This is a genomic window from Frankia nepalensis (genome assembly GCF_016786325.1).
Taxonomy (GTDB): Bacteria; Actinomycetota; Actinomycetes; order Frankiales; family Frankiaceae; genus Pseudofrankia; species Pseudofrankia nepalensis.
The window spans coordinates 1-57,671 of the sequence record NZ_JADWYU010000099.1; the positions used below are offsets into that span (position 1 = coordinate 1).

Annotated in this window: 45 protein-coding genes; 23 read left to right on the top strand and 22 right to left on the bottom strand. The window is 69.2% G+C overall.

Annotated features, from left to right (window positions below; all coding sequences use genetic code 11):
- The first annotated feature begins 57 nt into the window (after positions 1-57).
- The 3 genes from I6A81_RS10180 (at position 58) to I6A81_RS10190 (ending at position 2,634) form a co-directional block, all read left to right on the top strand.
- On the top strand, positions 58-417 hold the full coding sequence (locus I6A81_RS10180) for a hypothetical protein (protein WP_203003520.1): 360 nt from the start codon (positions 58-60) through the stop codon (positions 415-417).
- Between the two features lie 529 nt (positions 418-946).
- Positions 947-1,807: an SDR family NAD(P)-dependent oxidoreductase gene (locus tag I6A81_RS10185; protein ID WP_203003521.1), complete on the top strand. Its 861-nt coding sequence runs from the start codon at positions 947-949 to the stop codon at positions 1,805-1,807.
- Between the two features lie 56 nt (positions 1,808-1,863).
- Complete coding sequence (locus tag I6A81_RS10190; protein ID WP_203003522.1) at positions 1,864-2,634, top strand: SDR family NAD(P)-dependent oxidoreductase; 771 nt, start codon at positions 1,864-1,866, stop codon at positions 2,632-2,634.
- Between the two features lie 97 nt (positions 2,635-2,731).
- On the opposite strand, the gene I6A81_RS10195 is transcribed toward I6A81_RS10190, so the two are convergent.
- Both I6A81_RS10195 and I6A81_RS10200 read right to left on the bottom strand, forming a co-directional pair.
- Positions 2,732-3,586, bottom strand: a complete 855-nt coding sequence (locus I6A81_RS10195) for an alpha/beta fold hydrolase (RefSeq protein WP_203003523.1) — start codon at positions 3,584-3,586, stop codon at positions 2,732-2,734.
- A 276-nt stretch (positions 3,587-3,862) separates the two neighbouring features.
- Entirely contained in the window at positions 3,863-4,432 is a 570-nt protein-coding gene (locus I6A81_RS10200) for a hypothetical protein (protein ID WP_203003524.1), read from the bottom strand.
- A gap of 61 nt (positions 4,433-4,493) precedes the next feature.
- Here I6A81_RS10200 and I6A81_RS43165 point away from each other — a divergent pair, with 61 nt between their 5' ends.
- Complete coding sequence (locus I6A81_RS43165) at positions 4,494-4,700, top strand: helix-turn-helix domain-containing protein (protein WP_203003525.1); 207 nt, start codon at positions 4,494-4,496, stop codon at positions 4,698-4,700.
- A 235-nt stretch (positions 4,701-4,935) separates the two neighbouring features.
- Here I6A81_RS43165 and I6A81_RS10210 read toward each other — a convergent pair whose 3' ends face one another.
- The 14 genes from I6A81_RS10210 to I6A81_RS10275 all read right to left on the bottom strand — a co-directional run bounded on the left by I6A81_RS10210 (position 4,936) and on the right by I6A81_RS10275 (position 21,020).
- Positions 4,936-6,081, bottom strand: a complete 1,146-nt coding sequence (locus I6A81_RS10210) for an ABC transporter substrate-binding protein (protein ID WP_203003526.1) — start codon at positions 6,079-6,081, stop codon at positions 4,936-4,938.
- A gap of 362 nt (positions 6,082-6,443) precedes the next feature.
- On the bottom strand, positions 6,444-8,129 hold the full coding sequence (locus I6A81_RS10215; RefSeq protein ID WP_203003527.1) for a class I adenylate-forming enzyme family protein: 1,686 nt from the start codon (positions 8,127-8,129) through the stop codon (positions 6,444-6,446).
- Positions 8,130-8,470: 341 nt separating this feature from the next.
- Positions 8,471-9,247, bottom strand: coding sequence for a GntR family transcriptional regulator (locus I6A81_RS10220; protein ID WP_307874567.1), 777 nt, complete (start codon positions 9,245-9,247; stop codon positions 8,471-8,473).
- Between the two features lie 140 nt (positions 9,248-9,387).
- Entirely contained in the window at positions 9,388-10,365 is a 978-nt protein-coding gene (locus I6A81_RS10225; protein WP_307874568.1) for a cytochrome P450, read from the bottom strand.
- Between the two features lie 565 nt (positions 10,366-10,930).
- A complete protein-coding gene (locus I6A81_RS10230) occupies positions 10,931-11,254 on the bottom strand; it encodes a hypothetical protein (RefSeq protein ID WP_203003528.1) in 324 nt (107 codons plus the stop codon).
- A gap of 84 nt (positions 11,255-11,338) precedes the next feature.
- Complete coding sequence (locus tag I6A81_RS10235) at positions 11,339-12,421, bottom strand: NAD(P)H-dependent amine dehydrogenase family protein (protein WP_203003529.1); 1,083 nt, start codon at positions 12,419-12,421, stop codon at positions 11,339-11,341.
- Between the two features lie 302 nt (positions 12,422-12,723).
- On the bottom strand, positions 12,724-13,788 hold the full coding sequence (locus I6A81_RS10240) for an NAD(P)H-dependent amine dehydrogenase family protein (RefSeq protein WP_203003530.1): 1,065 nt from the start codon (positions 13,786-13,788) through the stop codon (positions 12,724-12,726).
- Positions 13,789-13,845: 57 nt separating this feature from the next.
- On the bottom strand, positions 13,846-14,685 hold the full coding sequence (locus tag I6A81_RS10245; RefSeq protein WP_203003531.1) for a mycofactocin-coupled SDR family oxidoreductase: 840 nt from the start codon (positions 14,683-14,685) through the stop codon (positions 13,846-13,848).
- Positions 14,686-14,733: 48 nt separating this feature from the next.
- On the bottom strand, positions 14,734-15,735 hold the full coding sequence (locus I6A81_RS10250; RefSeq protein ID WP_203003532.1) for an SDR family NAD(P)-dependent oxidoreductase: 1,002 nt from the start codon (positions 15,733-15,735) through the stop codon (positions 14,734-14,736).
- Between the two features lie 140 nt (positions 15,736-15,875).
- A complete protein-coding gene (locus tag I6A81_RS10255; protein WP_203003533.1) occupies positions 15,876-16,565 on the bottom strand; it encodes a hypothetical protein in 690 nt (229 codons plus the stop codon).
- A gap of 7 nt (positions 16,566-16,572) precedes the next feature.
- The gene (locus I6A81_RS10260; protein ID WP_203003534.1) at positions 16,573-17,271 is read right to left on the bottom strand and encodes a hypothetical protein; all 699 of its coding nucleotides are present in this window, start codon (positions 17,269-17,271) and stop codon (positions 16,573-16,575) included.
- A 124-nt stretch (positions 17,272-17,395) separates the two neighbouring features.
- Positions 17,396-18,454, bottom strand: coding sequence for an NAD(P)H-dependent amine dehydrogenase family protein (locus I6A81_RS10265; protein WP_203003535.1), 1,059 nt, complete (start codon positions 18,452-18,454; stop codon positions 17,396-17,398).
- A 161-nt stretch (positions 18,455-18,615) separates the two neighbouring features.
- Positions 18,616-19,806: a cytochrome P450 gene (locus I6A81_RS45480; protein ID WP_203003536.1), complete on the bottom strand. Its 1,191-nt coding sequence runs from the start codon at positions 19,804-19,806 to the stop codon at positions 18,616-18,618.
- Positions 19,807-19,925: 119 nt separating this feature from the next.
- On the bottom strand, positions 19,926-21,020 hold the full coding sequence (locus I6A81_RS10275) for an LLM class flavin-dependent oxidoreductase (protein WP_203003537.1): 1,095 nt from the start codon (positions 21,018-21,020) through the stop codon (positions 19,926-19,928).
- Between the two features lie 364 nt (positions 21,021-21,384).
- Between I6A81_RS10275 and I6A81_RS10280 the strand changes: the two genes are divergently transcribed.
- From I6A81_RS10280 to I6A81_RS10300, 5 genes are all read left to right on the top strand, one after another.
- Positions 21,385-22,197 carry an ABC transporter ATP-binding protein gene (locus I6A81_RS10280; RefSeq protein ID WP_238429259.1) on the top strand — a complete coding sequence of 271 codons (813 nt, stop codon included), beginning with the start codon at positions 21,385-21,387 and terminating at the stop codon, positions 22,195-22,197.
- 371 nt (positions 22,198-22,568) lie between these two features.
- Positions 22,569-25,415 carry an ABC transporter permease subunit gene (locus I6A81_RS45485; protein ID WP_203003538.1) on the top strand — a complete coding sequence of 949 codons (2,847 nt, stop codon included), beginning with the start codon at positions 22,569-22,571 and terminating at the stop codon, positions 25,413-25,415.
- A gap of 120 nt (positions 25,416-25,535) precedes the next feature.
- Positions 25,536-26,735: an ABC transporter substrate-binding protein gene (locus I6A81_RS10290; protein ID WP_203010164.1), complete on the top strand. Its 1,200-nt coding sequence runs from the start codon at positions 25,536-25,538 to the stop codon at positions 26,733-26,735.
- A 341-nt stretch (positions 26,736-27,076) separates the two neighbouring features.
- Positions 27,077-28,432, top strand: a complete 1,356-nt coding sequence (locus I6A81_RS10295; RefSeq protein ID WP_203003540.1) for an ABC transporter substrate-binding protein — start codon at positions 27,077-27,079, stop codon at positions 28,430-28,432.
- A 193-nt stretch (positions 28,433-28,625) separates the two neighbouring features.
- Complete coding sequence (locus I6A81_RS10300; protein ID WP_203003541.1) at positions 28,626-29,300, top strand: TetR/AcrR family transcriptional regulator; 675 nt, start codon at positions 28,626-28,628, stop codon at positions 29,298-29,300.
- A 30-nt stretch (positions 29,301-29,330) separates the two neighbouring features.
- On the opposite strand, the gene I6A81_RS10305 is transcribed toward I6A81_RS10300, so the two are convergent.
- From I6A81_RS10305 to I6A81_RS10315, 3 genes are all read right to left on the bottom strand, one after another.
- On the bottom strand, positions 29,331-29,852 hold the full coding sequence (locus I6A81_RS10305; protein ID WP_203003542.1) for a flavin reductase family protein: 522 nt from the start codon (positions 29,850-29,852) through the stop codon (positions 29,331-29,333).
- Positions 29,853-30,052: 200 nt separating this feature from the next.
- Positions 30,053-31,699: a class I adenylate-forming enzyme family protein gene (locus tag I6A81_RS10310; RefSeq protein WP_203003543.1), complete on the bottom strand. Its 1,647-nt coding sequence runs from the start codon at positions 31,697-31,699 to the stop codon at positions 30,053-30,055.
- An 86-nt stretch (positions 31,700-31,785) separates the two neighbouring features.
- Positions 31,786-32,718 (bottom strand): cyclase family protein, encoded by a 933-nt coding sequence (locus tag I6A81_RS10315; RefSeq protein WP_203003544.1) that lies wholly within the window; start codon positions 32,716-32,718, stop codon positions 31,786-31,788.
- Positions 32,719-33,025: 307 nt separating this feature from the next.
- Here I6A81_RS10315 and I6A81_RS10320 point away from each other — a divergent pair, with 307 nt between their 5' ends.
- From I6A81_RS10320 to I6A81_RS10370, 11 genes are all read left to right on the top strand, one after another.
- A complete protein-coding gene (locus tag I6A81_RS10320; protein WP_203003545.1) occupies positions 33,026-33,856 on the top strand; it encodes an SDR family NAD(P)-dependent oxidoreductase in 831 nt (276 codons plus the stop codon).
- A 124-nt stretch (positions 33,857-33,980) separates the two neighbouring features.
- Entirely contained in the window at positions 33,981-36,269 is a 2,289-nt protein-coding gene (locus I6A81_RS10325; RefSeq protein ID WP_203010165.1) for a molybdopterin-containing oxidoreductase family protein, read from the top strand.
- Between the two features lie 80 nt (positions 36,270-36,349).
- Positions 36,350-37,813, top strand: a complete 1,464-nt coding sequence (locus I6A81_RS10330; protein WP_203002314.1) for an aldehyde dehydrogenase family protein — start codon at positions 36,350-36,352, stop codon at positions 37,811-37,813.
- Between the two features lie 95 nt (positions 37,814-37,908).
- Entirely contained in the window at positions 37,909-39,204 is a 1,296-nt protein-coding gene (locus I6A81_RS10335; RefSeq protein ID WP_203002313.1) for an amidohydrolase family protein, read from the top strand.
- Positions 39,205-39,263: 59 nt separating this feature from the next.
- Positions 39,264-40,613: a hypothetical protein gene (locus I6A81_RS10340; protein WP_203002312.1), complete on the top strand. Its 1,350-nt coding sequence runs from the start codon at positions 39,264-39,266 to the stop codon at positions 40,611-40,613.
- Positions 40,610-41,995, top strand: a complete 1,386-nt coding sequence (locus tag I6A81_RS10345; RefSeq protein ID WP_203002311.1) for an acyl-CoA reductase — start codon at positions 40,610-40,612, stop codon at positions 41,993-41,995. The genes I6A81_RS10340 and I6A81_RS10345 overlap by 4 nt, the downstream gene beginning before the upstream one ends.
- A gap of 231 nt (positions 41,996-42,226) precedes the next feature.
- Positions 42,227-43,042, top strand: a complete 816-nt coding sequence (locus I6A81_RS10350) for an acyl-CoA thioesterase domain-containing protein (RefSeq protein ID WP_203002310.1) — start codon at positions 42,227-42,229, stop codon at positions 43,040-43,042.
- A 209-nt stretch (positions 43,043-43,251) separates the two neighbouring features.
- Positions 43,252-44,109 carry a mycofactocin-coupled SDR family oxidoreductase gene (locus tag I6A81_RS10355; protein ID WP_203002318.1) on the top strand — a complete coding sequence of 286 codons (858 nt, stop codon included), beginning with the start codon at positions 43,252-43,254 and terminating at the stop codon, positions 44,107-44,109.
- 49 nt (positions 44,110-44,158) lie between these two features.
- Complete coding sequence (locus I6A81_RS10360; RefSeq protein ID WP_203002309.1) at positions 44,159-45,277, top strand: NDMA-dependent alcohol dehydrogenase; 1,119 nt, start codon at positions 44,159-44,161, stop codon at positions 45,275-45,277.
- A 224-nt stretch (positions 45,278-45,501) separates the two neighbouring features.
- The gene (locus I6A81_RS10365; RefSeq protein WP_203002308.1) at positions 45,502-46,674 is read left to right on the top strand and encodes an amidohydrolase family protein; all 1,173 of its coding nucleotides are present in this window, start codon (positions 45,502-45,504) and stop codon (positions 46,672-46,674) included.
- A 543-nt stretch (positions 46,675-47,217) separates the two neighbouring features.
- On the top strand, positions 47,218-49,551 hold the full coding sequence (locus I6A81_RS10370; RefSeq protein ID WP_307874570.1) for a diguanylate cyclase domain-containing protein: 2,334 nt from the start codon (positions 47,218-47,220) through the stop codon (positions 49,549-49,551).
- On the opposite strand, the gene I6A81_RS10375 is transcribed toward I6A81_RS10370, so the two are convergent.
- Positions 49,502-51,757 (bottom strand): CaiB/BaiF CoA-transferase family protein, encoded by a 2,256-nt coding sequence (locus tag I6A81_RS10375; protein WP_238428810.1) that lies wholly within the window; start codon positions 51,755-51,757, stop codon positions 49,502-49,504. The two genes, I6A81_RS10370 and I6A81_RS10375, sit on opposite strands and share 50 nt — an antisense overlap.
- 33 nt (positions 51,758-51,790) lie before the next feature.
- On the bottom strand, positions 51,791-52,909 hold the full coding sequence (locus I6A81_RS10380) for an NDMA-dependent alcohol dehydrogenase (protein WP_307874571.1): 1,119 nt from the start codon (positions 52,907-52,909) through the stop codon (positions 51,791-51,793).
- Between the two features lie 433 nt (positions 52,910-53,342).
- On the opposite strand from I6A81_RS10380, the gene I6A81_RS10385 reads away from it, so the two are divergent.
- Both I6A81_RS10385 and I6A81_RS10390 read left to right on the top strand, forming a co-directional pair.
- Positions 53,343-54,785, top strand: a complete 1,443-nt coding sequence (locus I6A81_RS10385; RefSeq protein WP_238428820.1) for an MFS transporter — start codon at positions 53,343-53,345, stop codon at positions 54,783-54,785.
- Positions 54,786-55,597: 812 nt separating this feature from the next.
- A complete protein-coding gene (locus I6A81_RS10390; protein WP_203002305.1) occupies positions 55,598-55,771 on the top strand; it encodes an HAD hydrolase-like protein in 174 nt (57 codons plus the stop codon).
- Positions 55,772-55,870: 99 nt separating this feature from the next.
- Here I6A81_RS10390 and I6A81_RS10395 read toward each other — a convergent pair whose 3' ends face one another.
- Positions 55,871-57,022, bottom strand: coding sequence for an acyl-CoA dehydrogenase family protein (locus I6A81_RS10395; RefSeq protein WP_407661282.1), 1,152 nt, complete (start codon positions 57,020-57,022; stop codon positions 55,871-55,873).
- A 353-nt stretch (positions 57,023-57,375) separates the two neighbouring features.
- On the opposite strand from I6A81_RS10395, the gene I6A81_RS44795 reads away from it, so the two are divergent.
- Complete coding sequence (locus I6A81_RS44795; RefSeq protein ID WP_203002303.1) at positions 57,376-57,630, top strand: enoyl-CoA hydratase-related protein; 255 nt, start codon at positions 57,376-57,378, stop codon at positions 57,628-57,630.
- Positions 57,631-57,671 lie beyond the last annotated feature (41 nt).

Sequence of the window (57,671 nt, forward strand, 5' to 3'; positions counted from 1 at the left end):
GACCCGACCCGACCACCTTGATCGATAACCGGGTCAGCCGGCGCATCGAAATCCCATGTGCGGAAGACGGGTCTAGACGACCTACCGGAACTCGCCGGTCGCGTCCTGGACTCGCTGTCCTCGTTCGAGGTCTGGCGAGGGATTACCGAGTACCAGCAGCGGCAACCGTTCGTGCCAGAGGACGAACGACGGCGCAAGGCACTCCTGGCGGCCGTCACCGCGTCGGCGCCCGCGCACTGGTCCGACGAGCAGCGGCTGAAGGCCGCCGCCCTGATCGACGTGGTGTGGAACCTCCCGACCTTCGAACGCCTGATCGCCGGCTGGAAGCTGGACACCGGCCAGGCCAGCGACGCCGTCACCTGGGCCATCAGGCTGCTGGTCGAGGCGGTCCGCGGCCGGCCGCCGGGCACCAGCTGACCAGCGGCCAGCCGATGGCGCGGCCCGGCCAGGTCGGAGTGGAAGGGGTTCGCGACCCGGCCACGGCCCGCCGGCGTCCCGTCCGAGGTCCCCGTCGTGGCGGGCGGGACGCGACCGGCACCATGTCGCCCCTCGCACTCCTGAATGACCGGGCCGTCTCGATCAACAACAGGGTGAGGCGCCGCGCCCACCCGTAGACGCTGGCGTGATCGACGGTGACGCCGCGTTCGGTCAGTAGCTCCTCGACGTCCGCTAGGGCGGCGCCTAGCGCAGGTACACCTGATGGCCAGCACGATCACCTCTGGCGGGAACCGGAACCCGGCGAACCGGAGCCCAGAACGACGGAACGGACACGCCGACGATGCGCCACTCGATCACGCTCGCCCGGGGCAGGTCCAGCCACGGCGCCCGACCAGCGCGGCACCGCCTTCGCGGGTCCATTCCCATCTGGAGGAGTAGGTGTTCACTTCCTGCGGTTGGTGCTAGCCTCCCATTTGAACACTGGTCAAATGGGAGAGGTTGCATCGCGATGCGGCGACAGGAAGAGCTGGACCTGACCGGCAAGGTAGTGATCATCACGGGGGCGAGTCGGGGGGTCGGCCGGCAGGCGGCCCGGACGTTCGCCCGCCGCGGTGCAAACGTGGTCCTGGCCGCACGGACCGTCGAGCCCGACAGGAGCCTGCCCGGCACCCTGAACGAGACGCTGGCCCAGCTCGAGGATCTGGGCGGCAGCGCGATCGCGGTGCAGACCGATCTGGCCAGCAGCACGGACCTCGAGCGTCTGGTCGACGCCGCCGTCGACCGGTTCGGTGGTGTCGACGTACTCATCAACAACGCCGCCGCCACGACTGGCGACATCTGGAACAAACGTTTCCTGGAGCTGACCCGCGAGGACTGGCTGTACCAGTTCGACGTCAACGTCCACGCTCCCTTCACGCTCATGCAACTGGTGACACCGATCATGGAAGGCCGCGGCGGCGGCAGGATCCTCAACGTCACCACCGGCAGCGGCGAGGTTTTCCGTGAGCCGGAGGAGCTCCCTCAGCTCGACAGCATCGGGGAGTTCAGCCTGGCCGTGCCCGGCTACTTCTCGAGCAAGCGGGCGCTCGACCGGCTCGGCAACGTCCTGGCTCCCGAACTCGCCCGTAAGAAAATCGCGGTCATCGGCCTGCACCCGGGCCTTGTGGCCACCGAACTCGTCGCCATCCGCGTCCGGGAGGCCGGCCTCGACGACACCGTGGCCGTGCCGATGGCTGTCCCCGCCCGCATGCTGGCCTATTTCGCCTCCTGCGCCGACCCCATGGAGTACACCGGCCGGCTGTTCTGGGCAGAACGTGAACTCAAAGAACTCGGCCTCGACCCGGACGAACAGCTCACAAAATCCGCCTGAACCACAACGAAACCACCACCCGGCCAAGAACACCGCCGTCAGGCGGAGGGGAAATCATGGATCTGGATAAGTATGGGCCGTGGGCACTGATCGTCGGAGGCTCGGAGGGCATTGGCGAGAGCTACGCCCGAAAGCTCGCGGCTCAGGGATTCAAGCTGGTCCTCACCGCCCGCAAGACGGGCCCCTTACAGGACCTGGCTGATGATCTGCGCGCGGACGGCGCCGAGGTGCGCATCTTGTCCGTCGACCTGAGCCGGCCGGACGCGCTGGAGCAGACCCGGACCGTCACCGACGACGTCGAGGTCGGCCTGCTCATCTACAACGCCGGCGCCAACAAGGTCCGCGGCGACTTTGTCGAGCTGGACCCCGCCGTGTACCGAGACGTCATCACCATAAACGTGCTGGGCCAGGCCGAGTTCGCGCGGCACTACGGCGGCCTGATGCGTGCCCGGGGACGAGGGGGAATCATCCTTTCCGGCTCACACGCCAGCTTCATGGGCGCGCCGACCCTCGCTGCCTATTGTGGATCGAAGGCGTTCAGCCGTATCTTCAGCGAAGCGCTGTGGATCGAGTGCCAGAAGTACGGAGTTGACGTGCTCCACGTCAGCATAGGTCTCACCGCAACCCCGGCGATGGTTCGGGCGGGCTACACCCTCGACGCCGCGCAGTCGCCCGACGACGCCGCCCAAGAAGCTCTCGACAATATCGCCAACGGCCCGTTGTGGATCGCGGGCGGACATGCCTCCCTCGAGATCGCAATCAACCGGTCCACGATTCAGGGACGCGCCGAGGCCGTCCGAGCATTCGCCACCCCGGGACGGTTCTAGTAGGAATTTGTTAGGTAACTTGGCGACAGGTACACGATCTGCGCCGCCCGCAGGCAATGTGGCGAACGCTCCGGTCTGCGCGGGCGACCTCGGTGGGTCAGGGTAGGTCCGTGGGGCCGCTCGACCCGCGCAGGAAGGCAGTGAGCTCGAGGGCGACGGCTTCGGGCTCGTCGAGCATGGAAAGGACACGCGCGCCGGGGATCTCGGCGTAGCGTGCCCTCGGCATGAGCTCGGCGAGCCGGTGGCCGTGGGCCGGTGGCATCACTTTGTTGTCGGGGGACCACAGCACGAGGACCTCGCCGGTGAAGCTGGCGAGTGCTTCGGTCTGTCTGATCAGGGTGAGCCGGTCGAAGTGGGTGCGGCAGTACGCCCGCAGGTCGCGCAGCACGCCATCGTCGCGCAGCAGCGGCTCGGTCCAGCCGCGGATCGTCTCGTCGGGAATCGGGTCGCGCGCCATCTGTCCGAGCAGGATTGGTAGCCGGCGCAGCCAGCGGATCCGGAACTGGCGGGCGGCGAACCGTGCGCCGCCGGGGGTCCTCGCCGCGAGGGCGGCCATTTTCCCGGGCAGGCCTGGCGGGAAGTTGTCGAAGGCCTCGCAGGGCAGAACCGCCTGCCGGGCGACCCGCTGGTCCCGGCCCTGGGCGGTGAGGAAGAGTCCTCCACCCCAGTCGGCATGCACGAAGGTGACGTCGGTGAGGTCAAGGGCGTCGAGGAGGTCGGCGACCAAGGCGGTCAGGGCGGGCAGGGTCAGGTCAGCGTCGGGCCGCATGGCGCGCCGGTGCGCCCCGAGCGGAAGCACCGGCCGAAGGTAACGGAATCCGTCTGGCAGCAGCGGGAGCACCTGGTCCCAGACCGTGTGGTCCATGAGCAGGCCGTGCAGCAGAACGACGGGTGGGCCCACACCGGTCTCGTGGTACTCGATCTCGCCCGCTGGCAGGGACGCCACACGCACGCTTGATCCTTTCGGTCGTGGCCGTAGGTGTTGGTTCGTCGGATATTGGCGGGCGCCCGGAGGTAGACGCTGGCCGCGAGGTTGAGTGCACCCTGGGAGGTGGCTGTGCTGGATCCTCCGAGTAGGAGGGTGTTGGCGTAACGGAACGTGATCGTTCGTCGATAGCGCGGGCTCTTGAGCGGGACCACCGCTGCGTATCGAGGGTGAAGGTCGTGGATGGCAAGGTCAGCGAGCGAAATCGGCGGGAGAATCCAACCATCCCCCCAGCTGCAACTCTCAGTGACGCTTGGCGCTCTTGGGATCGCCTCCGTCGATGGGTGGCGTGAGGTGCTGGCTGTGACCGCGCGCGGCGCGGCGGCGGATCCGTCCAGATAGCGCGCGCAGGAGGCGCACCTGATACGTCCAACGGCCGGTTGGCTGACTTGCCGCGGTGGCTGCCCACTCGGCCAGGTCGATGCTGTCTTCTATGAGCGCGTCGTGCAATGGCCGGTAGAACAGCGGCCAGGTGAGCCTGGCTGATCCGCGCAGTCGCATCGTGCACAGGTGCTGCAGTGTCGCGTGGCCGTCGGAGGACTCTCGCACGATGTACTCGTGGAATCCGTCGAATCCCCGAGGTGCTGTGAAGCGGAACCGGATCCACCGGCCCGGTAGGTAGGCCTCGATCCGATAGCGGATCGGCCCGTGACCGCCGACCGCGCCGACCTCCAGGGGGCGGTCAAAGCGCATGGACGGCCAGGTCTGGTGCGGCCACAGCCGGTCGGCGGGACTCGCCAAGGAGTCCAACAGGACGCCGACCTGCTCGGCGGCGGCCGGAAGCCGACGACTGTGCACGTTGAGAACGGCCATTGGTCCACAGCCCTCCATGTAGAGAGATATCTCTAATATTTTGGAGGATACTCTCTACTACGTGGGACGACCAGTTCGTGACGATGCCGACACCTTGCTGGACGCGGCCGCCGGGCTCGTCACCGAACGCGGTCCGGCCGGAGTCACGATGTCCGCCGTCGCGCGCGGCGTCAGCACCCAGCGCTCGGTCTATCACCACTTCCCCGACCGCGCCGCGCTGCTGCCTGCGCTGTGGTTGCGGACGCTCGCGCGATCCAGAACGCCATGACCGCCACACTGAGCGCGATCCGCCGCGGCAGACGGCGGTGGAAGCCGCGCGGCACGTAGTCGAGTGGTCGCCAGAACCCAGCTGAGGGCCGGGTCTGCTCGCGGGGTTCGACTTCGGCTGGCGGTCGCATTTACCGAACTCGCCAAACCAGCCTGATCACCATCGTCGCTCGGGCGGCGGCACGCAGCATCTCCCCAGAACGCAAAATCGCCAATTCAGGGGCATCGAGTCTTAGCTAGGGTGTGATCCGCTCGCCGCACCAGAGGTGCCGGTCCTGGCTGCCCGGAGTGTCGTTCTCGACGATCTCCGTATCGGTGCCCGCGGCGTTGACCCGAACAATCGTGTAGCAGGTGTTGATCAGCCCGAAGTCCCGGGTGAGGTCGAGGTTTCCGGCAATGAGCCCGTCGGCGTCGTAGTCCTTCACCGCTCGCAGCGACGTGATGAAGCCGGCGCGGGTCGGGCATGGGCCGGCCTCCTCTAGGCCGCGGAGGAACATGTCGGCGGCGATATAGCTCTGAACGGCGGTCTGGGCGTCGGGTGGCTGAGTCTCGGGCGCGTACGCGGACATCGCATCCAGATACTGTCGATGGCCGGTGGTCATCTGTTTGAAGGGAACGTAGTCGAGGAAGGTTGTGACGCCGGCGAGGCTCGGTCCATAGTCCCGCAAGGACTCGCTACTGAAGCCGCCGATCGCGAGCATGACACGCACCCTCGCCCGCGCGGGACCGAGGCGGGACAAGATCGAGGCAGAGTCCGCGGCTGACAGGGCGACAACCACCACGTCTGCTCCCGATCTCTGAATCTGTTCGGCGACTCGCCCTGGATCGGAAATTCCGGGGGTGAAATCAATCCGCTGCGGCTCTACCAGGATCTGCTGGGAAGCGAGGCTCTCTGTGATCTGCCGGACCATGTCATTACCGATCGATGCCAGCTCGTCGTTCATGACGACGACCGCGTCGGTGCCACCCCGCGACCTCACGTACCTGCCGTATGTATCGACCGAGGGGCCGTCCGTGATGACGTAGGAGAACGCGAACATGTTCGAGCTGGCGGCCTCCGACCAGATTCGCTCGGCAGGGAGCCCGCTGACCGGAATGCCGCGTTCGCGGAGGAAGATCTCACCGCCGGACGCCGCCGTGGTCGCTTCGATCAGCCCGAAGGCGCTGTGTTGCTCGACAAGAGTCTGCACTGCCTTCAGGTTTCCGCTGGCCGTGCCCAGGTCATCCGCCCAGTCGTACACCACCCGCCGGCCATGGATGCCACCCTCGGCGTTGGCTCGTTCGAGCCGCGCTTCAATGCCACCACGCGCGACAGACAGCGCCGGTGCGACAGGACCGCTGTCGGGAAAGACGACACCAATCCTGATCTCATCGGTCGACACGCCCGGTGATGGTGGGCACGACGGGAATGCCGAAGACGTGGATCCCGGTGTACATGAGGCGACGCCTAACATGACCAGTGCCGCGCCGAGCGTGGCGACCGTGCGGCTGTTTTTCGGTAGGCGACCGCTCAACACGGTGCTCCTTTCTCAGGGCTGCTTCAGGCGCCACCGCCGGCGTGAATGAAGCCGTAGGATGACGGCGGTGACCGGCGAGCTACTTTCTGTTGAACTCACCCGACAACACCATGTCAGCGGATCGAAAACGTCCGGATGGCGCACGGGGACGGGAGGCCAAGTGCGGAGGTCGACAGACACGTGCCGTTGCCTAGGTAGGTGGAAACGGCGTGAAGCCCGGTTCCGACTCAGTCTTCTTTCTCGCTGGCGTTGCCGTCGTCGACGAACGTACCTGCGTCGAGACCAGCCAGGACCTGCTTCATCACTTTTCCGGTCGGGTTCCGGGGAAGCGCGGTGTGTCGTATTTCTACGCGGGTGGGAACCTTGTAGGAGGCCAGAGTCGTGGCGCAGTGTGAACGCATACCGGCCGCGTCCAGGCTCGACCCCTCCCGCAACACGACGACTGCCTTCACTTCTTGGCCGAACTCGTCGTCGTCGACACCGATGACGGCCGCTTCAATGATGTCCGGGTGCTCCTCGAGCCTGTTTTCGATCTCGAATGGATACACGTTTTCTCCGCCACGGATGATCAGGTCCCGTCGGCGGGAGGCGAGGAAGAGCACGCCGTGTTCGAGCCGTCCGTAGTCGCCGGTGCGGAGCCAACGGCCCGGCGCGAGCGCCTCGGCGTTGGCCTCGTCGTTGTTCCAGTAGCCGATCATCAGGAGCGGGCTGCGAACCCAGATGTCACCGTCATGTCCGTCGCTGACGGGATCGCCGCGGTCGTCGGCGATCCGCACCTCGACCGTTGGAAGTACGGGGCCGACGCAGTCGGGAGCTTCTGCCAGCATCGCCTCCGGCGTCCACGATATTAGTCCGCCCGACTCGGTTGATCCATAGCCCGAGGAGGATGTGCCGGCCAGATGCGGAAACCGCTCCTCGATGATTCGGACAAGCTGCGGCGTGGTCGCCGATCCGCCAATTCCGACGCTGGCGATCTGCTTTGGGTCCACCTCGCCGACGCGAGGATGCTGGAGGAGCCGGAAGATGTGCGTCACCGTGCCGCCCCAGATATTGATCCCCTCACGTACGGTGAGGTCGATGACCATGCCGGGGTCGAAACGTCCCAGGGGCCACACGGTCGTGGCCCCGACGTGGACGGCCGTCAACGTCGCGGCCAGCCCTGATACGTGGAACAGCGGGAACACGGCCAGCCTGGTAGCCGGGCGAGCGGGCGCGGCGCCGCCGCGAAGCGCGGATCCCCTCACCCCTAGGTATTCCTGCATCATGATGAACGCCACAAGGCTCCGATGGGACAGGCAGGCCGCCTTCGGCCGTCCGGTGGTGCCGCTGGTGAAGATCAGCGCGGCAGGATCGTCCTCGGAGACCGGGCAGTCGGGAAGGGGAGCGTCCGGCGCGTGCCGAATCATGTCGCCGAAGGTCTTGTCGACGTCGACATAGGAGCAGGGAAGGCGTGCCCCTCGTTTTTCGTCAGCGAAGACGACAGCCGGGCTTGTAAGATCCAGAGCGTTTTCGATCTCGGGCTCACTCCACCAGCCGTTCATTGCCACGAGAACCGCGCCGAGCGAGGTGGTGGCCCAGAGCACCAGAAGCCAGCCCGGCCCGTTCGCCGCGCAGATCGCGACTCGATCGCCCTGCCGTACACCATGCACATCACGCAGGAAGGCCGCGGTGGACGCAACCCGCGACGGGAGCTCGGCGAACGTGATGCGTGACCCGTCCCCGAAGACGAAACAGTCGCGAGAGCCAAAGCACGCTGAAGAGGCTAAGATCTCGCGCAACGAGGTCGGTCGATTTCTGAACACCGGCATCCGTTCACCGAGAACCAGATCCTCGGTGACTTCGAACGGACCGCCCGGGCCGGTCAGGCGGTGGTCGGCTTGGAGTAGCGCGTTACGCGCGATATCTAGCGACATGGACCATTCCTCCGTGGATGTGCGCTTCTGTTGTCAGTCGTGCGTGTCGGCGGTATTGTTAGATTGCGTGCCGATGAACGGACGGCCAGTCAAGGCCCGGAGTTAGCCGACTGTTCTCCCGGCATCGTGCCCAGTCTTCCTCGGATCTCTCGCGGTTCCTGGACGTGACACGAATCAGGCCGGCAGGAGCGCGGTGTCGGCTGCGCGCGCGACTGGGGCCGTAGCGAACCGGGTTGGCCGGTTCAGAAGCTTGGTGCGGCATCGCTCTGGTACCGGGGCAGGACGTCGTGAGGCCCAAGGAGGTCCGAGGTCCGTCGCCTGTCCGGCCGGTCGACGGGCGGCTAGAGGATGCCACGGGCCCTCAGCAGGTCTACCGCATGGTCGCCGTAGCCGCGTAGCAGCGCGGCGAACTCGGCGTAGGCAAGGGCGCCGTCACCTTTCCTGATGGCCCGGTGCGCGGCGCTGACCCCGCGCTTGTGCTCTTCGACCGCCTCGGGTATGTGCGCGAAGAGGTTGCCAAGAACGACCTCGATCGTCAGCCGCGAGAATGAGTGCAGCCGCGGGGATCGGGCCATCGCGAGAGTCTGATGCAGGTAGGTTGCGCTCGCGTACCGCACCGCGTCCGGGTCGTCGGCGGCGAGCAGCACGCGCTCGGCGGCGTCCAGCGCGTCGAAACCGTCGGCATCGCCACGCTCCGTCGCGCGCTCGGCGGCCAGCCCGTACAGTTCGCCGAGCAGCGCGTAGTGGTCCCGAATCGAATTTTCGTCGAATCCGTTCACGAATGCGCCGCGGTGGGGCTCGATCGAGATCCAGCCTTCGCGTTCAAGCGCTACGAGCGCTTCACGCACCGGTATGCGGCTGACGCCCATCTTCTTGGCTAGCTCGTTCTGCCTGACATAGTCGCCCGGTCGCAGCGTCCCCGCGAAGATCGAAGCCCGGAGGTAGCTGGCGACCTGGCTACTGCTGCTCTGACGGTCGACGACAGGCCGGCTGTCTCCGGCGCGGGCACCGCGCGCCCCCGGGGCCTGCGCCATCCGGCGGTTCGGAGAGATGGTCGCGCTCCTTTTCAGACGTCGCGGCGGCTGTGCGTCGGCAGCTTCCATCAGGTGGTGGGTCACTGCGTCGGCGCTCCTCGGTGCCCCGACGCGGGCCTGGTCGGCGGAGGCTGGGAGGCGTCTCCAGGCCTGATCTCAGCTTGGTTCGTCTCGAGGGGAGGGCGGCCTCAGGACGAGGGCCTGCCGATTCTGGCCGGCGGCGGTCACGCTGGGATGAGACGCACTGGCATCTCGGTGATCCCATTGATGAAGTTGGACCGAAGCCGACGTACCGGCCCAGTCAGCTCGACCCGATGTATGCGCTCGGCCAAGGTGCGAAACATGATCTCGATCTCGTGCATCGCGAGATGGCGGCCGAGGCAGAAATGGGGTCCGCCGCCGCCGAAGCCGATCTGCGGATTGGGTGTGCGTCCGATATCGAACGCGAGGGGGTCGGCGAAGACGGTCTCGTCAAAGTTGGCGGACGAGTAGAAGACGACGACCTTGTCGCCTTCGCTGATGAGCTCGCCACCCAGCTCGACGTCCTTCGTGGCTGTACGGCGGAAGGCGTTGACAGGGCTGACCCAGCGTACGATCTCGTCTGCCGCGAGCGGAGCGAGGTCCGGGTCCGATCGCAGCCGCTCCCACTGCTCGGGGTTTTCGATCATCGCGCGCATTCCACCGGAGATCGCGTTCCGGGTGGTCTCGTTGCCCGCGAACATCAGGAGAAGGAAGAAGAGGTCGAACTCGAGCTCGGAGAGTTCACGGCCCGTGTCATCAGGCGCGACCAGTCGGCTGACGATGTCGTCGGCGGGGCAGCTCCTCTTCGCCGCGCCGAGGCCATTGGCGTACTGGTACACCGCCATCGCCGCGGTCGTGGCCTGCTCCGAGCCCAGCTCGGGCGTCGAGGCCAGGTGGACCGACCATTCAAAGAGCTTGGACCTGTCCTCCATCGGCACGCCCATGAGCTCGGCGATCACGATCAGAGGGAGCTCGGCGGAAACCAACTCGACGAAGTCACCGGTTCCCACCCGCAGCGCGTCGTCGACGATGCTCGCGCAGGCCTGCTCGAGCCGCGTCCGCATCCGCGAGATCATCCGAGGAGTGAACCCTCGGTTGACGAGGCTCCGCAGGCGGCTGTGTTCCGGTGGGTCCAGGTTCAACATCATGAGTTGCTGTTCCGCGAGCTTCTCGTCGGGCACCTCGTCGAGAAAGCAGGTGCTCCGGTTGGACGAGAAGGTTGGCGAGGAACGCGACACCTGCACGACGTCGGCGTGCCGAGTGACGGCCCAGAACCCCGCTGGTCGCTGAGGGTCGGGATGCCGGTGGACCGGGGCCTCCGTCCGCAGCAGTCTGAAGTCGTCGTGCGGGATGCCGGCCAGGTAGCGGGTTGGGCTGAAGACATCGATCGCGTCCAGCGAAGGCGATCTTCTGTAGATGCTCACGGCGCCCTCCGACGACTTCCTGGGACAAGGCCGGACGGTCAGTGAGGCCGCCTCGACTGCTCTGTGGGTCGCTGCCGACTGGTAGGACCGGCGGGCTCCGATGACAGTGCGAACCCGCGGGTTCCGGGCGTTCCGCGTGCGGAACCCGCGGCGCCCAGTCCAGCTGTCAGACAACCTAGACTAGCAAGTGCTTACTTGACAATAGTGCTATCGCGGTGACAGGTCAGTCCCCGCGGCCCGACCGCACCCGCCGGGACGATGCGGCCCTGGTGCCTGCTGCCTGGACGGCCGGAGACGGCTCCCTGTGCCCCGACATGCGGCTCTATGGGCGCCTGGCGATGTGCGCCGTGACGGTTCCAGCCGTGTCGTCGACCCAGCCCTTGCCGCGGGCGTAGGCAATCATCCCGTCGAAGCGGGCCTCCCAGTCGGGCGCCGTGGCTCGTGCTCCGGCGGCCTGGCGAAGGGCGGCGAGACCGAGGGGAACCTCGCCGTCGCTGACCACGGCGGTCGTGAGACCAGCGGCGCGCAGAGCCCCGATCACCGCGGTGTCCTCGGCCCCGACCGCCTCGACATGAAGGCGCGTGCAGTCGTCCGCCTCGAGGAGTTCGACCGCCTGCCCGTCGTCGCCGCGCACCAGCAGGAACATTGGGAACTCCTTTGGTAGTGGTCTCCGGCCGTTTCGGGATCCGCCCCGACATCGCGCGGGCGCTGAGCGCGGACTGGAAGGCCGTCAGCTCCGCAGGCTGTGACGACCCCGTCCGCCGAAAACGGGGAGTGTGAGGTGGTTCGCGAGGCCGGGAGGCGCCGCGACGACGGCGGGAATCGCGTTGAGCCCGTGCATGGCGACCGTCAGCGACGTGGGCCGGCGGGCGTCCTGTTCGGTGCTCAACGTCATCTCGGTGCGCAACGTCGGCTCGCCGGAGATCTCCAGTATCCAGCGGCAGTGCCCGGTGGGCCAGGCGGGAGCGACATCGTCGGTGACGCGCCACACGTACTCGACGGTGGCGAGGGGCCTGCCGGCCGCGATGCCGACGAACCTGAAGCGGGTGGCGACGACGGTCCCGGGTGCGTATTCTCCGGAAGGTGCGCTGAGCGGCACAGGAGTCGTCGCGAGTTCCCGTTCGTACTGGATATCGTCGAGGTGCTCACCCATCGCCTCGACGAGAAGGGTCAGCGCCGCGGCATACGGGGAGTTCTGGGCGTCCTCGAAGAGGCCGTACATCCCCGCGGGAGCGTCCGGGGGAAGCCCGAATCCCATGAAAGCCATGGTCGACGACTGGTAGTCGTGCATGTTGACGATCTCGGTCACCTTGACGTGGTCCACGCGCCGGCAGACCCTGGTCATCGTGATGGGCCACAGGTCGAGGGCAAATCCTGGGGTCATGCCGGCCGCGTAGAAGGTGCTTTGGCCTGCCTCGCAGGCCGCGGTCAGGCGCGCGATGATCTCCGGCGTGACGTGGGCGGGCGCCAGACCCGGCCTGATGTAGAGGAACAGATCGACCGCGCTCGCGATGACGTTCTTGCCGGACTCCAGTAATCGGGCGATGTCGTCCACTGGCTGGTCCAGGGACACAAGAGTCGTACCGAGGGCGTTGTACAGGACGCATTCGGCCTCGGTCGCGATCAGTGCGTCCACGTCGTCGGTCGCGGTCACGCCCAGCCTCGGGCGGCCGACGAAGTCACCGGCGTCCCGACCTATCTTGGCGGGTAGGTAGGTCCGCAGCCCGACCAGTTCCAGCTCCGGCCGTTCGAGGATGCCGCGCAGCGAATGCAGGCCGACGTTTCCTGTGCCCCACTGGATGACCCGTGCCATGTGATTGCTCCGCTGTCCTGGAAGGTCGATTGCCTGCATGGCATATCGCCATGATCTCGGTGTGGTCGGGAGTCGTTGGAGGAGTGCGTGGCAGACGCGTGTCTGCCCGCACGGGGCCAGGCGGTGGCTGGCTTCCCGTCGGTCAGGTCCGCGCCGTCGTGGAGGACGCGGGCGACAACCAGCGCCAGGACCCTGCCGCCGACCGCCGTGCTCGCGGCCCATACCTCCGAGAACGGACCTCACTCACCTGGCGGCAGTGCCCGGCCGGGAGGGCGTCATGAGGCCGACCAGGACGGGCCACGTCACGCGACCGTGGACCACGAGGGGTAGCCGCCCGCGAGCACGGGCAGGGTGAGGTTCGTCTGCACGCCCGGCGCGGCCCGGCAGAGCGCCGGGATGGCGTTGACGTTCAGGGTGGCGACCGTCAGCGACACCGGGCGGCGGGCGTCGAACGTCGTGCTCAGCGCGAAGGAGGAGCGCACCTGTGGGTCGCCGTCGATTTCCAGGATCCACTGGTCGCCGGTTGGCCACTCCGGGGCGACGTCGTCCGACATCCGCCAGACCCAGCTGTTGACCAGGAAGTCCCGGCCGTCGACGACCCCGATGAACATCATCTTGAGGGCCGCGACCGTGCCGGGCTCGAGCGTCCCGATTGCCACGTCGACGGGTTTGTCCGTGATCGCGACCGCGCGTTCATACCGGACGTCGGACAAGGTGAGCCCCATCGCGTCGGCGACCTGTCGAAGCGAGGCGTAGAAGGGCGACCGCGGGCTGTCCCGGTGCATCGCGTCGATGGGCCGGTCGCCGGCTGGCAGGCCGAATCCCATGAAGTCCCGCGCCATCCCCGAGTCGTAACGGCACATGTCGACGACCTCGGTGACCCGTAGCTGGTCGATCGTCCGGCTCAGCCGGCTCATGGTGATCGGCCACAGGTCCATCGTGAAGCCCGGGTTGATGCCGGTGTCGTAGAAGCTGGACTGCCCGGCGGCGCACGCGTCGCTCAGGCGCCGCAGCGCGTCGGGAAGGATCGCCGGATGGACGAGGTGCTCCAGGGCGCTGGAGGTGACGTTGAACCCGGCCCGCAGGAGGGTGCACAACTCGTCGAGGGTGCGGTCGAAGCCGCCGGGGACCGTGCTCCCCAACGCGGTGTAACAGACGCAGTCGGCCTCGGTCTTCAGGACGTCGTCGAGGTCCACGACGCAGGTGACGCCCGTCCGACCGGTGCCGATGAGATCGCCCGCGTCGGTGCCGCGCTTCGCGGCGGTATAGGCGCGTACGCCGGCGAGTTCGAGGTCGGGGTGGTCGACGATGGATCGTAGGGCGTGCCGACCGACGTTGCCGGTGCCGCATACCACCACTCGGTACATGAGGCGCTCCCGCGGATGGTTGGTGACATGCGAACGGGTGGGAGGGGCCGCCCGCCTCTACTTGATCGCGGCGCCGGCGTCGAGCGGGAGCGTGACGCCGGTGATGTAGCGGCTCTCATCCGAGGCGAGGAAGAGCACGGCGTTGCTGATGTCGCTGGACTCCAGAAAGGGCACCGGCATGAGGTTCATGAGGCCCAGGACCTCGCCGAGGTCGTCCTGCGTCGGGGCTTCCTTGTCCGGGCGGATGGTGCGGAAGGCCATCTCGTTGATGATCATGGGAGTGGCGACGTTCGAAGGGTGGATGCTGTTCACGCGGATCAGGTGGGGCGCGAGTTCGTGCGCGGCGCCGCGCATCAGGCCCACGAGGCCGTGCTTGGCCTCGGTGTAACCGCCGCCGGCGCCGAGCGTGCGCAGCCCCGCGAGTGAGCTGGTGATGATGATCGATCCACCGTTGCCACCGTCGATGATGGCTTGTTTGCTGGCCTCGATGGTGATGTAGACCCCGGTCAGGTTGACGTCCACGACCGCGCGGAAGATGCGGACGCGGTCGGCGGCGCTTGCCGCCGGGGCGTACGGGCCGGTGATTCCCGCGTTCGCGCAGACGATGTCGAGGCGGCCCAGCTCGGCGACGCCCTCGCCGACCACGGCGGCCAGAGCCTCGAGGTCGCGGACATCCGCCTCCCGCGCGACGATGCGCCGCCCCAGGGCCTCGACCTCGCGAACCGTCGTGGCGAGGTCCTCCTTCACCGCCATCGGATAGGGGACTTCGTCGATCTGCTCGAACAGGTCGACCGCGATGATGTCCGCCCCTTCGCGCGCCAGCGCGATCGCATGACTGCGGCCCTGCCCTCGCGCGGCGCCGGTGATCAGGGCGACCTTGCCCTCGACCCTGCCCATGGGGAGTCCTCTCTCTCAGACGAATACGTGTGTGGGTGGCTGGCTGCGTCAGTCGCCGTTTCGGACCGCTGTTCCTGCTTCGGGGGCATCCGCCGGCGCGACGAGCTGGTCCAGGCTGGCGCCGAAGCCGAGCCGGGGGAGGTAGGACTCGAACTCCTCGACCCGGTTGGCCGGCGTGAGCAGCGTCCCTGTCGACATGATCGTGTCGAGGTGGCCGCGGAACTCCTCTGGTGTCGGATCGTCGGCTATGTAGCCTTCCGTGACACCGAGCACGAGCCGAGCCATCCGGCCGCCGCCCACCAGGAAGCACTCACCGGAGTGCGGGAACGAGGCGTGCGCGAGCAGGAGGACGGCCGCGGCCACCCGCTCCGGGGTGAAGCGGGACTCCATGAAGTCCCGGAACGCGCCCGGCGGGATCGAACTCGTCATCCGGGTGAAGGCGGTCGGCAGCACCGCGTTGCTGGCCACGCCATGTTCGGCGCCGATCTGCGCGACGGCCCGGGTGAACGCGATCAGACCGGACTTGGCGGCCTGGTAGGCCACGCCTTCCCGGCTGCCGAACACCGCGCCCGACGACGTACAGACGATGCGTCCGTGCTTCTGGTCGAGCATCGGCGGCAGCGCCGCGCGGGTCACGGCCATCGTGCCGAGCAGGTGGGTGGCGACGGTTCGTTGGATTGTCTCGTCGGGGCAGGTCACGAACTCCGAGGTGTCCAGGATGCCGGCGTTGTTGACGAGGACGTCGATGCGCCCGAAGGTCTCGATCGCGGTCGCGACGATGCGCTCCCCGCCGCCGGGCGCCGTGACATCGTCGAAGTTCGGCGTCGCCTGGCCGCCCGCCGCCGTGATCTCCGCGGCGACCGTCTGGGCCGGCCGGGCGGAGCCACCGGCCCCGGAGATGTCCCCGCCGAGGTCGTTGACCACCACGGCGGCTCCGCGGGCGGCCAGAGCCATCGCATAGGCCCTGCCGAGACCGTTGCCCGCGCCGGTGACGACCGCGACCTGGCCGTCGAAGCGCAGTTCCTGGTCGAACGAGCGGTCCGCGGTCATGTGTTTCTCTCCCATCCCTGCCCCGTGTCATGCCGGACGCCACCGGCTCTCGGTGGCATCCCGTTCCGCGCCGCGCGCGGCCGCCTGACGCCGGCCGTCCGACGCGTTCCTGGCCGTCCGCTCCGCTCCGGGCCGCCGCGTCAGGAGGCGGGGGACGTCGATGCGCCGAGCGCGCCGCGCAGGATCCTCGTGTGCCGCGCGGTCGCGTGCGCCTCCAGGTCGAGCTCGCCGCTCCAGTACTCGACGGGGGAATCCAGGTCGACCGCGCGCCGGAAGCCGTCGTCGGCGAACCGGTACAGAACGCTGACCTGCGGCGTGTCGAGCAGGGACAGCAGCGGGCTCCAGCACGCGACAGGGGTCATGACTGGCGGGTCCGCGGCTGCCGGACCGGAGGCGAACTGCTTTCCGACACTCGCCAGCGCGTCGGCTGGGTTCGACACGGTCAGGCGGTCCAGCCGGTAGAGCGGTGGGCGCGTCTCCCCGCCGCCGTGAGCCGCGGTCTGCGCCGCCACGGTGGCCAGCGTCCCGTGACGCAGCTCGTGCAGGGTGGACAGCTGCCCGTAGCACATGCCCTGGACGGTCGCGTTCCATGCCGCGCCGTCGGGTGAGGCGTGCCAGCGGTAGAGCGCGCTGAGTTCGGTGGAGTCGGCCAGTTCCGTCAGGGTGACGAACTCGTAACCTTCGCCCGCCCCGTGCGGCACCCAGGCCGCCAGTACAAGCCGCCCCGGGGCGCCTGCCTGGCCGGGCCCGGGGCGCTCCCGTAGCGCCTCTTCGAACGGGAGTTCCTCGCGGCCCTTCACCTGAAAACAGTCCTGCAGCAGCACAGTCATCGTGACCTCACTGAAGGGGGGACCAGGGAGCCGAACGCAGGAGACGGGTGGTCCATCTGTCGCGGGTCGCCAGCGCCGTCCACATCCAGGTCCCCATCGCCTTGTACTCGCGGGGAATCTCCTCGGTCACCAGACGTTCCAGCGCCGCGGTGCTCCGGATCTCGCTCAGGTTGAACATCTCCGGCACCGGGCCGCCGCCTGGCACCGTGCGCCAGCTCGCGCGCAGCGCCACCCCGGACAGATCCTGCTCCGTGAGCGCCATGTAGCGCTCGCGCATCATGTCCTCGTAGGCGCGCATGTTCCCGAATGTCGGTGGGACGAAGTCGTGCATGTAGGACCGGGAAGGTCCCGTCCCCGGCTGGGCAGGGATCTCGGTGACGCTGGTGACCGCGAAGGGGTCGTAGTCCAGCGGCTCCAGAATCCGGGTCTGGACTCCGTCGCGCAGACTGCTCAGCTCCGCGGCCAGGTCGGTGAGATCACCGGAGTGGACGCGGGCCCCGAGCTCGGCGAGCGCGGCCCCGTCGGCGACTCCGGTGATCGTCACGGCTTCGTCGGCGTGCACAGCGCCACGGGTCGAGGTCGCGAACCACGCCAGCCTGGTGTCCGGCCGGGTGGCGACCTCGGGAAGCCAGCGTTCCTGGACGACCTGCGCGAAGCGGTCCCTGGTAGCCGGCCGGAGGTGGTGGACCTGATGAAGCCAGAGCATGAATCACCTGCCTTACCCTGGGCGCCTGGCCCGGAAGAATCGTCTGTATGGCTGCGTGGGCCGCCCGCCGGCCGCCCGCGGCGTGGACGCATCGCCCACGGCCCGCGCGCTGATCCGTCGGTGGTCAGGTGAGCCGGCCGCCGCCCCAGACGGGCAGGTCGAGAGGGCTCTTGATGCCTGGGGTCGCCCTGCACACACTGGGAATGGCGTTCACGGGAGCCATCGCGACGGTGAGCGACGTGGGCCGTTTCGCGTCCATCTGGGTCTCGGCCTGGCATTCCACCCGCATGGTCGGGTCGCCGACGATATTCATGATCCACCGGTCGCCCGTGATCCATTCTGGGACGACGGTGTCGGTGATCCGCCAGACGAACTCGCTGGTCAGTGCCGGGCGGCCGTGCGCGATACCGACGAAGCGGATGCGCTGAACAGCGACCTCGCCGGGGTTGACCCGGCCGATGGCGATGTCGATCGGCTCCTCGGCCACCGCGTAGTCGCGTGTGTACTGGATGTCCTCGATCTCGAACCCGATCGCGTCGGCGACCTGGAGCAGCGAGCCGGTGAAGACGGAGCGGTTGCGGTCGCTGTGCATCTCGTCGAGGAAGCTGTGCGCGTCCGGGGGCTGACCGAAGCCCATGAACCGCATCACGCCTTGGGCTGTGTAGGCGGCCATGCTCAGCGACTCGGTGATGTGGATGCTGTCGATCGTCCGGCTGACCCGGGAGAACGTGATCGGGACCAGATCCATCGTGAATCCGGGATTGATCCCGGAGCCGAACAGCGTCGTCCCGCCGGCCTCGCAGGCTCGCTCGATGCGTTCCCGGACCTCGGTGGGCAGGAACGGGGGATGCACCAGGTGATCGATAGCCGACGTGGTGACGTTGTACCCGGCCTCAAGCAGGCGGCAGATGTCGTCCAGCGGGGCGCCGAAGGGGTCCTCGGTGGTCGTGCCGAGCGCGTTGTAGTTGACGCAGTCGGCCTCGGTCTTCAGGAGCAGGTCGACGTCGGTGGTGGCGAGGATGCCGGTCGGTGGGAGACCCACCAGCTCGCCGGCGTCGATACCCTCCTTGGCGGGGTCATAGACCCGTAAGCCGACCAGCTCGAGATCGTCGCGCTCGATGATCGCGCGCAGGGCATGCGTGCCGACGTTGCCGGTCGCCCATTGGATCACTCGGTAGGGCAAGGGTTCGCTCCTTACTGATGGAGTTCGTGGACCGGACAGGTCCGCCGCAAACCGTCACGACCCGATATGCGGGGATGTCCCGCTGGCGGCGGTCGGACGAGCCGTGATCTATGTACCCCGTGCTGTGACGGCGACGGCGCCGGCCGACGCCCGCGAGGGCGCTACCGGGGCGTGATGTCGAGGAACAGCCGCGCCGGGCCGTGCAACATCCCTGTCCTCGGGTGCTCCCAGCTGTAGCCATCAGTGAGGCGGAAGCTCGCCACGTGGTCACACCAGACGTTGATCGCGATCTTCATTTCCAGCCGGGCCAGACTGGCCCCGGGGCAGGTGTGCGGGCCGGTGCCGAACGCGAGATGATCGCGTAGCTTGTCGCGGCGCAGGTCGTAGGACACCGGGTCCGGGTACTTCTCCGGGTCCCGGTTCGCCGCGCCGATGCTCAGGAACAGCGCGTCGCCCGAGCTGATCTGCGTGCCCTCCAGGTCGAACTCCGGAACCAGGCACCGGCGGACGAGGAACTGCGCCGGCGAGTCCACGCGCAGCGCCTCCTCGATGGCGGGTTCGATCAGCGTCCGGTCGGCGACGATCTCCGCATAGAGATCGGGGTCCGCGGCCAGCCGGCGGAGCATGCTGCCGAGCGTGTTGCGCGTGGTGTCGCTCCCCGCTCCGATCGCGAACATGATCTGTGTGACGACGGCCCGGTCGGACAGCCGCTCGCCGTCCACCTCGGTGGTCAGAAAGCGGGTGAGTGCGTCGTTGGGCCATTCCTCGGCGGGCATCGCTCGCCGCTGCGCGATCCGTTCCTCGACGTACGAGGCCATCTCGGGGCCGGCGTCACGCAGCGCCATCGACTGGCCGGCGGTCACGGCCTTGGCGATGTTGACACCGAGCCCCGCTCCCCACTCGTAGTACCGCGCCGAGTCCGCCTCCGGAAACCCGAGAAGGCGTGCCATCGCCGCGGGCGGGATGGGTTCGACGAAGGCTCCCATGGCCTCGACGGTCGGTGATCCCTCCGACACCCGCGCGATCATCGCGCGGGCCAGGTCACGGCTGAAGGCGGCCAGGTACGGCCCGATCTGCTGGGACCGGTGCACCGAGACGACGTTGTTGATGATCCGTCGGATCTGGAGATGACGCGGTTCCAGAATGCCGGCGATCGTGGTGTCTTCTTCCGGCAGCCCGTCCTGGGCGGCGCTGCCTCCGAAGGCGTTGATGCTACGCAGGCCGGCCGCGACAGCCGGATAGCTGACGGCCATGTAGCCGGTCCCGCCGGGGAGCTGGTGCACCGGGCATGTGCGCTGCATCGCCGACAGGGCCGCGTATCGGGCCTCGGGTTCGGCGTCGAGTGGATTCACCGGACTCCTTCGTCGGTGCGGATGGTGCGACGAGCGCCACGCGGCGACGGTCAAGGCCGACGCCCGGCCCGGCTGGGACACGGCCGCAGGCCAGCCGCACGTCGGCGATGGCGGACCACTCAGCGGTACCGAGGGATCAGCTCCTTGCCGATGAGCTCGATCGACTCCATGATCCGCTCGTGTGGCACGTTGCCCATCTGCATGTGGATGATCACCTGGTCGACCCCGACCTGGTGGAAGGCGTCCAGGGTCTTCGCGCAGTCCTCCGGGGTGCCCGCCATGACGAAGCCGCCCTCGAGCAGGCCGTCAGCCACCGCCTTCGGGTCCGCGGAGATGGCGTCGAAGAACATCTTCGTCTCGCCCGCGCCGACGTGGGCGTAGCTCTTTGTGGGAGCGCCGTCCGGCCAACCGTTGAGCATGTACTGGTTACCTGCGAACGTGTGCTCCACGGTCTTCTCGGCGGCAAGTGTGCGCACGGCAGCGCGGTCGTAGCTGCACAGCCCGTTGACGAAGCCGGCGGTCTGGTTGTTGACCACGCCGCAGATCGGCTCGGCGCTGGTGATGTTCTCCTTGTAGGCGGCGATCGACGCCTCCAGTGACGGAGGGTCGGCCTTCAGCGCGAAGAAGAGCATGCCCAGGCCACGCTTCGCGGCGCGCTCCGCGTTGCCAGGCCCGACACCGCCTACCCACAGCGGCGGGTGGGGCTGCTGGACCGGTCGCGGGTAGGTCGTGCGCGGCGGCATCTTCAGGTAGTCGCCGTCGAAGGACACCTTCTCCTCGGCGAGCAGCCGGGCCACCGCCTCGAGCCCCTCCTCCCACTGGGCGCGCGAGGTCTCCGGGTCGATGCCGAAGCCATAGAGCTCCTCGGGGGTGGTCGACCGGCCGGAACCAAGGTCGACACGGCCGCCGCTGAGGCAGTCCAGCATCGCGACCCGCTCCGCGATGCGGACCGGGTGGTTGTACTGAGGAGGCGTCAACGCCAGGCCGAAGCCGAACCGGATGTGACTCGTCGCGTACGCCGCAGCGCCGAAAACGACCTCCGGCGCGGACATGTGCGAGAAGCCGCCGAGGAAATGGTGCTCGGTCAGCCAGACGTAGTCCCAGTTGTGGCGGTCCGCGTGCACGATCTGATCCACCGTCTGGCGGACGACGCGGGCCTCCTCGGCACGGTCCGCGGGCGGGACGTACATCTCGTAGAAGAGCCCGAACTTCACGAATACTCCTTCGGCAGTCTGGCCTCGACCGGGGCGAGTGTAGCAGGTACTTACTTCAAAATGAAGCTACCAGCTCACCTGCACCCGAGCCGCTACCCGGCGATCTTCGCCCTCCTGGCGATGGTTGGCAAGACGCATGCCGCTGGATGCGCAGGTAGCCGGGTGGCCATCGGGCTTGACTTCAGGGTTCCGCGCCGCGGGGAACGCGTGTAGCATGCGCTCACCTCTAAGCCGGAGCCCACTCCCTGGTGGAGCGCCTGCCCCCAGTAGTTCCGGTCCTCACCGCCACCTCGCACGTGGCCGCGGCCTCGGCCGTACTCAGGGTCCTTCTGGGCTCGATGCCCGCGCTGAAAGGGAAGCCCTCATGTCGATGACCCAGTCGGAGGCCGTCAGTCGCGAGGCTGCCCGTGGCCAGGAGACGCTCCTGCGAACCGAGGGGCTCACCCTTCGGTTCGGGGGGATCACCGCCCTGCGGGAGATCGATGTCGAGGTCTCGGTGGCCGAGATCGTGGGCGTCATCGGTCCGAACGGGGCGGGGAAGACCACGCTGTTCGACAGCATCGCCGGCATGATCCGACCAAGCGAGGGCCGGATCTGGCTGGACGGCCGGGAGATCACTCGCGATCCGGCCCACCGGCGCGCGCGCGCCGGCATCCGCCGGACGTTCCAACGCCAGCAGCCGATCGGCTGGCTCAGCGTCGAGGACAACGCGCTCGCCGCGCTGGAGTGGCGCGGCGGCGGCGGTGGCTTCTGGGCTGACCTGCTCGGCCTGCCGTCCCGGCGGCGGATCGAGCGTGCCCGCCGCGAGCAGGTCATGGGCGCGCTCGAGGTGTGCGGCCTGGTCGGCGAGGCCAGGCGCCCGGCGGCCGAGCTGTCGATCGGCCAGGCGCGGCGGATGGAGCTGGCTCGGGCGATCGTCGACCGGCCACGCCTCCTTCTTCTCGACGAACCCACGTCCGGGCTCGAGGAGGCGGAGGTCGAGATCTTCGCGGCGACGATCGAGGCGCTGCGCGCGGCCACCGGCTGCTCGATCCTGTTGGTCGAGCACGACGTGCCGTTCGTGATGAGCGCGAGCGACCGCGTCCTGGTGATGCAGGAGGGCCGCGTCATCGGCAGCGGCACGCCCGCGGAGGTGGCCGCCGATCCGGTGGTGCGCGCGGCCTACCTCGGCGCCTGACGTCCCGCGCTCGCGGGTCCTGGCTTCTGCTCGTCGCTGCCTGGCGCCTCGCCGTCTGACAGCGAGGTAGCGGGCGCGCGAGCACCGCTCATGGCCGAGCCGCCGGCCACCTGCTCGTCCATGGCCCGGCGCGCGTCGCTGAGGTCCACCCAGGTCAGCGGTTGTGTAGTAAGTACTTGCCATGCTAACTTCACCCGCCACCGTCCGCGTGCCGGGAGCCTCCGCGGGCGTCGACAAGATCTGACTTGATGCGAACGGCGGAAGACGATGAAGGACTTGTTCTTACCGGCGCACGCCGGGACCGGCGGCCCGGCGTGGCGCAAGCCGAATGCCCTACCGGTTCCTTCTCGTGACCGCGGTGGTGCGAGCAGGTGAGCGATTTTGTGCGCGCGGTGCTCACCGGCGCGATCGCGGGAGGAATCTACTCGCTGATCGGCGTCGGCCTGGTCGTGACCTACACCGTCACGGGTATCTTCGACCTGGCCTACGGCGGCGTGGCCTTCGCGGCCGCGCTGACTTTCTACGAGCTGAACTCCGGCCTCGGGTGGAACCGCTTCCTGGCCGCCGCGCTCGTGGTTTTCGTGCTTGGCCCCCTGATCGGTCTGCTGCTCGAGCGGCTTGTCTACCGTCGGCTGGCCACCGCCGACGACGCGGTCAAGCTGGTGACCTCCGTGGGTCTGTTGGTGGCGTTGCCGGCCACCGCGCTGCTGGTCATCGAGAAGGGCAACGCCTGGGGCGGCTGGGACCTGCCGTCCGGCACAGACGTCCCGTCCGCGCCGGGTCTTCTGTTCCAGCCGGCGGAGTCGTACAAGATAACGCAGGGCCTGATCATCACGTCCAACGAGCTCGCGGTCATCGTGGCGGCCGTGGTACTGGGTGTGGGCCTGTGGTTGATGTCGCGGACGCGTTTCGGCCTGCAGATGCGCGCCGTGCGCGACCGCGGCGACCTGGCCACCCTGCGCGGGGTGAACAAGGTGATGGTCGGCCGGCGCACCGCGGTGCTCAGCAGCATGCTGGCCTCGGTCGCGGGCGTGCTCGGGGCCCCGATCCTCAGCCAACTCGACTCGCGCGTGTTCACGTTGGCCCTGTTCGTCGCCGCGGCCGCGGTCGTCTTCGGCAGGTTCGAGTCCGTCCCCCGCACCTTCGTCGGCGGCCTGGTGCTGGGCGTCCTCATCAACCTGACGTACCGGTACGTCAAGGTCGACAGCGTGCCGCAGCTCAGCCAGGCGGTTCCCTTCGTGCTGCTGCTGCTCGGCCTGCTCGTGCTCGGCCGCCGCCGGGTCCGCCTCGCCGGGATCGCGGGGACCTCCTTCGGCGCGTCGAACTGGCGTGCCGACCTGCCCGTCTGGCGCCGGCTCGCGCCGTCGGCCACCGTTCTGGTCGCCTTTCTGCTCCTGGCCGAGTTCGCGTTCGACGATTTCTGGGTCTCGCTGACCGTCCGGTCGCTGGCCATCGCGGTGATCCTGCTGTCGATCACGGTGATGACCGGGCTCGGCGGAATGGTCAGCCTCGCGCAGGCCGCCTTCTCGATCTCCGCCGCGCTCACGACCGGGCTGCTCGTCTCCCGCTACGGCTGGCCGTTCCTGCCCGCGGCCGTGCTGGGGATCCTCATCGCGGTGGCGCTCGGCGTCATCGTCGCGCTTCCGTCGCTGCGGCTCGGGGGCGTTCCCCTGACCCTGGCGACGCTCGCGCTGGCCCTGATGGGGCAGAGCCTGATCCTCGGCTGGTCCTATCTCACGAACGCCTCGTCGGGCTGGCTGGTCTCGCGGCCGGTGATCGCCGGCCTCGATCTCGGCGACGACCGGACGCTGCTGATCGTCCTGGCCGTCGTGATCGGCCTGCTCACGTGGCTGATCAGCAACGTCCGCCAGTCGTCGTCCGGCCGGGCGATCCTCGCCCTGCGCGCGTCGCCGACGGCGTCCTCGGCGCTCGGCGTGTCCGCGGTCGCCACCCGGCTGCGGCTGGTGTGCATGTCGGCGGCCATCGCGGGGCTCGGCGGCGTGCTGCTGCTGCTGGTCGACCAGGGTGTCTCGAACGACAGCACGTCAGCCCTGGACGGGCTCACCTGGCTGACAATCATGGTGGTGCTGGGCGTCAACCGCCCACTGAGCGCCATCGTCGGGGGACTGTCCCTCATTCTCATGCCGGCGCTGGTCAGCTCCGGGTTCACCGCGCCGTTCAACCTGTTCAGCTGGGGCGGCACCGAGTCGGCCTACATCCCCGGAATGCTGTTCGGGCTCGCCGTCATCGACCTCGTCCGCAATCCGGACGGCGCGCTGGAGCGGTTCTCCCGCTGGCGGCACCTGCGACGCAACCGGTCGGCTACCGCGACGGTGTCTCCCGGCGCCGGGACCCAGGCCGCCACCGGTGCCCCGCCGGTCGGGGCCGCCGAGGAGACCGCCCCCGCGCGGACCGGAACCGGCATGCCAGCGGCGACGGAGGCGCCCGTGGACGCGGCGGACCCGGATCGCGACGCGATCGTGCTCGCCGGCCTGCGCGCCGGCTACGACCTCGTCGAGGTGCTGCACGGAGTCGACGCGGCGTTCCCACGCGGAAAGATCAGTGTGGTGCTCGGCGCGAACGGGGCCGGAAAGTCCACCCTGCTCAACGCCATGGCGGGCATCGTCGACATCCGGGCCGGCGCGCTCCACGAACGGACCCCGAACGGCGACGACAGGCGACCCGAGTCGGTGGCCCTGGTCCCCGAAGGTCGTGGAATCTTCCCGGGTCTCACGGTCGAGGACAACCTCCGGCTGTCCCTGACCGCCCCGGAGGAGGTGGCACTCGCGTTCGAGCGGTTCCCCGCCCTGGCGCAACGCCGCGGGATCCCCGCCGGCAGCCTGTCCGGGGGAGAACAGCAGATGCTGGCGCTGGCGCCGATGATCGTCAGGACGCCGCCGGTGCTGCTCGTGGACGAACCCACCCTCGGCCTCGCGCCGCAGATAGCGGCGGGGGTGCTGGACATGCTGCGGGAGTGCCGTGGGGAGGGCACCGTCGTCGTGCTCGCCGACGAGAAGCAGTCCATCAACACGGCGATCGGCGAACACCTCGTGCTGCTCGCCCTCGGCCGGGTGATCTGGGAAGGCCCCTCGGACGCCGTCCCGGCCGATGCCCTTGCCCGTGCCTACGGCATGACCGATGAGCACCTCTCCGACGACCACAGGCGGCACCAGGTCAGCGAACAGATCGCCTCGCTGTTCGCGCCCGCGCCGAGCTGAACGGGCCGTCGACACCAACCACCTGGCCCACGTCCCACCACCCGGGCCTGTTTCGCCTGCCCCGATCTCACAGACCGGGTGGCGCCACCGAGTCGAGTTCGCAAACCTTGGAGGAAGATCGTGAAACCCATCATGCGCAGAACCGCCAGCCTGTTATCGGCTGTCGCGGTCATCGCGCTCGCCGCGTGCTCCAGCTCGTCGAGTTCCGACGACGGCGGTGGCTCGTCCATCAAGGCCGGAGAACCGATCGTCATCGCCGGCGAGGGCTCGATGACGGGATTCAGCGGGGCCGAGGAGGGCGTCGAGGCCCGCCTCGCCAGAACGAACAAGGATGGCGGAGTCAACGGCCACCCGATCAAGTTCCTCGGGATCACCGACAACGGAGGCAGCGCGGACAAGGGCCTGTCCTCGGTCCGGCAGCTCGTTCAGCGGGACAAGGTGGACGCGATCGTCCCCGAGTTCCCGACCGTGCTGTCGCCGGCGGCGGCGGCCTTCCTCGAGCAGCAGAAGGTGCCCTACGTCGGGCTCGGCTACGAGGCGAGCATGTGTAACAACCCGGCGGGCTTCGCCTTCAACGGCTGCAACGTCCCCGACGTCGCGACCAACCCGCAGCCGGCGCTCGTCATGAACCTTCCGAAGACCGTCGACGCGAAGGACCTCACGGGCAAGAAGGTCGCGGTCGTCGGTTCGAACGCCTCCGGAGGGGCCTCGTTCGTCAAGCAGATCGCTGACCGTGCCAAGGACCTGAACGCGGAGATCGTCTTCACCGCGGCCGACATCCCGGCGTCGACGACGAACGTGCAGGCGTTCGTGGACCCGGTCCTGAGCGCGAATCCGGACATCGTCTTCATCGTGGCCGACCTGGTCGCCGACGCGGCCGTGCAGGGAACCCTGCTCGCCAACGGCTTCAAGGGGCAGATGGTGAACGCCGCCGCCTACCTGCCGGGCCTGATCGACACCCTGCCCGACCTGGCGAAGGCGCTGGACGGCTCGTGGATCGTCAGCGTCGTCCCGACGCCGCTCGACAACTCCACGGTCAGCAAGCAGATCGTGGCGGACTTCGAGGCGGCCGGCAAGAAGATCACCTTCGGCTCGCTGATCGCCTACCTGGCCACCGACCTCTACATCGCGTTGCTGGAGAAGGCCGGCGGGGACCCCGACAAGGTGATCGAGGTCGGGGAGAACTTCACCTGGGACCAGGGCCAAGGTGGATTCAAGACGACCTGGCCGGCCGCCCGTGACCAGACCGCGCAATGCTCTGGGATGGTGCGATTCCTGAACAACGAGTACACCTCCGTGGCCCCGTTCACCTGCGTCTGACCGTCGGTCGCTGACATCCGCGTCGGTACCTGACGGCCTGGATGGTGACACCTGGGCCAACGCGCGGCCTTCTGGCCGGTCGGGTCGACCGGCCAGAAGGTGCGCCGGTCTTCCCGGCCGCCGATCACGCCGTGTGCGCGTCGGCGGTCGAACCGCTCCCCCCAGGAGATCTCCGGGCCCGCCACCCGATCGGCACGCGGTGGCGGGTCCGCGCGGGCCAGATCGGGACGGCGAGACGGGGCGGCCTGTGACGTCCGCCGCCCCGGAACCGCGAACAAGGGAATTTTGCGAAGTGTGCGCTAACTTGATGAATGACCGCGGCGACGGACTGGAGTCGAGGAGTGGCTGACAAGGCGGCGCAGGACCTGGCCGGCAAGGTCGAGGAAGCGCGGCGGCGGTGGAAGGCGGAAGCGGACAACGGCCGCGCGCGCGCCTCGCACTTCTCGGGCGTGCAGCCGACCCCCGTCGGCAAGCCCAACCCGTGGCACAACGGCGGTCAGGGAACCAACGCCGAGCGCCCCGAGGCCTCGTTGCTGGTTGCTCCACCCCGTCGGGACGCCGTCCGTGCCCGCATCGCCGACTTCAGCCCGGTCCGGATCGGCTACCTGATCGACATCGACACCGGCGCGCTCCTGGGAGACTGCCTGGACGCCGTGTTGCTGGCATGCGAGGACGCGCTCAACGGCGAGGAGCTCTTCCGGCCGATCGAGATCATCCCCAGGGTGGCCCGCGGCCTGCCGCGGGGGGAGGCGCGGGTCGCGGTCGAAGGCTACGAGGCGCTCTGTGACGCGGGATGCCTCGCGGTGCTTGGCCCCTACATCACGGACAACGCGCTCGCCCTGCTGCCCGCGATGGAGCGCAGGCGGGTGCCGCTGGTCTCGACGAACGGCGCCAAGGCCTTCCACAGCCGGTATGGCTTCACGACGGGCAACGGTGGAGTCTCCGAAGAGGGCGCCGTCATGGCCGGGTGGCTGCGTACCAAGGGCTACTTCAGGGCCGCGATGGTCACCGAACTGTCGCCCGGTGGCGCGGAGTACTCTGGCGCCTTCCGCGCGGCGGCCCGCCGCAACCGACTCGACGTGGTGGCGGAGGTACCGATCGAGACGAACGGAGTCGGCCTCGTCGAGGGCCTGGCCCGGCTGCGTGACGAGGTCCGTCCCGACGCGATCGCCTACTGCGGCTACGGGTACCCGATGGCAATGTTCAATCCGATCCTCGCGGACCTGGACTGGAACCCGCCGCGGATCGCGAGCACCGCCTTCCTCTGGTACATCAACGAGGCGTCCATCCTGGGCGACCTGGAGGGCTGGGTCGGCGTCGACCAGATCGGCGACGAGGAAGGAAACCCGAACCCGAACTTCTGGCCGGTGACGGAGCGGTTCGAGCGGCGGTTCGGCAGGCGCATTCTGCACGCGATGATCGGCTGCACCTATGACCAGACCCGCGCGACCCTCGCCGGCATCGCGGCCGCGGACCTCCTCACTCCAGAAGGAGTGGTGCGCGGCCTGGAGTCGCTCACGATGCTGCCCACCATGATTGGTGGGCCCCGCACCTATATCAGTTTCGGCCCCTACGACCGCAAGGGTCTCAAGGGCGACTGGCTGACGCTGCGGCGGGTGGTGGACGGGGTACCTCGGTTCGAGGGTCTGCTCTCGACGGTGTACCCGGAGTCGGTGGTTCGGGGGCCGAAGAACTGAGCGCCGAAGAACTGGGCGCCGAAGAAGTCGGCCACCGGCGGTTTGGGCCGCTTCTCCGCCTCGCCGTCGACGACGTTCACCGCCGTCGGTTGTCGGAGTCCGGCCCGTCCGGCGCGCTGCGGTATCCTTGCGAGAAAATACGCGCCGGATCATCGTCCGGCCGCCGTGTTGAAACAGTCGAGAGGTGTTGGCGATGACGTCCGAGGGAACCCGGCAGCGACGACCGCGGGGTGAACCTCGCCGACTTCTGATCGAAGCCGCGGTCGAGCTGTTCAACGCTCGCGGATACGGCGTCCCGACCAGGGAGATCGCGGACCGCGCCGACGTCTCCGAAACGCTGATGTTCCGCTACTTCGGTTCAAAGGCCGGTCTGTTCCGCGAGGCCATGGTAAAGCCTTTCACCGACTTCGTCGACGCCTTCGTGGCGGAGTACGAGCGCGGGGCCCAGCCGGACGACGACCTCTTCGAGATCACGCTGGATTTTGTCGGGCAGCTTTTCGATCTGTTCAGGAGCCATCGGGGCCTGGTGGCGGCGGTATGGGGGAACGCCAGCGCCGAGGGCTCCGACCTGACCGCCGCGGCCGTGGAGGAGGACGTCTGGGCGGCGTTCGGCAAGCTGGTGCGGGTCGGTCGGCTCGCCCAGGCCGGCCGCCCCGCCCGCAACGAGATCGCCACCAGGGCCATAGTGTCCATGGTCGCGGGCATGGCGGTAGCCGACCGTGCCTTCGAGGGGCGTGCCCTGCCGAGCAGGGACCTCATCGTGTACGAGATCGCGCAGATCGCGACCTATGGTCGAGTCCGGTGGGACTCGATGCCGCTGTCAGGGCCGGTCGGCCAGGAATCGCGGCGCGTCACTCCCGCTGGCTGACCGACCGGCTCGACAATGGGCCCGACCGCGTCAGCTGGCGTGAGCTGGCGTGGCGGGCGTCCTTGCGCCATCGGTTGAGGCCGGAAGACCCTGAAACTTCCGCCGGTAGTACAGCAACGGGTTTCCCTGTGTCAGGGTCACGGCACGGACCCGGCCTATGATCACAACATGGTCGCCCGCGGGATGCGCGGTCTCGACGTCGCAGCCGAATACGGCGAGCGCGCTGGTGACCGAGGGCATCTCACAGTACCCGGGCGCGAAGTCGTGGGCGAGGAACTTGTCCGCCATCTTGGTCGCGAAGTGACGCGCCAGGCCCTCGTCGTCGGTGGACAGGACGTTCACGCAGAATGACTTGGCCGCGGCGAACACGGGGAAGCAGGAGGCCGACCGGCTCAGGCAGCTCAGAATGAGCGGTGGGTCGAGGGACACCGCCGAGAAGGCCGTCGCGGTGTACCCGTGGGCCTTCCCCGTGGCATCGCGCGTCGTCACGACCGTCACTCCTGAGGCGAAACGGCTCAACGCCTCGGTGAGAACCTCGGGGGATGTTGTCACGTCTGTACCTTTCCAGTGCTGCGTTGCCCGCCGGAAGCCGCGGAAAATCCCCGCTGGCCCGAGGTGAAGTCGGGGTGGCTATCCGAGACGCGACGGCGTCCATGGCGCGCACGTATCCACTCAGTTGATCGATAATTGGCTGACGGGGGCCTCGTGCGTCGCCCGGCCGCGGCGGTGGTCTGGCATGGCCGGCGCCCCGCCTACGGTCCGGACACCTCGTAGGGCCCAGGCCGGCCGGTGTCGTCGCGGCCAGCCGCGGAGCCGATGGCCTGGGCGCGAGCCCGTAGCTCGTTCTTCTGCACCTTGCCCAACGCGTTGCGGGGCAGGGACTCGAACGTGACCAGGAGGACCCGCTCCGGCGTCTTGAGCGGCCCGAGCCGCTGGCGGACGGTGGCGCGCAGCGTCTCAGCTGTCCCGTCGGCGGTGGCGCCCTCCTGGAGGACCACGAAGGCGACGGGCATCTCGCCGACCCGTGGGTCCGGTACCCCGATGACCGTCGCCTCCCGGACGACCCGTTCCTCCAGGAGAACCCGCTCGATCTCGGCTGAGTACAGCGTGAATCCGCCCCGCAGGATCACATCCTTCTTGCGGTCCAGCAGGTAGAGGTAGCCGTCCCAGTCCAGCCGGCCGACGTCGCCGGTAGGAAACCATGATCCGGGACCGTCGTGGGCGGGAATGTCGGGCCAGTAGCCGAGCAACGCGTGCTCGGCCCGGAAAGCGATCTCGCCGATCTCGCCGATCGGCACCGGATGCCCGGCGTCGTCCTGGATCCGCATGCCCGGCGCCGGGCCGAGCGAGTAACACCGCCCGGACGCGCCTGGCGGCGCCGTGCCATCAATGTTCATCACGAAGGCGCCCATCACTTCCGTGAGCCCGTAGCCCTCGGTCAGCCGCACGCCGAAGCGCTCCGTGAAGGCTGCCCGTAGCTCAGGGTGCAACGGGGCGCCGCCGCAGCTGATGAACCGGACGCCAGTCAGGTCGGGACGCTCGTCGGCGGGTAACGCGAGGATCGCGGGGATCATCGGCGACGACAACGTGGTGTATGTGATCGACCAGCGTCGCGAGGCGGCGGCGAACTCCCGCGGATCGAATTTCGCGGCCATGATGAGCGTCCCCCCGCAACGTATGCTCATCGCCGCCTGCGGGAGGAAACCATGCAGGGAGAACAGCGGGATCGCGACGTAGACCGCCCATGAGGGGTCATAGCCCATCGCCGAGGTGAGCAGGTCCAGCTCCTTACGGAGCGCGCCGTGTGAGTGCACGACGCCCTTCGGGAGCCCGGTCGTCCCGCTGGTGTAGGCGATCACCGCCGGGTCGCTCGGGTGGACAGGCTCGAGGGCGCCGAGACCGTCCAGATCGCTCGCCCCGTCGGCGAGGCCAGGATCGGCCGCGGCGTCCGCGGCCGTCCAGACCGGGATGGTCACGCCCAGCGAGGCCGCCGCGGCCGCCGCGGCGGTGACGGCACCCGTCCGGTAGTCGTCGTCGGTGAGGATCCCGACAGGCTGGCAGTCGGTCATCATCTGTCGCCACTGCTCGTCGCTGACGACGATGTTGAGATCAACCGCGAGCGCGCCGCAGCGCAGGATGGCAAACCACGAGGCGAGGTGCTGCCAGCTGTTTCCCTGAATGATCGCGACTCGGTCGCCGCGCCGGACGCCGGCCTGTCGCAGCAGGATGGCGATACGGACGACGTGCGCGTGCAGCTGGGCATAGCTCACGGAATCGGACCCGTCGGCCCGGACGACCGCGGTCGCCGCGGGGCCGCGTAAGGCGGCGGCATCGAGATCGGCCGCGACGTTGGCGGCGGCGTCCCGATGGACCGGGAAGCCGGGCTCGACAGTCCTCACCGTGCCGGCTCCCGGTTCGGAGCTGACCGTGTCGGCCGGGAGACCCGCAGGGGCCAGGCCGGACAGGTCGCCGAGCCGCCCGCCGCTCACAGGATCGCCAGGGGATTCACGGGTGAACCCACCGCGCCGACGAACGGCAGCGGAGGAGCCACCAGGAGGAACTCGTACCGTCCGCTCGCCGCGCAGGCCGTGGACAGCCGCTCCAGGTTGAAGATCTCGCCGAAGATGAGTCCCATGTCCCGCTGGCAGACCATGTGCAGCGGCATGAGACAGTCATCGACCTCCCCCGGCATGACCTCGACGGCCACGTTGTCCGCGGCGACGGCCGCGATCTCGTTCACGGACATCCACTCGGCGCAGGCGAACCCGAGACCGGCCGACGGCCCGAACACGAAGCTCGGGTCCCACGTGCCCGCGGCGAGCTGCTGCCCGACGGCACCGGTACGCACGAGAACGAGGTCGCCGCGGCGGACGCCGACGCCCTGCGCGGCGGCGCAGGCGGCAAGCTCGTCGGGCTGGATCGCCGTTCCCGGCTCCAACCAGGGGATGCCACGCTGGCGCGCAACGTCCAGCAACACCCCGCGACCGACGACGCCGTCGCGGACCGCGGTGATCGCGTTGGCGGCCGCGCCGGACTCCGTCACCAGCGAGCTGGGCCGGCCGTTGTACAGCATGCCGTCGTAGAAGACATGCGCGAGTGAGTCCCACTGGGTCGCGGCCTGGAGGGACATCTCCACGGTGTCGTCGGCGTACCGGAAGCCACCGGGCAGCTCCATCGTGGCTCCGGTCTCGACCATGACGTGCTTGGGGTTGTAGCGGCCTTGGTCGGGCATCGGGCCGTCGGCGCCGAAGTCGATCGCCAGGGACACGGACCGGTTGGCGCGGGGGAGTGCCAGCGCGGCCGCGATCTGCTCGGCACCGATGTGGTTCAGGGTGCCGAGCTCGTCGTCGTCTCCCCACCGTCCCCAGTTCGAGAGGCGCTTGCCGTACCGGCGGACATCCTGCGCAGTCAGCCTCATCGGTCTCCCTCTTCCGCATGCACGACCAGGCCGGGACCGCGGACGGCGATCAACCCGCCTGGGACTGTGGGACGCCGTCGCGCGGCGAGCGGACGGTCCGTCCGCGCCGGCGTCATGGCGCGGCGGCGCGGTTGCTGGCGCGCTGGTGAAGTTAGCACAGTTAGTACATACTTTACAATGCGATCCCGGCGCCTCGAGCGTCGTACGACGCTTCCGCTGGCGGGTGCCAACGCCTCGCCAGCCCACGCGCTCCCGCGGGTCCAGGCGCCCGTGGGAGGTCCGCCCCTCGCACCATGGAGGTTCCGATATGCAGCGCCTCGAAGGCGAAACGATCATCGTGACTGGTGGCACCGGCGGGATCGGCGAGGCGATCGCCCTGCGCGCCGCCGAGGAAGGCGGCCGGGTGATGGTCACCGGCCGGCGGCAGGCCGAGGGCGACCGGGTGGTCGACCTGATCCGGGCGGCCGGCGGTCAGGCCGCGTTCACGCGCGCGGACATCAGCGTCGAGGCGGACGTCGCCGCGGCCGTCGACGCCACGGTGCGGGAGTTCGGCCCGCCGACGGTGCTGGTGAACAACGCGGCGCCAACCGACCTCGTCGGGCCTGGCAACCGGGACGGCCGTCTCACGGACGTGACCACCGAGAACTTCGAGGAGATCCTGCGGGTCGGCCTGTACGGCGCCTACTGGATGTCGCGCTACGCCATCCCGCACATGCAGGCGGCGGGCCACGGTTCGATCGTGAACGTCTCCTCCGCGGCTGGAGTGAAGGCGTCACCGAGGGTGTTCGGATATGCCGTGGCCAAGGGGGGCCTGCAGGCGCTCACGCGGTCGGTCGCGGTGGACTACGCCGTCGACAACATCCGAGCGAACACCATCATCGTCGGCTTCGTCGTCTCGAACCCGCTCGCGGAGCGGTTCGCGGCCGACGAGTCGATGAGCGCGGCCATGCGGCTCACCCACATCACCCGGTTCGGCACGCCGGCGGACATCGCCGCCGCCGCGGTCTTCCTCGCCTCGTCGGAGTCCGAGTTCATGACCGGCAGCGACATGTACGCGGACGGTGGCTGCTGCGTCAAGCAGGCCCTGCCGGGCACGAGGGCAGAGGCTCGACGGGTGCACGCGCCTGCCCGCGGGTGAGCACGCCCTGGTTATGCCAGCCGCGGGCCGCCGGCGCCGTGGCCGCCCGGGTTGACGCACAGCGGGGCCATGCCGACCCCCGGAAGCGGTGCGGTCGGCGCCTGGCGGCCCGGAGGAGGTTCGCATGATCGCCCATTCCTACTGCCGGATCTGCCCTGCGCTGTGCGGGATCACCGTGACCGTCGACGACGCGACCGGGCGCGTGACCAGTGTGGACGGGGACCCGGACCATCCGCTGTCCCGCGGATTCACCTGCAGCAAGGGCCGCGCGCTGGCCGAGGATCACAACGCGCCCGACCGGCTCGACGGGTCGCTGCGCCGCGCCGGTGAACGGTGGGAGCCGGTCAGCTCGGACGCGGCGGTCGCCGAGATCGGCGACCGGCTGAGCGAGATCGTCGACCGGCACGGCCCGCGTTCGGTCGGTCTCTATGTCGGCACGCGCGGCTACGAGGTTCTCCAACTGGCTGGCGCGACCGCCTGGCTGAGCGGCGTCGGGTCTCCGTCGCTGTACTCGACGTACACCATCGACCAGCCGGCCAAGGACGTGGCGCGTGCCCTGCACGGCAGCTGGCCCGCGGGTTTCCAGGAGTGGGCGAGCTCCGACGTCGTCATGTTCGTCGGCAACAACCCGGTGGTGTCGGCCACCGCGTCCTACATCGGGATGCCGGTCACGAACCCGCGCCGGGCGATCCGGGAGCGCCGCCGCGCCGGCCTGAAGGTGATCGTCATTGACCCGCGGCGCACCGAGACGGCCGCGCTCGCCGACATCCACCTGCAGCCGGTGCCGGGAACGGACGGAGCCGTCCTCGCCGGGATGGTGCACGTCATCCTGGCGGAGGGCCTGTACGACTCCGCGTTCACCGAGCGTTACACCGAAGGTCTCGAGCGGCTGCGGGCCGCGGTCGCGCCCTTCCACCCGGAGGCGGCCGCGGCGCGCGGCGGCGTGGCGGTGGACCAGCTGATCGCCGCGGCCCGGCTGTTCGCCACGGCCGGCCGCGGCTGCGCCATCGGCGGGACCGGCATCAACATGGCGCCGCACCCGATCCTCAGCGAGTACCTGCTCCTGTGCCTGAACAGCCTGTGCGGCAGATACATGCGGGCGGGCGACCAGGTCGCGAACCCGGGCGTGCTCGGCGGCGGCCGCTCACTGCGCGAGGGCGTCCGGGGGCCGCGCCAGCCGTGGGGAAAGGGCCCGCAGCCACGCGTGCGCGGCCTGTCCAACCTGTACGACCAGCTCCCGGCGGCCGCGCTCGCCGACGAGATCCTCACACCGGGTGACGGGCAGCTGCGCGCACTGATCGTCTCCGGCGGGAACCCGCTGGTGGCGCTGCCGGACATGGCCAAGTCGATCGAGGCGCTGAGCTCGCTCGAGCTGCTGGTCACCCTCGACGTGCGCATGACCCAGACCGCTCGCCTGTCCGACTTCCTGATCGCCGCTCCGATGAGCCTGGAGCGGTCCGACGTCACGCTCGCCAGCGACCTGAGGTTCCCGAAGGCCTTCGCGCAGTACGCCCCCGCGGTGGTCGCGCCGCCGGGCGACCTCGTGGAGGAGTGGGAGTTCTTCTGGGCGCTCGCGCGCCGCATGGGCACCCAGTGGGACCTGCGCGGGCGGATCGGCATGCCGGTCCCGATCAACGTGGCGGACACCTTCGACCCGCGGGTCAAGCCAACCACCGAGCAGCTCTGGGAAATACTGTGCACGGGGTCCCGGATACCGCTGGCCACGCTGCGAGAACACCCCCATGGCCTCGCGCCGGAGCTCCCGCCGGTGGTCGTGCGGCCCGACGAGCGGCTGGACGACGGCCAGCGGCTGGCGCTGGCGGACCCGCTCATGATCGACGAGCTTGCCGCCGTCGCGGCCGAGCGCACCGCCGTGGGCCCCGCGCCGGGGCAGCCGACGGGTCGGCGCCGGGCGGGGACCACGCCCCCGGCTGACGCGCAGGACCTGCCCTACCTGCTGATCAGTCGGCGGCTGTCGCGTTACCACAATTCCTGGGGCCAGACGCTCGGCGACTACCGGGCCCGCCATGGCGGCAACCCGCTGCGGATCCATCCACTCGACCAGGCGGAGCTCGGCCTGTCCGACGGCGACCTGGTCCGGGTCGTCTCCGCCAGGGGGAGTGTCGTCGCGCCCGTCGAGCAGGAGGACGCGCTGCGCCGCGGCGTCGTGTCGATGGCGCACTGCTGGGGAGCGGCCGACGGCGCGGGCGACCCCCTCGTCGACGGCGCCAACACCAGCATGCTCGTCGACACCGAGGCATCCTTCAGCCACGTGGTCGGGATGCCCAGGCAGAGCGCGATACCCGTACGCCTGCGACCGCTCGGGCCACCGGCGCCGGGTACCGACGGGAACACCCAGCCAGGGCCGGCCGCCCGCCGGCCGCCCGTCGCCGTGACCGAGGCGGGCGCCTGAGCCCTGTACCCGCCGGCCGGTCTCCGGCCCGGCCAGCCCGATTCCAGTCCCGACCCACTGTTCTCGAAGGGGAGCACGTCATGGCAATCGCACCGCAGGACCGGGTCAAGACCCTGCGATCCGGCCTGGTCATCGGTGACCAGTTCGTCGAGCATCCGGCGGCCGGGTTCATGGAGCACGTGAACCCGGCGACCGGCAAGGTCCAGAAGGAGTTCGCCATCGCCAGCCGCGACGACGTCGACGCGGCGACGGCCGCGGCGCGCGCGGCGTTCGTCGACTGGCGCCGCTGGCAGCCGGACGCCCGTCGGGACGTGCTCAACCGGCTTGCCGACCTGATGGACCAGAACGCCCAGGAGTTCGGCGTCATCTGCACGTTGGAGGTCGGCTCGCCCTTCTCCGAGTACAACGCCCGGTACGTGGCGGACTGGTTGCGGTACTACGCGGGATGGGCCGACAAGATCTCCGGCGAGACGATCCGCGCCTACCCGTCGACGGGCCTGGACTACACCGTCCCCGAGCCGGTCGGCGTCGTCGGGCTCATCGTGCCGGGCAACGGCCCGCTCGGCTTCTGCGGCATGGGCGGCGCGCCGGCGCTCGCCGCCGGCTGCACGCTCGTCATCAAGACGCCCGAGGTCGCGCCGTTCTCGCCGGTGCTGTTCGCGCAGCTCGCCCAGCAGGCGGGCATCCCGGCCGGCGTCGTCAACGTCGTCACGGGTGGCCCGGACGTCGGCGACGCGCTGGTACGGCACCCCGACATCGCCAAGATCGTCTTCACGGGCGGGACGGCGACGGCGCGCAAGCTGCAGGCCGCCTGTGCCGAGACGCTCAAGCCGATGGTGATGGAGCTGGGCGGGAAGTCGGCGAACATCGTCTTCCCCGACGCCGACCTCGCCCGGTCCAGCCAGCTCGCGGCCCGCTTCACCGGCAACGCCGGGCAGGGCTGCACGCTGCCGACCCGGCTGATGGTGCACGAGAGCGTCTACGACGAGGTCGTCGAGGGCCTGCTCGGCCACGTCGCGAAGGTCGTCGTCGGTGACCCGTTCGACCCGGCGACCACGATGGGCCCAGTGATCAACGGGGCGGCGGTCAACCGGATCCTCGGCATGGTGGACCGGGCCGCCACATCGGGCGCCGGCAAGGTCCTGACCGGCGGTGGCCGGGTCGGGGGTGAGCTCGCCGGCGGCTTCTTCGTCGAGCCGACCGTTCTCGGTGACGTCGACCCGACCTCCCAGATCGCCCAGGAGGAGGTCTTCGGGCCCGTGCTCTGCGTGATCCGGTTCGGCTCCGAGGAGGAGGCCGTGCGGATCGCCAACTCGACCGGCTTCGGCCTGGCCGCCTACGCCCAGACCAATGACATGGCCAGGGCGCACCGGCTGGTGCAGGCGCTGGAGGCGGGCAGCGTCCACATCAACGGCAGTGGCCCCGGCCCGATCTCGCCGGCGCACCCGTTCGGCGGCATCAAGCAGAGCGGCTACGGCCGCCAGGGCGGTCTCGAGGGCATCCGGGAGTTCCTGCACACCAAGAACGTCCTGATCAACGTCTGAGCGGATCCGCCGCCGGGTGCGCGGACCGGGCCGGCCGTGGGGCGCCGGCTCGGTCAACACTTGGCAGGTAAGTACGCACTTGCTAAAGTGGACGTATGCGCATCGAAGACCTGATTTTGGTGAGCGTCGATGACCATGTGGTCGAACCGCCGGACATGTTCGAGCGGCACCTGCCGGCGAAGCACCGGGGCGACGATGCCTTCCCACGGGTCGTGCGGACCGAAGCGGGCGACGACGTCTGGCTCTACGATGGTCGGGCGTTCCCGAACATCGGACTGAACGCGGTCGCCGGCCGGCCGCGGGAGGACTATGGCGTGGACCCGACCAGCTTCGACGAGATGCGCCGCGGTTGCTGGGACGTCGCGGACCGCGTGGGCGACATGAACGCCAACGGGGTGCTCGGCTCGCTCTGCTTCCCGTCCTTCCCGCGACTGTGCGGTCAGGTCTTCGCCGAGGCGCAGGACAAGGACGTCGCGCTGATCGCGCTGCGGGCCTACAACGACTGGCACGTCGAGTCCTGGTGCGGCGCGGCGCCGGGCCGGTTCATCCCGCTCGGCCTGGTGCCGTTCTGGGACATCGAGCTGACCATCCAGGAACTGACCCGCAACGCGGAGCGCGGCGTGAAGGCGGTGTCATTCTCGGAAAATCCGTCGAAACTGGGGTTCCCGAGCCTGCACTCCGACCACTGGGACCCGTTCTGGGCCGCCTGCCAGGACCTGGAAGTCGTCCCGTGCCTGCACATCGGCTCGTCCTCGACGATCGTGGTCACCGCGCCCGACGCGCCCTTCGACGTCACCGCGACGCTGCAGCCGATGAACATCGTCCAGGCCGCCGCCGACCTCGTCTGGTCCCCGATCTTCCGGAAGTTCCCGCGGATGAAGATCGCGCTGTCCGAGGGCGGGGTCGGCTGGCTTCCGTACTTCCTCGACAAGATCGACCTGGTCTACAAGAAGCAGTCCGGCTGGACCGGCCAGGACTACGGCGACCAGCTTCCCAGCGAGGTCTTCCGGGACCGGATCATCACCTGCTTCCTCGACGACCGGGTCACGCCGGACGTCGCCGAGCGCGCGGGGACCCAGAACATGACCTGGGAATGCGACTTCCCGCACTCCGACTCGGACTGGCCGACCTCGCCCGAGGCCGCCCTCGCCGGCACGCAGGGCCTGTCCGACGACGTCATCAACGCCATCACGCACGAGAACGCCAACCGGCTGTTCAGCTTCGACCCGTTCGCCCACCGACCGAAGGAGGACTGCACCGTAGGCGCGCTGCGGGCGGAGGCCGCCGCGGCCGGCGTCGACACCGAGCTGCGGTCCATGCGCACCCGGGCGCAGACCATGGGCGTCGCCGCGGATGCCCAGATCGGGCTTCTCGTGCCCGAGCGGAACTAGCTTGTCCAACCTGGACGACCGGGGGCGGGCGGGTTCCCGCGCGGTGAGGAAAGGCGGGAATGATGGGTGAGGTCGCCGACCAGCTGGTGGCGAGATCCGCGCTCGCTCGGCCCTTCGACTACGACATCGACGAGATCCGGCCGTTGTGGCTCGCCGCCGCGCGCGAACGGTTCGCCGAGCGGCGCGAGCAGGTGCCGGCGCTGGCGGCCCGCGCCGACGACGTCGGCATCGACGGCATCGAGTCGTTCGCCGACCTGGTGCCGCTGCTGTTCAGCCACGACTCCTACAAGGCCTACCCCAGGGACTTCCTGGACGCCGGACGCTGGGACCTGCTCGGACGGTGGCTGCGGTCGCTGTCCACGCGGCCGGTCCCCGCGATCGACGCCGCAGGCGTCACCACCCAGGACGACTGGATCCGCCAGCTCGGCGCGGCCGACTTCCCGGTGTACGCGAGCAGCGGCACGAGCGGTCGCAGCTCGTTCCTGCCCGCGTCCCCGGCCGACCGCGAGTTCACCTTCGACTGCCTGCTGCGCACGCTGACCTGGCAGCACGGGGTGTCGCCGGCCGAGAAGCTGCCGGTCGTGGTGCTGGCCCCCTCGGCGGGCGGCAGCAGGGCGTTGGAGTACTACCGCCGCGTGGCGGAGCGCTACGGCGACCCCGCGCGTACCTTCTTCCTGACCGACGAGCCGGTCCGCCTGCACGACCTGAACCAGCTCGCCGCGCTCTCCCGCGCGGTCGCGGCCGGCACGGCCACGCCCGAGCAGATCGCCGCGTTCCGCCGGGACCAGCAGGACCGGGCGGCGCGGATCGACAGGGAATGGGACCGCCTCGCCGAACAGGTCGAGGGTCTCGCCGGCGAGCGCATCATCCTGCAGGGTTTCTGGCCGCAGCAGTACGGCCTCGTCGAGCGGCTGCGGGCCCGCGGCCACGCGCGGCTCCCGCTGGCTCCCGACACGGTGCTCGGCGTCGGGGGCGGCACCAAGGGCGTCGACCTGCCCGCCGACTTCGCCGACCAGGTGTTCACCTTCTACGGACTGGACCCGAGCCGCGAGGCGGGTGGCTACGGAATGTCGGAGCTGTCCGCCGCGCTGCCCGAGGTGGCGGGACGGTACCGGCTCCAGCCCTGGATCATTCCGCTCGTGCTGGACGAGACCGGGACCGCGCTCGCCACGCCGGCTGACGGCCGGCTCGAAGGACGGTTCGCCTTTCTCGACCTCGCCCTGGACGGACGTTGGGGCGGCCTCATCAGTGGTGACCGTGTGCTCGTCGACCTCGAGAGCTCCGGCTTCGCGGTGATCCCGGGCACGGTGGCCCGCTACTCCGACCTGCGCGGCGGCTCCGACGACAGGCTCACCTGCGCCGGAACCGTCGACGCCTTCGTTCGCGGCCTTTCGGAGCAGACGTCATGACCTCTACCGACGCGACGGTCCGCGCGGACGTGCTCGCGGTCCCGCACATCGTGAAGGGCGAGCTCGTGCGTGGGCGGGCGCGCTCCTACGGGCGCTTCGTCACCCCGGAGCTCGACCTCGACTCCCTCGTCTGGGGACGCCAGGAACTCGGCCCGGCCTTCGACGTCGCCGTCGCCGAGGTCATCGACCTGCTCGACGAGGTCGGACGCAGGCTCGACCCGGACACGAATCCGTGGCTGCGGGACTCCCTCGACCAGGCGCTGCGGGACGCCCGGCTGTCGCCACGGCTGATCGAGTACTCGTACCGCGGGCTTGGTGAGCTGTTCTCCCGGCGTTCGCTCGAGTTCCAGCTCGAGTCGGAACTCGGGGCCTACGGCTCCGGCGGATGGGTCGCCCAGAGCGATCCCTGGGGCGGCGGCCACCACATCCGGGCCTTCCCGCCCCGCCTGGCGCACGTCGTCGCCGGCAACACGCCCGGCACCGCGGCGGTGACCATCGTGCGCGGCGCGTTGACCCGCGGCGTGAACCTGATGAAGCTGGGCTCGGACGACCTGCTCACGGCCTCGGCGATTCTCCGGACGATGGCCGAGGTGGCGCCCGGGCATCCGACGACGAAGTCGTTCACCGCCGTGTACTGGCGTGGTGGCGACGCCGAGATCGAAGGCGCGCTGTTCCGGCCGCAGTACTTCGACAAGATCGTTGCCTGGGGCGGCGAGGCGGCCATCCGCAACGCGCTCAGCTATGTCGGCCCGGGTATCGAACTCGTCGCGTTCGACCCGAAGGTGTCGATCTCGCTGGTCGGCCGGGAGGCGTTCGCCTCGCCGGAGGCAATGCGGGAGTCGGCGGTCGCCGCGGCGACGGACTCCGCGCTATACAACCAGAACGCCTGCGCGTCCAGCCGCTTCATCTACGCCGAGGGAACACCGGACGAGCTCGCGCCGTGGTGCCGGATGCTCGCCCAGGAACTCGGCGTGGACCGGGCGCTGTCCGACGGCTCCGGGGTGCCGGTGCCCGGCGAGGTCCGGGCGGCTGTCGAGGCGGCACGTTTCCTGGAGCCCGAGTTCCAGGTGCTCGGCTCGCTCCGCACCGGAGTGGTGGTGCTTTCGTCGGCACCGGTCGACTTCCACCCCGACGGCAAGGTCGTCAACGTGGTCGCCGTGCCGAGCCTCGACGAGGCGGTGTCCTACGTGAACGTCGCCACCCAGACGATCGGGATCTACCCGGCCGCGCGGGCGCCGGAGCTTCGCGACCGGCTCGCGGCGGCGGGCATGCAGCGCCTGGTCGCCCTGGGAGCGGTGGCTACCAAGGTGCCAGGCGTGCCGCACGACGGTTTCTACCCGCTGCAGCGGCTGGTCAGGTGGCTGGTCGACGACAGCGGCTGATTCCGGGAGCCAGTGACACGACGGCACCCGTCGGGTGCGGTCTCCAGGGGTTGTCGTCGACGGCCCTGGCACGGTTTGGCGCCGGACAGGCACGAGCGGTGGGAGATCGCACCGACGGCCCTTTTTCTATGGGAAACGACCGCGCGGGGACGGCCGTGTTCGGATCGCCGCCTGACGGTCGTCGGCAGGCGGATGCGGAGCGGCGTAGTGGCTGCCGGAGAGGAACGCAGGGTGGCGGAGCAGACCGATTCGACGGTGTTCGGCGACGAGTTCACGCGCTTCGTCGGCTATGAGTCGGTCCGTACCTCGGAGACGACGGCCTCGTCCTGGGTACCCGCGCGGGCGGACCTGCTCGACGCCGACGGCGCGCTGCTGCCGGTCGTGCTTTCCTACCTCGTGGACTCGACACCCGGTGTGGTGTGCGGCGCGGCGGCGCTGCCTGACTGGGTGATCACCACCGATCTGCACATGCAGGTCTTCGACCGCCACGTGAAAGGCCCGGTGCGCGCGGACGCGACCCTGGTGCACGCCAACCGGGTCGGCGTGCTCGCCGAGGTGAACGTCGTGGACGAGGGCGACGGCGAACGTCTCGTGGCGACCGGGTCGGTCAACCACGCGCGAGTTCCGCTGACCGGTTCGCTCGACGTGCCGATCATGCCGGTCGGTGTGCGTTACCACGGGCCGGCCGACGCCGCGCCACCCGGTGACCGGCTGGCACGTGAGATCGTCTTCGAGCCGGAGGCGGCGGGCGGGGAAATCGGCACGGCCCTCACCCCGCTGAGCACCAACCCACTCGGCATCATGCACGGCAGCGTTACCTCGGCGTTGTCGATCAGCGCGGCAACCTCATGCGTCGGGGGAGACCTGAAACTCACGGAACTGCTGGTGCGGTTCTGCGGCAGCGTCCGTAAGGGGCCGGCCCGAGCGAATGCCGAGCTGGTCCGCTCCGACGAGTCCGGTTCCCTGGTCAGGGTTGCCGTGCGCGACGATTCGTACCCTCAGCGGATCGCCGTGTTGGCGTCGGTCAGGTTTGGCTCCCCGGGATAGCGGGCGCGCCGTGCCGTCATTTCGAGTCCCTCTCGGTCGACATCCCGTCCGGTTTGCCGTGGGCCAGCACGCCCAGCCGGGAAGGGCGGCGCATGTCGGACGAGGAAACCGTGGAAACAGCGGAGGGCGGCGGATCATGACCGGCCCAGGAACGAGGCCTGGTGATCGACGAGCGGACCAGCGGTCTTTCTAGCCGGGAGCAGGTGGGTATGGGACTTCTCGAGGGACAGGTCGCCCTTGTCACCGGAGGAGCGCGGGGCCAGGGAAGGGCGCATGCCATCGCCTGCGCCCAGCAGGGGGCTGACGTCGTCCTCGTGGATGTTTCCGGAAAGGCGGCCGACGTCGACTACGGGCTGGCCACGGCCGAGGACATGGCGGAAACGGTGCGCCTCGTCGAGGAGCTCGGCCGGCGCGCGCTCGCGTTCGACTGTGACGTCCGGTCCCAGGAGCAGCTCGACGAGGCCGTGGAAGGCGCCCTGGCGGAGCTCGGGCGGATCGACATCCTTATCGCCAATGCCGGAATCTGGTCGCGAGGAAAGTTCTGGGACCTCACCGAGGAATCCTGGAACGAGATGATCAGTATCAACCTGAGCGGGGTCTGGAGGGCAGCCAAGGCCGTTGCCCCACACATGATCGAACGCGGGAGCGGCTCGATCGTCATAATCTCCTCGGTCAACGGCATCGAGCCCGGCCCCTTCTACGCGCACTACATCGCCGCGAAGCACGGGGTCATCGGCCTGATGAAGGCGGTCGCCCTCGAGCTGGCCCCGCACGGGATCCGGTGCAACGCCATCTGCCCGGGCGCGATCGACACGCCGATGACGAACAACCAGCCGGGCTGGAACATCTTCGCCGGACACGACCACGGCACGGAAGCCGACATGATCGCGGGCGGATACCACTATGGGGCGCTGCGTGGCACGACGTTCCTGAAGCCAGAGGTGATCGCGAACGCGGCCGTCTACCTGAACTCGCCGCAGGCCGCCCCCATCACGGGAGTGGTGCTGCCGGTGGACGCTGGACACCTCCTCCTGACGGGCTTCAATCTCGAACCGGTCAAAAGCTAGCCGACCCGCACCGAGGCAGCCGCCTGGACGCGGCCGGCGAGGAGGACACGTGAAGAGCAACGCAGCCGTCATCTACGAGCAGCCCGGCAAGTGGCAGATCACCGAGATCGAGGTCGGACCGCCGCGGCAGGGCGAGATCGTTGTCCGGATGGTCGCGGCTGGGCTGTGCCACTCCGACGACCACGTCGCGACCGGCGACATGCCATTAACCGGCGCGATTCCGCTCGTCGGCGGCCACGAAGGCGCGGGCATCGTCGAGGCCGTCGGCCCGAACACGCAGGGGTGGGAGGTCGGCGACCACGTCGTGCTTCCGTTCCTCCCCTCGTGCGGTCGTTGCCGTTGGTGCGCGTCGGGCATGCAGAACCTGTGTGACAACGGGGCCCGGACGCTGTCGGGGGCACGCGAGGACGGCACGAGCAGGCACACCCTCGACGGCAGGCCGCTCGGTCAGATGGCGGGTATCTCGACCTTCAGCGAGTACTCGACCCTGTCGGTCAACTCGGCCGTCAAGGTCGCGCACGACATCGATCTCGTGGCGGCCTGTCTGACGAGCTGCGGCGTGTCGACCGGCTGGGGCGCCGCGGTGAACTCGGCCCAGGTCCGCCCCGGTGACGTCGTCATCGTGGTCGGGGTCGGCGGGATCGGGATGAACGCGGTGCAGGGCGCGGCGCTCGCCGGCGCGGGCGTGCTCATCGCGGTCGACCCGGTCGAATGGAAGCGCGAGCGCGCGCTGGAGTTCGGTGCCACCCACGCCGCCTCGTCGATCGAGGACGCGGCCGTCATCGCGCGTGCGCACAGCGACGGGCAGGGCGCCGATTCGACGATCGTGTGCGTGGGGGTCACCGACGGCGGGCACGTGGGGGCCGCGTTCTCGAGCATCCGGAAGGCGGGGACGTGCGTCGTCGTCGGTCTCGGCAACCCTCGGGCGGATCGCGCCGTCCCGCTGTCGCTGTACGAGCTGGTGCTGTTCCAGAAGCGGCTGCAGGGATCGCTGTTCGGCGCCTGCAACCCGACCCGGGACATCCCGGCGCTGCTGGAGCTGTATCGGTCGGGAAAACTGCGCCTGGACGAGCTGATCACGACCCGGTACTCCCTGGACCAGATCAACGAGGGGTTCGCGGACATGCGCGCCGGACGAAACATCCGTGGCGTCATCGTCTTCGAATGAATGTCCGTGGCTGACGTGAACCCAAACCGATGAGCCTGGTTCGGGCGGGTCTGGGGTTGCCGTGGACAGATTGACGGTCGGTCACCCAGGTGACCCACCTCGACGTTGACCTCCCAACATCCAGAAACCGATTTTGCCGATCTTGAGACCGAGTTCTCAGTTGTCCATTGATGGAGTCGCGCTCCAGCGATGGACGTCACCGCGACCCAGGATGAGGTGCCGACATGGTGGTGGCAGGGCTGCGTGCCTTCGACGCGGACAATCACTACTACGAGACGTTGGACGCGTTCACCCGTCATATCGAGCCGGAGTTCGCCAGGCGCTGCATGCAGTGGGCGCAGGTGGACGGCAAGACGCGGTTGCTGGTCGGCGGCAAGGTGAACCGGTTCCTGCCGAACCCGACGTTCTCCGCGCTGGCCAGGCCGGGTGCGTTGGAGCAGTACTTCCGGGGTGAGGTCGGCGGCCCGGTGATCAAGTTGTTCGGCGAGCTGGCGCCGCCGCGGCCCGAGTACCAGAACCGGGACGCGCGGCTGCGGGTGATGGACGAGCTGCGTCTCGATGGAGCCTTCTTCTTCCCGACCCTGGGTGTTGGCATGGAGCGCGCCCTCAAGCACGACCTGCCAGCGGCGCGGGCCGCGTTCCGGGCGTTCAACCGGTGGCTCGACGAGGACTGGGGCTTCGCCTACCAGAACAAGATCTTCGCCGCGCCGTACATCTCGCTGTCCGACCCCGCGGCGGCGGTCACGGAGCTGCGCTGGGCGCTGGACCGGGGGGTCCGGATCATCGTGATGCGGGCCGGGCCGGTGCTCACCGAGATGGGGTTGAAGTCGCCGGCGGACCGGATGTTCGACGAGTTCTGGGCGCTGGCCAACGAGGCTGGGGTGGTGTGCGCGTACCACGGCGGCGATGACGTGTACAAGGAGCTGATCGGGTGGTGGAGCGAGAGCGACGAGACCGAGGCCTTCCGGATGACTCCGCTGCGCAGCCTCCTGTCGCCGAGCGCCGTCGCCGACTCGTTCGCCGCGCTGCTCGCGCAGGGAACGCTACGGCGTAACCCGAACCTGCGGTTCGCGGCGATCGAGACCGGCGCGGACTGGGTGACCCCGCTGTTCAAGTCGTTGAAGAAGTCGTTCGTCCAGAACCCCGACACGTGGGCCGAGGACCCGCGTGAGACCTTCCGCCGGCAGGTCTGGGTGTCTCCGTTCCACGAGAACGACCTGGCGGAGCTGAAGACGATGATCGGCGCGGACCGGATGCTGATGGGCTCGGACTGGCCGCACGTCGAGGGACTCGCCGAGCCGCTCACGTTCACCAAGGACCTCGAGGCCGCCGGCTTCGACGACGCCGAGATCCAGCTGGTGATGCACGACAACGCGCAGGCACTGATCGGAGCCTGACACACCGACGGCCGGCGCTCGCGGATCCCGGCCGAATCCTCGGTCTCGTTCCCGCGTGGGAAGCGCGCGCCGCGGCCGACCCGCGTCGCCCACAGCCAGCGCCGGGCCGTGGCACGCCTTCGTCATCGCCAACGACTCGGACTTCGGCCTGTCCGGTTCTGTCTGAACCGCCGACCCGGCACACGGGGTGGCGGTCGGCAGGCGGGTACGCACCGGTGCCTTCGCCATCAACTCCGGCACGCTCCACGAGTGCCGGTTTTGCCGGTAAATGGCGCCACACCGACCGCAAGTTCCACCGGGTGTCATGAGGTGCATGGCTCCACCGGGATTGCGCGGGATTGTCCCCTGCTGGCCGAATTGATTCGGCAGAATAATATTGATGTACTCGTTGTGCGGGCACTCCGTTTCTGTCCAGTGGAGGTGCTGCACGTGCAATCGAGACCTGCCGCGGCCCGTCGTCACTGGACACTGCGTCGCATATCGTCTGTATGCGCGCTTTATCTGCTCCTGGTGACTGTTTGCTCATTCGTCCTTCCGTCGCGTGTGGGTGCTGTCATCACGGCGTGCGCGAACGCCATCGGATGCCTGGTCGCGGCGACCTGTCTGGTGTGGACGGGTTGGCGGGCTCGTGGGGCCGACCGGCGTTGGCGGCTGATCACCGGACTGGCCGCCGTCCCGCTGGGGCTGACGTCGGTCTGGCACGTCCGGTGGGCGTTCGACCACGGCTCGGCTGTTGCTGTCAACCCGCCGACCGCTGTCGATGCCGCCCTGCTGATCGTCGCGCTGTCCTTGGCGGGCTTGCTGACTTTCCCCACCGATCCGCTCGATTCCCTGGACCGCCGGATTGGTGCGAGTCAGAATGCGCATCGCTGGTATGTGATCATGGTGCTGGACAGCCTGGTGGTCGTCGGGGCCGTCGCACTGCTGGTGTGGTCGACCATGCTGAAGTCCCTGGCCCGGGCGCAACACATCGACACGTCGGGGTTGGTCTCCTATGTCGTGGCGACCATCGGGTATATGATCTTGCTGTCTGGAGTGGTTCTCCTTTCGACCTTCCGGCGGCCGCGGTCGAGGCCGGTGCTGGCATTGCTGGGTGCGGGTCTAAGCGTGATCTTGCTGTGCATGACGATCTACCTCTTTGTGATCGTCATGGGTGGCCGCAGCATCTCGCCGGCCGTGGACGTCCTTGCCGCGGCCGGCTGGACGATGATCTTGTTGGCCTGCCTGGTTCCGGTCCCGAGGTTGGCGGCGCCTGCCCAGCCATGTAGCCCACAGACGCTGTGGATCCAGGCCGTATTGCCGTATCTGGCGATCGGCGCGGCAGGCGGGCTCGCGGCCATCCAGCTGATCGTGGACGGCGCCATCGGCAGTGTCGAGACATACGTCCTGCTCGGCCTGCTTCTGTTGATCATGGCTCGGCAGATGACGATGCTGGGTGAGAACACCCGGCTACTGGCATTGGTTCGAAGGAGCCAGCGAGAGCTACACCACCAGGCGTTCCACGACCCTCTCACCGGCCTGGCGAACAGAGCGCTGTTCGCCGACCGGTTGGAGCACACGCTCGCCTCCCGGGACAGCGGACCGTTCGCACTGGCGTTCTGCGATCTCGACGACTTCAAGCGGATCAACGACACCCTGGGACACGCCGCGGGAGACGAACTGCTGCGGATCACCGCGGCGCGTCTGCGCGACGCCGTCCGGTCCGGGGACACGGTCGCCCGGCTCGGCGGCGACGAGTTCGCGCTGCTGCTCGAAGGCGGTGGGGAGGATCCGGAGGCCGTGTGCCGGCGGCTGGCCACGACGATCCGGACCCCGTGCACACTCATGGGACACTCCCGGCCCATCGGGGCCAGTCTCGGACTCGTCCTGGCTGATCCGACTCGTCACCCAGCAGCCGAAACCCTGCTGCGGGATGCCGATCTGGCGATGTACGAGGCGAAGCGCGCCGGCAAGGGTGGGTTGGTCGTCTACAGCTCGGATCTGTCGACACCGGAGTCGGCTCCGCAGATGCGCGCCGATCTCGACCGGGCGCTGCGCGCGGACGATCCCGACAATGCCCTCGAAGTGCGCTATCGACCCGTGGTCGATCTCCGCACCTGGCGGACGGTCGCGGTCGAAACGATACCGTGCTGGAGCCGGGGGCACCTGCGGGAGCCCGCGTTCGAACCGCTGTATCGACTGGCGGACGAGGCCGGGCTGGCCATGCCGTTGCTCGACTTCATCTTTCGGCGGGTCTGCCGCGACATGTGTGCCCGTGGTTCCCGTGGTTCACGGGTGGCTTCCGTGCCTGTCTTCGTCACTGTTCCGATAGACCGTGATCTCGAGGACACGCCTGTCGCCGGTGTCGCCGATCTGCTGGCCGACCGCGGCCTGCCCGCACGGTCGATCATCTTGACGCTCATGAGCGGTCATGGTCTCCCGGACCTGTCCGTCGCGGCCCCGGCGCTACGACGTCTCGGGGCCCGAGACATCCGCCTGGCCCTCGACGGAGCCGGCGGTGACCAGAGCACACTCGCCGCCTGGTACGAGGTGCCGATCCAGATCGTCAGGCTCGACCGCCGCCTCACGCGGCTTGGCGACGTGTCGACCCGAGGGCGTATCGACCTGGTGCGGGAGGCTCTGCTCGCCCTCGCGGCGCGGCTCGGGCTGACCGTGGTCGCCACGGGGCTCGACGCGCCCGCCCAGGCACGTTCGTTGGCCGCGGCCGGCTGCCACCTCGGGACCGGTCCTCTCTGCGGCCCGCCCCGCCCCATGGAGGACGTGTTTGTCGCCGCGGAGCATCGGCGGCTGGGCCGTCATGGCCTGAGGCCAGGTCGTGGCCCGCCTGTCAGCCTCTTACGCGGTCGCCGATCGCGCCATCCCCGCGCAGGGCCCTGAGCTCGTCCGGGCCGGCGACCTCCCCCAGCACGGCCTCATTGTGTTCGCCGAGCGTGGGGGACCGCAGTCGCAGCCAGGCCGGAACCGAGGCGAATCGGAACGGCAGCGTCGGCAGCCGCGTCCGGCCGGTCACCGGATGGTCCTCGGTCTCGAACAGACCGCGATGGCGCAGCTGCGGGTTGCGGACCATGTCACGAGCCGCGATCACCACCTCCGCGGGGACGCCGAGGGCTGAGATCTCCTCCGCCGCGGTGGCGGCCTCCCGCCCGGCGAACCATTCCCCCAACCGCCCGTCGAGCTCGTCGTGCCGGTCGTGTCTCGCGGCCGCGAGGGCCAGCGTGGCGTCGTCCCGCCAGCCCAGGTGGTGGCGCAGCCGCTCCCACTGCGCGTCGTCGGCCACGGACAGCGCCACCCACTGGTCCTCGCCCGCGCACCGGTAGACGCCCTGGGGCGCCGCGAGCCGGCTTCGGGCACCCTGCCGGCTCAGCAGCGTTCCGTTCACCTCGTACTCGAGATGCGGTTCGATCGCGGCGTTCAACGCGGCCTCGACCATCGCGACCTCGACGTGCACACCGGTACCGGTCGTGTCTCGCACCCGCGTCGCGAGCAGCGCCGCGAACACGGCATGCACGCCGGCCAACGGGTCGCACGCCCCGCCCACCAACAGCGGCGGACCGGCGGGGGAGCCGGTCAGCCAGGCGAGGCCCGTGATCGACTCGATGGTCTGCGCGAAACCGGTGCGGTCCCGCCACGGGCCGTCGAGCCCGAAGGCCGGCATCCGCATCATGACGAGGGCGGGGTTGACCTCGCGCAGCCGGTCCCAGCCGAGCCCGAACTGCTCCATCACCCGCGGTGTGTAGTTCTCCACGACCACATCCGCCGTCGAGGCCAGACGTTCGAACAGCGACACCCCCCGCGGCGTGTTCAGGTCCAGGGTGACCGCGCGCTTGTTGACGTTGGCCGCGTGGAAGACCGGCCCCCACTCCCACCAGCGGTCCTCGGTCGGCGGCCGGACTGACACGTACCGCATCTGGTCGGGCCGACCGACCGACTCCACCTTGATCACATCCGCGCCCAGGGCGCCGAGCAGGCTCGTCGCGGCCGGCCCGGCCCACCATGCCGTGCAGTCCAGGACACGCAGGCCGGCCAACGGGAGCCCGTCCCGCTGCGGCGGAGCCCCGCGCGGCTCCCAGCCGACCGCGTCCGAGCGCGGCGACGGCACCGTGCCAGGCGGCGGCGCCTGCCTGCCCCCGAGCAGATAGGGCGGGCGGGGCTGACGAAACCGGCCGGACGCGGACCGGCGGAAGACACCCCTCGCGACGAACTGCTCGAAGTCGGCGACGTTTGCGCCGTGCAGGACGGGGCCAGCCGGAATCCGGAAGTCCGACGCCTCGGCCAGGACCTCCGCGGACGTCCGCGCGGTCGAGTACGCGTGCACGCCGGCGAGGAACTCGTCGCGTCGGGCGAATCGGCTCACGGCACGGGCGAGGCCGCCGTCTGCCGACCATTCCGGCCGGCCGACCTGAACGCAGAAGTCCTGAAACTGTGTCGCGCTGTTGGTCGTGACGGTGACGAACCCGTCCGATGCCGGCAGCACGGACGGGATCTCGACTCTCCGGCCCGTGCCGACCACCGGCGGCCAGCCGGCCATCTGGGCGAAGACCGACGGGTAGGTCGACATCGACGTCGCCATGCAGTCGAGCATCGCGACGTCGACATGCTCCGGCCGGCCGGTCCGCAACGCCGCGACCGCGGCCAGGGCCGCGTACGTACCGGTGATCCACTCCCCGAGCCGGTTGCCCGCCGGCACCGGAGGATCCTCGGGGAACCCTCGGCTGCCCGTCGACCCGCAGGCGGCCTGCAAGGTGAACTCGGTCCACGGCCTCCCGGCCCACGGGCCGTCGACGCCGAACGGCGTGACCGTCACCACCACCCGTGCCAGGCCGACGTCCGCCGGATCCGAGGTGACCAGCACATCGGCCAGGCCAAGCAGGTCCGTGTCATCCGCGACCGAACGCTTCCCGGCGTTCAGGAACTCGAACAGCGCCCCCGACTCCCGCGATCGCCCCGGATCGTCCACGGGCTCCACGATCACCACGTCCGCGCCGGCGTCCGTCAACAGCTTCGTGCAGTACGGCCCGGCGATCCCCGACGTGCGGTCCAGGACCCTGACACCCGCCAAGGGCCGCGCCGTGGCCTCGGACATCGACAACTCCGTTGGTCCCTGTGCCGGCATTTCTCAGTGCTCGTGGATGACGACGCCGCGGATGTTCTTTCCCTCGAGCAGGTCCCGGTAGCCCTGGTTGATGTCATCAAGGCCGTACCTGGTCGTGATGAGTTCGTCGACCATCAGCTCGCCGCCGCGATAGAGATCGAGCAGCCTTGGAATGTCGCGCAGTGGGTTGCAGCCGCCGAACCGAACTCCCTGCAAACACTGCTGGTAGCCCACGAGCGCGCCCGTGTTCACACCCAGCAGGTGATCCCGGGACCCTCCGGAGGTGATCGTGACCTGTCCCAGTTTTCCCACGATCGAGGTGGCCTGATTCAGAACCTGCTCGTCCAGGACACCGACCACGACGATCGCGTGGTCGGCACCCCGGCCCTGGGTCATCCTCAGCACGGCCGTGCGGGCGTTGCCGGCGGTCTCGAAGACATGGGTGGCGCCGAAGGTGAGTGCCTTTTCCCGCTTGAAGGCGACCGGGTCCACGACGACGACATGACGCGCTCCCGCCTGCCGGGCGCCCTGGACCGCGTTGCTGCCGACGCCACCGGCCCCGAAGATCACCACGGTGTCGCCTGCCGAGACGCCGGCGCAGTACACGGACGAGCCCCAGCCCGTCGGTACGCCGCAGCCGATCAGGGCGGCCACTTCGAAGGGAATGTCCTCGCCGAGACGGATGCACGAGGTCTCCGGCACCACCGCGTACCGCGAGAATGTTCCTAATCCGCACAGCGCCCCGACGTCCTCGGTTCCGTCGTGGAACCGGAAGGAACCGTCGGGAAGGTGCCCGGTCCGCGTGTCCGGGCCGTCGTCGCAGAGGTTCTGGTGGCCGGTCGAACAGTAGTGGCACCGGCCGCAGACGGGCAGGGAGGAACAGACAACGTCATCACCGGGGGCGACCCGGGTGACTCCCGGCCCGACCGACTCCACGATCCCCGCGCCTTCGTGACCACCCACGATCGGGTACCGCACCGGCGTCAGGCCAGTACGCACGTGCTCGTCCGAACGACACAGCCCGGCCGCCATGAACTTGATCCGTACCTCGTGCGCCCGCGGCGACTCCAGACGCAGATCGACCACGTCCCACCACTGCTGGGGTCCCCGGCACACCGCGGCACGCGTCGTGATCGTTCCCACCGCTGCCCCCTCACCCTCGATGCCTGACCTGGTGGCCTCGTGGTCAATCGGCTGGTAGCGCCGCAGGAGCGGACCCCCTGGTCGATTGTGTAGTGTGTACTAACTGTCTAAATGGCGCAAGGAGAGTTCGTGGCTGCCGGAGCCTCGTGATCGGAGAGGTCGCGCTCGCCGGGCGGCCGGGAGCTGGGCTGATCGCCCTTGGGCGTGCGCAGGCGCGTGCGCTGCCTGACGCTCGCCCATCGGCGTGGATTTTGTATATAAAATCCGAACGGCCGGGCAGGGATCGGAGGTGGGTGGTAGCGATCAAAGCACTCTGGGAGAAGGAGAGCCGTGCCTCCCGACGCCGCCGCCCGCTGAGCCGGCGGCGGTGGGAGACCTCGTGACGGACGGGCTCCTGCCCGAGGGTCAGCGGACACGCGCGGTGCCGCCGGTTATGGGCGCGCTCGGGCTCGCGGCGCTGCTCACCGGGGCCGCACTGCCCACGGTCGATTTCTTCATCGTGAACGTCGCGCTCCCGCGGATCGACGCGGATCTCCACGCCTCGACGTCCGCGCTGACCCTGGTCGTGGCCGGGTACGCGATCTCCTATGCGCTGCTGCTCGTCATCGGTGGGCGCCTCGGTGACCGGCTTGGCCGGCGGCGGCTCTTCCTCACCGGCCTCGCCGCCTTCGTCGTCGCCTCGCTGGCCTGCGGGCTCGCGCCCGGCATCGTGGCACTGGTCGTCGGCCGGGTCGCGCAGGGCGCGTCGGCGGCGCTCATGCTCCCGCAGATCCTCGCCACCATCCAGAGCACGACCGAGGGGGAACAGCGCGCCCGGGCAATCGGCCTGTTCAGCGCCGTGGGCGGGATATGTGTGATCGTCGGCCAGGTCCTCGGCGGTCTGCTTGTCGCCGCGTACATCGCTGGCGCCGGGTGGCGGCCGATCTTCCTGCTGAATCTGCCGATCGGGGTTGTCGCGCTGGCGCTCGCCTGGCGGACGGTGCCCGATACCCGCTCAGCCACACCGGCGCCCGTCGACTGGCTCGGCACCCTCGTGTTCGGCGCCGCGACGCTCGCTCTGCTGGTGCCGCTGGATCTGGGGCGGACCTGGGGCTGGCCATGGTGGACCTGGTTGCTGCTGGGCGTCGCGGTGTCCGCGGGGGCGTTCCTCGTCCGGGTGGAACGGCGGGCGGAACGTCAGGGCCGTGCCCCGCTGCTGCCGCCTTCCCTGCTGCGTGTGCCGAGCATGTGGAAGGGCCTGCTGATGAACTCTCCATGGTTCGGCGTGTTCGGTGGGTTCAGTTTCGCGTACACGGTGACCTTTCAGGACGCCCTGCGGCGTGGGCCCCTGGAAGCCGGGCTCGGCCTCGCGCCCATGGCGCTGGGCGCTTTCCTCGCCGCGATGCGCAGCGCGCGGGTCGTCACCAGAATCGGCGGTCCGCGCGTGGTGTCGCTCGGGGCGGCGATCCAGGGCCTCGGCATCTTCGGCACGATGACGGCGACGTTCGCCGCGTGGCCGGGTCTGGGCGCGGCGATCCTCATCCCCAGCATGTTCGTCACCGGCGCCGGCCAGGGGCTGGTGATGACGGCGCTGTACCGGGTGGTGCTCTCCCGGGTGCCACCGGATCTCGCCGGAGCGGGCAGCGGGGTACTGACCACCAGCCAACAGGCCGTGACCGCCCTCGGGGTCGCGGTCATCGGCAGCCTGTACGAGGCCCTGGCGACCCCGTCCTCGCTCGGCCCGCGTGACGCGTTCCTGGTCGTGCTGGGAATTCAGCTGGCCGTTGTCGCGCTCGTCGCATGCTTCGGCCGGACACTTCCCGACCTGCCGGAACACGCCGAGCGACCTGCCCGAACACACCGACGGCTCCCGACAGCCGAGAGGCTCGCACGGTAGACCGCTATCTGGACGCCGACGCCAACGTACCGGCCGGTCGGCTCGGGGAAGGCATGCGGATGTCGGGTGGGTACGCCGCCCGCCCGCCCGTGGCGGCCGGCGTCACCTTGCCCGGGGGGCGCTGGTCGTCGGCGTCACCGTGACCGTCGCCGTCGGCTGGGTACTGCTACTGCTCGCCCTCGGCCTCGCTGCAGGCCTGCTGGCCCGTGTCTAGGCGAACCGGCGGTCCGTCAGGCAGGCTCGCTGAACCGCAGTATCAGGCCACGACTCGACCCGATGATCGAGTTCTGGGCTCACCGACACCGCATATACGCATAGCTCGCGAAAGTGCAGGTAGGGCGTCTGTGGGGTAATGGTTCGTGTCGGCCGGGTTAGTTGAACCCCCACGCCCGTCTACGCAGTTCAGAGACGATGTTGATCTCTTACGTTGTGTCCGAGGGGGGTTCAACCCACTCGTACATGATTGGTATTCGAGAGGTTTTCGACCTCTCGCTCCTGGCGACGGGCAACGGGACATGCTGATGATCCGTAGATGATTTGGCTGTTCAGGCGTCATGCGCCAAGGCGTGCGGTGTCGAGGTGTGGGCCGATGGTCCGAATCCGGGTTCTGGCACGGTACAGGGTGTGAGTGCGCGCGGGCGGAGCGCGGTCGGCGGGCTGGAGCTGGATGCGTTGGCCGTCGAGTTGGCGTTGTGGCACGCCGATCTGGCGGCGCGGCGTGAGGATCTCGATGTCCTTTCACGGGCCCTGTGGGCCGCAGACGCGGCAGAGCGAGCGCGTTGGAACGCATTGCTGCGTGCAGACTTGGGTGGGTGACTGCGACAGCTAACCCCGAGCCCGTGACCTGGTCCGACGGGCTTCGTGCAGTGATCTTCGATCTGGATGGCACGTTGCTCGACCACGAGAGCTCGGCCGTCGCGGCGTTGCGCCAGTGGGCGCCGCGGCTCGACGTCGAGACCGTCACCGACACGCCGCTGGCCGCCTGACCCGCAGCACGGTGCCCTCAGTCACCCGCGCGTGCGCGGCCGCGTGGGCTCGCCCGGCGAGCACGCTCATCGTGTCCCGCTCTCCTCGTAGCCGGCCCGTCAGTACGACCTTGGCAAGCCGAGGCTGTGCTGCGCGACGTAGTTCAAAATCATTTCCCTGTTCACGGGCGCGATCCGCAGCACGCGCGCGAGCCCCCACATCGGTACCAGGCCGAACTCGACCGACATGCCGTTGCCGCCATGGGTCTGGATGGCCGCGTCGACCGCGGCGAGCGCGGCCTCGGCCGCCGCGTACTTCGCCATGTTCGACAGCTCTGCGGCGGGCTGGCCGTGGTCGTGCGCCCACGCCGCCTGCCGCGTCATGAGCTGCGCGAGTGATGTCTCGATCTTCGCCTTGGCGAGTGGGTGCGACACCCCTTGGTGGGCGCCGATCGGCACGGTCCAGACCTTGCGCGACCGCGCGTACTCGACGCCTCTGTCCAGGGCGTGACGGGCAATGCCCAGGCAGATCGCCGCGCCGGTAATCCGTTCCGGGTTGAGCCCGTGGAACACCTGTCGGAAGCCGTCACCGTGCGTTCCGACCAGCGCGGTTGCGGGTATCCGAACGTCGTCGAAGAAGACCATGAACTGCTTTTCTGGGATCTGGGCGGCGACCGGAATCGGACTGGCGGTGAGCCCGGGAGTGTCGGTCGGGACGATGAAGAGGGAGAGCAGCCCTCGGCCGTCCTCGCGGATGCCGGTTCGTGCCGCGACGAGCACCGCGGCCGCCTCGTCGAAGCCAGAAATGTAGTACTTCTGGCCGTGGAGCACCCACTCGTCGCCGTCGCGCTCGGCGGTCATCGACAGCCGATGAGTGTTGGTCCCGGCCTCCGGCTCGGTGATGGCGAAGACCATTTTGTGCGAGCCGTCGCACAGGCCCGGCAGCCAGCGCTCCTTCTGCGCGTCGTCCCCAAACCGGGCGATCACCTCGCCACTGATCGCGGACGAGACGAGTAGGAGCAGCAACGGGCAGCCGACGCTGGCGCTCTCCTCGCAGACGGCGGCGAGCTCGGTGATCCCGCCTCCTCCGCCGCCGTACTCCTCCGGGAGGTTCACGCCGACGAAGCCCGCCTTCGCCAACTCGGTCCATGCCTGCGTGGTGGGTGCGTTCGCCTGTGCCCGCCCGCGGTAGTACTCCCCGCCGAATGGTTTCGCGATCGCGGCGACGGCTGTCCGCAGCGCTCGCAGCTCCTCGCTGTCCGCCAGATCCACTCGCACCCCTAGTGACTCATCGATGACTAGCTCGGGTCATGGGTGCAGAAGTTCCCGAAGATTCCCCTCAGTTTCTGCCCCGCAGGAGCCAGTTAGTGAATGTAGAGTCACTTTGGCGGTGACGCAAGTCGTCGGTGGACCGCCGGCCGCGGGCGTGCCCCACTGGCGCGTCGTTGGCATGGGGGTCGACGCGTACGCGTCGGTCACCGGTGGTGAGGTCGATCGGTCATCGAGGCGCGAGAGGGCCGCCACGCGCCCGGCCCCGCCGGCGGCCAGCGGCAGTTGAGCCTGGCCGGGAAAAGATCACGCGCTCGGTCGGGTGCGCGCTGAACAGGAGAGAGGAACGCCGCGCCATGCCTCTCGTCGAATACGATCAGGGCACCCGTGGGGTGGCCACCGTCATAGTCAACGACCCCGCGACGCGTAACGCCCTGAGTGACTGGATGCTCGACGAATTGATCGGTCGGCTTGAACAGGTACGGGCGGACGACTCCGTTGGAGTAGTCGTGCTCGGATCCGAGAGCGTCGCCGCGTTCCGTGCGAAGCGGCAGTCGCGTTGGTCGGGGGGCAATCCCACCGGAGAGTGGTCCTGCTCGTTTCCGCCCTGAAGTCGTCAGCGTTGAACATTCCTTGAGGCGGAAGTTCCGTG

What these genes read in the sequence shown, in the direction of transcription:
- I6A81_RS10365 (WP_203002308.1), top strand. Translation starts at nt 45,502, where the DNA reads ATGGTGGTGGCAGGGCTGCGTGCCTTCGACGCGGACAATCACTACTAC.
- I6A81_RS10280 (WP_238429259.1), top strand. Translation starts at nt 21,385, where the DNA reads ATGTCGATGACCCAGTCGGAGGCCGTCAGTCGCGAGGCTGCCCGTGGC.
- I6A81_RS10250 (WP_203003532.1), bottom strand. Translation starts at nt 15,735, where the DNA reads ATGACCGCGGACCGCTCGTTCGACCAGGAACTGCGCTTCGACGGCCAG.
- I6A81_RS10255 (WP_203003533.1), bottom strand. Translation starts at nt 16,565, where the DNA reads ATGACTGTGCTGCTGCAGGACTGTTTTCAGGTGAAGGGCCGCGAGGAA.
- I6A81_RS10375 (WP_238428810.1), bottom strand. Translation starts at nt 51,757, where the DNA reads ATGTCCGAGGCCACGGCGCGGCCCTTGGCGGGTGTCAGGGTCCTGGAC.
- I6A81_RS10260 (WP_203003534.1), bottom strand. Translation starts at nt 17,271, where the DNA reads ATGCTCTGGCTTCATCAGGTCCACCACCTCCGGCCGGCTACCAGGGAC.
- I6A81_RS10245 (WP_203003531.1), bottom strand. Translation starts at nt 14,685, where the DNA reads ATGGGCAGGGTCGAGGGCAAGGTCGCCCTGATCACCGGCGCCGCGCGA.
- I6A81_RS10340 (WP_203002312.1), top strand. Translation starts at nt 39,264, where the DNA reads ATGATGGGTGAGGTCGCCGACCAGCTGGTGGCGAGATCCGCGCTCGCT.
- I6A81_RS10300 (WP_203003541.1), top strand. Translation starts at nt 28,626, where the DNA reads ATGACGTCCGAGGGAACCCGGCAGCGACGACCGCGGGGTGAACCTCGC.
- I6A81_RS10355 (WP_203002318.1), top strand. Translation starts at nt 43,252, where the DNA reads ATGGGACTTCTCGAGGGACAGGTCGCCCTTGTCACCGGAGGAGCGCGG.
- I6A81_RS10215 (WP_203003527.1), bottom strand. Translation starts at nt 8,129, where the DNA reads ATGTCGCTAGATATCGCGCGTAACGCGCTACTCCAAGCCGACCACCGC.
- I6A81_RS10240 (WP_203003530.1), bottom strand. Translation starts at nt 13,788, where the DNA reads ATGTACCGAGTGGTGGTATGCGGCACCGGCAACGTCGGTCGGCACGCC.
- I6A81_RS10385 (WP_238428820.1), top strand. Translation starts at nt 53,343, where the DNA reads ATGGGCGCGCTCGGGCTCGCGGCGCTGCTCACCGGGGCCGCACTGCCC.
- I6A81_RS10185 (WP_203003521.1), top strand. Translation starts at nt 947, where the DNA reads ATGCGGCGACAGGAAGAGCTGGACCTGACCGGCAAGGTAGTGATCATC.
- I6A81_RS10320 (WP_203003545.1), top strand. Translation starts at nt 33,026, where the DNA reads ATGCAGCGCCTCGAAGGCGAAACGATCATCGTGACTGGTGGCACCGGC.
- I6A81_RS10235 (WP_203003529.1), bottom strand. Translation starts at nt 12,421, where the DNA reads ATGGCACGGGTCATCCAGTGGGGCACAGGAAACGTCGGCCTGCATTCG.
- I6A81_RS10330 (WP_203002314.1), top strand. Translation starts at nt 36,350, where the DNA reads ATGGCAATCGCACCGCAGGACCGGGTCAAGACCCTGCGATCCGGCCTG.
- I6A81_RS10335 (WP_203002313.1), top strand. Translation starts at nt 37,909, where the DNA reads ATGCGCATCGAAGACCTGATTTTGGTGAGCGTCGATGACCATGTGGTC.
- I6A81_RS10345 (WP_203002311.1), top strand. Translation starts at nt 40,610, where the DNA reads ATGACCTCTACCGACGCGACGGTCCGCGCGGACGTGCTCGCGGTCCCG.
- I6A81_RS10200 (WP_203003524.1), bottom strand. Translation starts at nt 4,432, where the DNA reads ATGGCCGTTCTCAACGTGCACAGTCGTCGGCTTCCGGCCGCCGCCGAG.
- I6A81_RS44795 (WP_203002303.1), top strand. Translation starts at nt 57,376, where the DNA reads ATGCCTCTCGTCGAATACGATCAGGGCACCCGTGGGGTGGCCACCGTC.
- I6A81_RS10325 (WP_203010165.1), top strand. Translation starts at nt 33,981, where the DNA reads ATGATCGCCCATTCCTACTGCCGGATCTGCCCTGCGCTGTGCGGGATC.
- I6A81_RS10315 (WP_203003544.1), bottom strand. Translation starts at nt 32,718, where the DNA reads ATGAGGCTGACTGCGCAGGATGTCCGCCGGTACGGCAAGCGCCTCTCG.
- I6A81_RS10230 (WP_203003528.1), bottom strand. Translation starts at nt 11,254, where the DNA reads ATGTTCCTGCTGGTGCGCGGCGACGACGGGCAGGCGGTCGAACTCCTC.
- I6A81_RS10190 (WP_203003522.1), top strand. Translation starts at nt 1,864, where the DNA reads ATGGATCTGGATAAGTATGGGCCGTGGGCACTGATCGTCGGAGGCTCG.